Annotated in this window: 48 protein-coding genes and 1 pseudogene (2 of these 49 running past the window's edge); 33 read left to right on the forward strand and 16 right to left on the reverse strand. The window is 61.3% G+C overall.

Annotated features, from left to right (window positions below):
- Position 1: a 1-nt sliver of a folate-binding protein YgfZ gene (locus tag ACE3PH_RS10225; protein ID WP_374318544.1), read on the reverse strand. It extends 980 nt beyond the left edge of the window; a 1-nt sliver of its 981-nt coding sequence is all that appears in the window; the start codon is cut by the window's left edge — 1 of its three bases falls inside, at position 1; its stop codon lies off the left edge, out of view.
- 84 nt (positions 2-85) lie between these two features.
- Here ACE3PH_RS10225 and mltG point away from each other — a divergent pair, with 84 nt between their 5' ends.
- The 6 genes from mltG to ACE3PH_RS10255 all read left to right on the forward strand — a co-directional run bounded on the left by mltG (position 86) and on the right by ACE3PH_RS10255 (position 4539).
- Positions 86-1117: an endolytic transglycosylase MltG gene (mltG, locus tag ACE3PH_RS10230; protein WP_374318546.1), complete on the forward strand. Its 1032-nt coding sequence runs from the start codon at positions 86-88 to the stop codon at positions 1115-1117.
- Complete coding sequence (gene tmk, locus ACE3PH_RS10235) at positions 1114-1779, forward strand: dTMP kinase (RefSeq protein ID WP_374318548.1); 666 nt, start codon at positions 1114-1116, stop codon at positions 1777-1779. Before mltG ends, tmk begins: the two co-directional genes overlap by 4 nt.
- Positions 1776-2819: a DNA polymerase III subunit delta' gene (gene holB, locus ACE3PH_RS10240; protein ID WP_374318550.1), complete on the forward strand. Its 1044-nt coding sequence runs from the start codon at positions 1776-1778 to the stop codon at positions 2817-2819. Before tmk ends, holB begins: the two co-directional genes overlap by 4 nt.
- Before the next feature lie 116 nt (positions 2820-2935).
- Positions 2936-3343, forward strand: a complete 408-nt coding sequence (locus ACE3PH_RS10245; RefSeq protein WP_374318552.1) for a PilZ domain-containing protein — start codon at positions 2936-2938, stop codon at positions 3341-3343.
- Positions 3344-3390: 47 nt separating this feature from the next.
- Positions 3391-4170: a TatD family hydrolase gene (locus ACE3PH_RS10250; RefSeq protein ID WP_374318554.1), complete on the forward strand. Its 780-nt coding sequence runs from the start codon at positions 3391-3393 to the stop codon at positions 4168-4170.
- Positions 4171-4317: 147 nt separating this feature from the next.
- On the forward strand, positions 4318-4539 hold the full coding sequence (locus ACE3PH_RS10255) for a hypothetical protein (RefSeq protein WP_374318556.1): 222 nt from the start codon (positions 4318-4320) through the stop codon (positions 4537-4539).
- Positions 4540-4543: 4 nt separating this feature from the next.
- Here ACE3PH_RS10255 and ACE3PH_RS10260 read toward each other — a convergent pair whose 3' ends face one another.
- The 3 genes from ACE3PH_RS10260 to ACE3PH_RS10270 are packed head-to-tail and all read right to left on the reverse strand — an operon-like array spanning position 4544 to position 7496.
- A complete protein-coding gene (locus ACE3PH_RS10260) occupies positions 4544-5575 on the reverse strand; it encodes an amino acid ABC transporter permease (RefSeq protein WP_374318558.1) in 1032 nt (343 codons plus the stop codon).
- A complete protein-coding gene (locus ACE3PH_RS10265; RefSeq protein ID WP_374318560.1) occupies positions 5572-6426 on the reverse strand; it encodes an ABC transporter permease subunit in 855 nt (284 codons plus the stop codon). Before ACE3PH_RS10265 ends, ACE3PH_RS10260 begins: the two co-directional genes overlap by 4 nt.
- Positions 6427-6455: 29 nt before the next feature.
- Entirely contained in the window at positions 6456-7496 is a 1041-nt protein-coding gene (locus ACE3PH_RS10270; RefSeq protein WP_374318998.1) for an amino acid ABC transporter substrate-binding protein, read from the reverse strand.
- A gap of 176 nt (positions 7497-7672) precedes the next feature.
- Here ACE3PH_RS10270 and ACE3PH_RS10275 point away from each other — a divergent pair, with 176 nt between their 5' ends.
- The gene (locus ACE3PH_RS10275) at positions 7673-8821 is read left to right on the forward strand and encodes an alpha/beta fold hydrolase (protein ID WP_374318562.1); all 1149 of its coding nucleotides are present in this window, start codon (positions 7673-7675) and stop codon (positions 8819-8821) included.
- Positions 8822-8887: 66 nt separating this feature from the next.
- On the opposite strand, the gene ACE3PH_RS10280 is transcribed toward ACE3PH_RS10275, so the two are convergent.
- Together ACE3PH_RS10280 and ACE3PH_RS10285 are read right to left on the reverse strand one after the other, a co-directional pair.
- Complete coding sequence (locus tag ACE3PH_RS10280) at positions 8888-9250, reverse strand: PilZ domain-containing protein (RefSeq protein ID WP_374318564.1); 363 nt, start codon at positions 9248-9250, stop codon at positions 8888-8890.
- Between the two features lie 60 nt (positions 9251-9310).
- Positions 9311-10897, reverse strand: a complete 1587-nt coding sequence (locus ACE3PH_RS10285) for a methyl-accepting chemotaxis protein (protein ID WP_374318566.1) — start codon at positions 10895-10897, stop codon at positions 9311-9313.
- Between the two features lie 198 nt (positions 10898-11095).
- Here ACE3PH_RS10285 and ACE3PH_RS10290 point away from each other — a divergent pair, with 198 nt between their 5' ends.
- Positions 11096-12388, forward strand: coding sequence for a diguanylate cyclase domain-containing protein (locus ACE3PH_RS10290; RefSeq protein WP_374318567.1), 1293 nt, complete (start codon positions 11096-11098; stop codon positions 12386-12388).
- A complete protein-coding gene (locus tag ACE3PH_RS10295; RefSeq protein WP_374318569.1) occupies positions 12385-13668 on the forward strand; it encodes a diguanylate cyclase in 1284 nt (427 codons plus the stop codon). Before ACE3PH_RS10290 ends, ACE3PH_RS10295 begins: the two co-directional genes overlap by 4 nt.
- On the opposite strand, the gene ACE3PH_RS10300 is transcribed toward ACE3PH_RS10295, so the two are convergent.
- A complete protein-coding gene (locus ACE3PH_RS10300) occupies positions 13604-14515 on the reverse strand; it encodes a cation diffusion facilitator family transporter (RefSeq protein WP_374318571.1) in 912 nt (303 codons plus the stop codon). The genes ACE3PH_RS10295 and ACE3PH_RS10300 overlap by 65 nt on opposite strands.
- A gap of 101 nt (positions 14516-14616) precedes the next feature.
- Here ACE3PH_RS10300 and ACE3PH_RS10305 point away from each other — a divergent pair, with 101 nt between their 5' ends.
- Genes ACE3PH_RS10305 through ACE3PH_RS10320 form a run of 4 tightly spaced genes read left to right on the forward strand, consistent with a single transcriptional unit; the run spans position 14617 to position 21306 of the window.
- On the forward strand, positions 14617-15945 hold the full coding sequence (locus ACE3PH_RS10305) for a DUF3422 family protein (protein ID WP_374318573.1): 1329 nt from the start codon (positions 14617-14619) through the stop codon (positions 15943-15945).
- 57 nt (positions 15946-16002) lie between these two features.
- Positions 16003-16794: a translesion DNA synthesis-associated protein ImuA gene (gene imuA / locus ACE3PH_RS10310; RefSeq protein ID WP_374318575.1), complete on the forward strand. Its 792-nt coding sequence runs from the start codon at positions 16003-16005 to the stop codon at positions 16792-16794.
- On the forward strand, positions 16730-18112 hold the full coding sequence (locus ACE3PH_RS10315; RefSeq protein ID WP_374318577.1) for a DNA polymerase Y family protein: 1383 nt from the start codon (positions 16730-16732) through the stop codon (positions 18110-18112). Before imuA ends, ACE3PH_RS10315 begins: the two co-directional genes overlap by 65 nt.
- The gene (locus ACE3PH_RS10320; RefSeq protein WP_374318579.1) at positions 18109-21306 is read left to right on the forward strand and encodes an error-prone DNA polymerase; all 3198 of its coding nucleotides are present in this window, start codon (positions 18109-18111) and stop codon (positions 21304-21306) included. The genes ACE3PH_RS10315 and ACE3PH_RS10320 overlap by 4 nt, the downstream gene beginning before the upstream one ends.
- Here ACE3PH_RS10320 and ACE3PH_RS10325 read toward each other — a convergent pair whose 3' ends face one another.
- From ACE3PH_RS10325 to aceE, 4 genes are all read right to left on the reverse strand, one after another.
- On the reverse strand, positions 21307-22740 hold the full coding sequence (locus tag ACE3PH_RS10325; protein ID WP_374318581.1) for a methyl-accepting chemotaxis protein: 1434 nt from the start codon (positions 22738-22740) through the stop codon (positions 21307-21309).
- Between the two features lie 274 nt (positions 22741-23014).
- Entirely contained in the window at positions 23015-24841 is a 1827-nt protein-coding gene (lpdA, locus tag ACE3PH_RS10330) for a dihydrolipoyl dehydrogenase (RefSeq protein WP_374318583.1), read from the reverse strand.
- Positions 24842-24851: 10 nt separating this feature from the next.
- Entirely contained in the window at positions 24852-26189 is a 1338-nt protein-coding gene (gene aceF, locus ACE3PH_RS10335; RefSeq protein WP_374318585.1) for a dihydrolipoyllysine-residue acetyltransferase, read from the reverse strand.
- A 22-nt stretch (positions 26190-26211) separates the two neighbouring features.
- Entirely contained in the window at positions 26212-28911 is a 2700-nt protein-coding gene (gene aceE / locus ACE3PH_RS10340) for a pyruvate dehydrogenase (acetyl-transferring), homodimeric type (RefSeq protein WP_374318587.1), read from the reverse strand.
- Between the two features lie 298 nt (positions 28912-29209).
- On the opposite strand from aceE, the gene ACE3PH_RS10345 reads away from it, so the two are divergent.
- The 5 genes from ACE3PH_RS10345 (at position 29210) to ACE3PH_RS10365 (ending at position 35984) form a co-directional block, all read left to right on the forward strand.
- Positions 29210-31660 carry a PAS domain S-box protein gene (locus ACE3PH_RS10345; RefSeq protein ID WP_374318589.1) on the forward strand — a complete coding sequence of 817 codons (2451 nt, stop codon included), beginning with the start codon at positions 29210-29212 and terminating at the stop codon, positions 31658-31660.
- Positions 31657-32292 carry a response regulator transcription factor gene (locus tag ACE3PH_RS10350; RefSeq protein ID WP_374318591.1) on the forward strand — a complete coding sequence of 212 codons (636 nt, stop codon included), beginning with the start codon at positions 31657-31659 and terminating at the stop codon, positions 32290-32292. The genes ACE3PH_RS10345 and ACE3PH_RS10350 overlap by 4 nt, the downstream gene beginning before the upstream one ends.
- 87 nt (positions 32293-32379) lie before the next feature.
- Entirely contained in the window at positions 32380-33243 is an 864-nt protein-coding gene (gene folD / locus ACE3PH_RS10355; protein ID WP_374318593.1) for a bifunctional methylenetetrahydrofolate dehydrogenase/methenyltetrahydrofolate cyclohydrolase FolD, read from the forward strand.
- A gap of 47 nt (positions 33244-33290) precedes the next feature.
- Positions 33291-35336 carry a M3 family metallopeptidase gene (locus ACE3PH_RS10360; RefSeq protein WP_374318595.1) on the forward strand — a complete coding sequence of 682 codons (2046 nt, stop codon included), beginning with the start codon at positions 33291-33293 and terminating at the stop codon, positions 35334-35336.
- Positions 35337-35339: 3 nt separating this feature from the next.
- The gene (locus tag ACE3PH_RS10365; RefSeq protein ID WP_374318597.1) at positions 35340-35984 is read left to right on the forward strand and encodes a glutaredoxin family protein; all 645 of its coding nucleotides are present in this window, start codon (positions 35340-35342) and stop codon (positions 35982-35984) included.
- A gap of 98 nt (positions 35985-36082) precedes the next feature.
- Here ACE3PH_RS10365 and rpiA read toward each other — a convergent pair whose 3' ends face one another.
- Entirely contained in the window at positions 36083-36754 is a 672-nt protein-coding gene (gene rpiA / locus ACE3PH_RS10370) for a ribose-5-phosphate isomerase RpiA (protein ID WP_374318600.1), read from the reverse strand.
- A gap of 26 nt (positions 36755-36780) precedes the next feature.
- Entirely contained in the window at positions 36781-37527 is a 747-nt protein-coding gene (locus ACE3PH_RS10375) for a DUF1624 domain-containing protein (RefSeq protein WP_374318602.1), read from the reverse strand.
- Between the two features lie 77 nt (positions 37528-37604).
- Between ACE3PH_RS10375 and ACE3PH_RS10380 the strand changes: the two genes are divergently transcribed.
- From ACE3PH_RS10380 to ACE3PH_RS10430, 11 genes and pseudogenes are all read left to right on the forward strand, one after another.
- The gene (locus tag ACE3PH_RS10380; RefSeq protein ID WP_374318604.1) at positions 37605-39560 is read left to right on the forward strand and encodes a U32 family peptidase; all 1956 of its coding nucleotides are present in this window, start codon (positions 37605-37607) and stop codon (positions 39558-39560) included.
- A 6-nt stretch (positions 39561-39566) separates the two neighbouring features.
- Complete coding sequence (locus ACE3PH_RS10385) at positions 39567-40358, forward strand: alpha/beta fold hydrolase (RefSeq protein ID WP_374318606.1); 792 nt, start codon at positions 39567-39569, stop codon at positions 40356-40358.
- An 8-nt stretch (positions 40359-40366) separates the two neighbouring features.
- Positions 40367-40744, forward strand: a pseudogene (locus ACE3PH_RS10390) (NADAR family protein); the annotation flags it as partial.
- Positions 40745-40807: 63 nt separating this feature from the next.
- Positions 40808-41284, forward strand: a complete 477-nt coding sequence (locus tag ACE3PH_RS10395; RefSeq protein WP_374319000.1) for a DUF523 domain-containing protein — start codon at positions 40808-40810, stop codon at positions 41282-41284.
- Positions 41285-41349: 65 nt separating this feature from the next.
- Positions 41350-41934, forward strand: coding sequence for a hypothetical protein (locus ACE3PH_RS10400; protein ID WP_374318607.1), 585 nt, complete (start codon positions 41350-41352; stop codon positions 41932-41934).
- Complete coding sequence (locus tag ACE3PH_RS10405) at positions 41931-42494, forward strand: flavin reductase family protein (protein ID WP_374318609.1); 564 nt, start codon at positions 41931-41933, stop codon at positions 42492-42494. The genes ACE3PH_RS10400 and ACE3PH_RS10405 overlap by 4 nt, the downstream gene beginning before the upstream one ends.
- Positions 42495-42570: 76 nt before the next feature.
- Positions 42571-43200 carry a carbonic anhydrase gene (locus ACE3PH_RS10410; RefSeq protein WP_374318611.1) on the forward strand — a complete coding sequence of 210 codons (630 nt, stop codon included), beginning with the start codon at positions 42571-42573 and terminating at the stop codon, positions 43198-43200.
- A 21-nt stretch (positions 43201-43221) separates the two neighbouring features.
- Entirely contained in the window at positions 43222-43911 is a 690-nt protein-coding gene (locus tag ACE3PH_RS10415) for a VIT family protein (RefSeq protein ID WP_374318613.1), read from the forward strand.
- A gap of 108 nt (positions 43912-44019) precedes the next feature.
- Positions 44020-45513 carry a diguanylate cyclase gene (locus ACE3PH_RS10420; RefSeq protein ID WP_374318615.1) on the forward strand — a complete coding sequence of 498 codons (1494 nt, stop codon included), beginning with the start codon at positions 44020-44022 and terminating at the stop codon, positions 45511-45513.
- A gap of 36 nt (positions 45514-45549) precedes the next feature.
- Entirely contained in the window at positions 45550-46029 is a 480-nt protein-coding gene (locus ACE3PH_RS10425) for a hypothetical protein (RefSeq protein ID WP_374318617.1), read from the forward strand.
- Positions 46030-46065: 36 nt separating this feature from the next.
- A complete protein-coding gene (locus ACE3PH_RS10430; RefSeq protein ID WP_374318619.1) occupies positions 46066-46380 on the forward strand; it encodes a DUF2322 family protein in 315 nt (104 codons plus the stop codon).
- A 30-nt stretch (positions 46381-46410) separates the two neighbouring features.
- On the opposite strand, the gene ACE3PH_RS10435 is transcribed toward ACE3PH_RS10430, so the two are convergent.
- Positions 46411-47424, reverse strand: coding sequence for an AraC family transcriptional regulator (locus ACE3PH_RS10435; protein WP_374318622.1), 1014 nt, complete (start codon positions 47422-47424; stop codon positions 46411-46413).
- A gap of 118 nt (positions 47425-47542) precedes the next feature.
- Here ACE3PH_RS10435 and ACE3PH_RS10440 point away from each other — a divergent pair, with 118 nt between their 5' ends.
- Both ACE3PH_RS10440 and ACE3PH_RS10445 read left to right on the forward strand, forming a co-directional pair.
- Positions 47543-48577, forward strand: a complete 1035-nt coding sequence (locus ACE3PH_RS10440) for a 2Fe-2S iron-sulfur cluster-binding protein (protein ID WP_374318624.1) — start codon at positions 47543-47545, stop codon at positions 48575-48577.
- A 31-nt stretch (positions 48578-48608) separates the two neighbouring features.
- Positions 48609-49769: an alkane 1-monooxygenase gene (locus tag ACE3PH_RS10445; RefSeq protein WP_374318626.1), complete on the forward strand. Its 1161-nt coding sequence runs from the start codon at positions 48609-48611 to the stop codon at positions 49767-49769.
- Between the two features lie 87 nt (positions 49770-49856).
- Here the strand turns inward: ACE3PH_RS10445 and purL are convergent, their stop codons facing one another.
- A complete protein-coding gene (purL, locus tag ACE3PH_RS10450) occupies positions 49857-53867 on the reverse strand; it encodes a phosphoribosylformylglycinamidine synthase (protein WP_374319002.1) in 4011 nt (1336 codons plus the stop codon).
- 176 nt (positions 53868-54043) lie between these two features.
- On the opposite strand from purL, the gene map reads away from it, so the two are divergent.
- Together map and ACE3PH_RS10460 are read left to right on the forward strand one after the other, a co-directional pair.
- Complete coding sequence (gene map, locus ACE3PH_RS10455) at positions 54044-54862, forward strand: type I methionyl aminopeptidase (RefSeq protein WP_374318628.1); 819 nt, start codon at positions 54044-54046, stop codon at positions 54860-54862.
- A gap of 31 nt (positions 54863-54893) precedes the next feature.
- The gene (locus ACE3PH_RS10460; protein WP_374318630.1) at positions 54894-57485 is read left to right on the forward strand and encodes a [protein-PII] uridylyltransferase; all 2592 of its coding nucleotides are present in this window, start codon (positions 54894-54896) and stop codon (positions 57483-57485) included.
- Between the two features lie 21 nt (positions 57486-57506).
- Here ACE3PH_RS10460 and ACE3PH_RS10465 read toward each other — a convergent pair whose 3' ends face one another.
- Positions 57507-57671 carry the 3' portion of a DUF465 domain-containing protein gene (locus ACE3PH_RS10465; RefSeq protein ID WP_374318632.1) on the reverse strand. It continues 39 nt past the right edge of the window, so 165 of the gene's 204 nt are visible here — the last part of the coding sequence; its start codon lies off the right edge, out of view — the gene reads right to left on this strand; its stop codon occupies positions 57507-57509.

Below are 57671 nucleotides of genomic sequence, written 5' to 3' on the forward strand. Positions count from 1 at the left end.
TGGGGCTCATTATCATCACGGTCAACGAGATCTCAATCAAAACAGCATGTTCCTGACTTTCTTGGTACGGCGCTGCCGTAGGGTTATGCGGCCAACACCTTGCGTGCAGCATGGTGGCGCGCTGCGCAGCCTGTTGTCCCTGGTGGCGCTGCTGGCTGCCATGCTGGGCGGTGCGGTGTTCTGGTGGGCCAACCAACCCCTGTCTTTGCGGACCAATGAGGTGGAATTGGCCATTGAGCCTGGCACCACGCCACGCGAAATCGCCCGCGGTTGGGTTCAGGCGGGGATTGACGCCCCCCCATGGACCCTGTACGAATGGTTCCGCTGGTCTGGCCAGTCACGCAACATCAAGGCGGGCAGTTACCTGCTGGAGCCTGGCGCAACACCGCGATCCCTGTTGCGGATGATGGTGCAGGGCGATGAGCACCTGGCCACCGTTCGGTTGATCGAAGGCTGGAGCTACCGCAAATTCCGCGACGCCTTGTCTCAGGCAGATGGGCTCAAGCAGATCACGACGCAGATGACCGATGCCCAACTCATGGCCGAACTGGGCAGCCCGGGCCTTGCACCGGAAGGTCAGTTCTTTCCGGATACCTATTCCTATGCCAAAGGGAGCACCGATCTGGCCGTTTTACAACGGGCTCACCGCGCCATGCTGAAGCATGTGAATGAGGCTTGGGCAGCGCGGTCGCCATCCAGTCCTTTGCGTTCGCCGCAAGACCTGCTGGTGTTGGCGTCGATCATCGAAAAGGAAACCGGCAAGGAGTCTGACCGGCCCATGGTCGCTGCGGTGTTCTGCAATCGACTGCGCATTGGCATGCCCCTGCAGACCGACCCGACCGTGATCTATGGTCTGGGCGACCGCTTTGATGGCAATCTCAAACGCATTCATCTGCAGACGGATACGCCCTTCAACACCTATACCCGTGCGGGCTTGCCGCCTACCCCGATCGCCATGCCGGGCAAGGCATCCCTGCTGGCAGCGATTCATCCGGCCGAAAGCAAGGCGCTGTATTTTGTGGCCAGAGGTGACGGCAGCAGTGCGTTCAGTGAGTCGCTTGCTGAGCATAATCGGGCGGTGAACCAATTCCAACGCAATCCACAGAAGCAGCCATGAGCCAGGATACGCCCGCGCAAGTCAGCGCATTTGTGAGCAGCATCCAGGGCCGCTTCATCACCTTTGAAGGCATTGATGGCGCAGGCAAGACCAGCCATCTGAATGCCATGGAGGCGCAATTGCGCGCTGCTGGCCTGGACGTGGTCCGTACCCGTGAGCCAGGCGGCACCCCACTGGCTGAGAAGCTGCGCGAGTCGGTGCTGCATGATTCGATGGACCCACTGACCGAATCACTGCTGGTGTTCGCTGCCAGGCGGGATCACCTGGTTCGGGTGATCGAGCCGGCACTCGCCCGTGGCGCCTGGGTATTGTGTGACCGGTTCACCGATGCCACCTTTGCCTACCAGGGTGGTGGCCGTGGTTTTGACCAAGGGGTCTTGCAGACCCTGGAGCAGTGGGTGCAGGCAGGGCGACAGCCCGAACTGACCTTCCTGTTTGACTTGCCTCCTGAAACGGCGGCTCAACGGCTGGCTGCCGCGCGCAGCCCGGATCGTTTCGAATCGGAAGACCGAGCCTTTTTCGAGCGTGTACGCGCTGGCTATCTGGCCCGCCAGCAAGCCATGCCGGAGCGCTTCGCGCTCATTGATGCCAGCAGGACACCTGATGAGGTGGGCGAGCAGGTTCATGGGGCATTGCTGAGCCGGGGTTGGGTGCGCGCATGAGTGACGCTACGCCATCTTCATTGCAGACCTTGCCTTGGCTGGAGCATTCCCTGACGGATGCGCTGGCTCAGGTCAGAGGTCACGCCACCCTGGTTCATGGCCCGGAAGGGGTGGGGCAGTTCGAGTTCGCCATGGCGCTGGCGCAGTCGTGGCTGTGCGAAGCCCAGCCTGAAGGAGTGGCGCCCCGGCTCGCCTGTGGCCGTTGCCCCAGCTGTCATCTGGTGGCTGCGCGATCACATCCTGACCTGGTGGTGGTGGTGCCGGAAGCCTTGCAAGCTGCCCTGGGCTGGGGTGATGGGTCTGATGAGGCTGCCGATGGCGCTGAAAAAGGGAGCAAAACGCGCAAGCCCAGCCAGGACATCAAGGTGGAGGCCATCCGCCAGGTTGTGCAGTTTGCCCAGAACACGGCATCGCGTGGTCGAGCCAAGGTGGTGGTGATCCACCCGGCCGAACGCATGAACACCGTTGCGTCCAACACCTTGCTCAAGACGCTCGAAGAGCCGCCTGGCATGGTGCGTTTCGTCATCAGTGCCGGCTCGCTCGATCAGATCCTGCCCACCGTGCGCAGCCGATGTCAGGCTTGGCGTTTGCCTTTGCCTGATGAGGCGAGGGCGGTGCAATGGCTGGCCTCTGAAATACCTGGTCTGAACCAGGATGCAGCGCTGACCTTGCTGCACGCGGCGGGTGGCCAACCTCTGACCGCCCGTGACCGCTATGCACTGGGCCTGGATGCGACCCGCTGGCCGCAAATCCCCAAGGAAGTGGCGCATGGCAATGTGGCCGTGTTTGCGGGTTGGCCCATTCCGCTGGTTGTCGAGACACTGCAAAAGGTCTGTCATGACCTGTCGTGCGTGGCCGCAGGCGGACAGCCACGCTATTTCCCGGTGGAAGCGGTTCAAGCCGGGGGGGATCTCACCCGCCTGACTAGCTGGGCTGCCGAGTTGCGCAAGGCGGCACGGCATGCTGAACATCCCTGGAACCCGGGATTGCGGATGGAGGCTCTGCTGCAGCAAGCTAGGGTTGCATTGAGGCGACGTTGAGCGCCTGCGGACGTGTCCAAACGTAAAGTCGACTCTGTTTGCGGGTAATTTCACGTTTCATTCAAACGTCGCACCGCTAAACTGTTCCAACAATGAGTGAATTCCAGACTACCGCCATGCCTTCTGCGCTCGCCGCCAACGGTGGAGCGCGCGCAGCTGCGGGCGGTGCTGCGGCTGCAGCGGGTGCACGTCCCAGTGTGATCCAGCTGGTTTTCCGCGAGAAGGGGGCCCTGTATGCGGCCTATATCCCTTCCTTCACGGATGGTGGTCTGTTTGTCCCGACCACACGAGACTACAAGCTGGGCGAAGACATCTATCTGCTGCTGTCATTGCCTGATGAGTCCCAGCGTTACCCGGTGGCAGGCAAGATTGCCTGGATCACGCCGGCCAATGCCTCTGGTGGTCGCACCCAGGGCGTAGGCGTGCGCTTTCCCGCTGATGAAAAGACCCGCCTGCTGCGCATCAAGATCGAGCAGTTGCTGGGCACCTCGCTGTCTGGCAGCAAGCCCACGCAAACACTTTGAGTTTCAGGCAAGATCTCGGGTTTCCCATTGCCCGAATCGCTTGAATCATGTTTGTCGACTCCCACTGTCACCTGAATTTCCCCGAATACGCTGACCACCTGGATCACGTTCGTTCGGAAATGGCTGCGGCCGGGGTTGATCGTGCCTTGTGCATCAGCACGACGCTGGAAGAGTTCCCCGCCGTGCAGGCATTGGCTGCACGGTTCGACAATTTCTGGGCGACCGTGGGCGTTCATCCGGATAACGAAGGGGTGCAAGAGCCCAGCACAGCGCAACTCATCGAGTTGGCCGGGCTTCCCAAAGTGGTGGGCATTGGTGAGACGGGTCTGGATTACTACCGCCTTGGAGACCGCTCCGTGGTCGATATGGCCTGGCAACGTGATCGCTTCCGTGTGCACATCGAAGCTGCTCTGGAAACGAATCTGCCCATGGTGATCCACACGCGCAGTGCCAGCGACGACACACTGGCCATCTTGCGCGAAAGTGGGCAAGGGCGTGCGCGTGGGGTGTTCCACTGCTTCACCGAGAACGAAGCGGTGGCCCGTGCCGCGCTGGACCTGGGCTTCTACATCTCGTTTTCAGGCATTCTGACTTTCAAGAATGCTGCTGATCTGCGTGAGGTGGCACGCATGGTGCCGCTGGACCGCTGCCTGATCGAAACCGACAGCCCTTATCTGGCACCGGTACCTTATCGTGGGAAAACCAATTCACCCGCCTACGTACCCTACGTCGCCAAGCAACTGGCAGAGTTGAAAGGGGTTTCCCCTGAGGAGATCGGGCAGGTGACCTCGACGAACTTCGAGCAATTGTTTGCGATCAAGGCCTGAATAGCGGCCAAGACCCCATCTTTTTTCGGACAGCGTGTCAGAAAATTTCTGACACGCGGTTTGGATGTGCGGTGACTTACGTACTCCGGCCGTCGAGCCTACAGTGATCCCATCACAAACGGCATCGGAACACCCACCGGAGGCATCATGCAAAAGCAAAGTCTGCACACCAATCCCTTCGCCCTGATGATGGACCCTGAGGCAGTTTTGCAGGCCATTGAGCGCTCCGACCGTCTGAACCGACTGCAAAGCCGGGTCTGCCGCCCATTGGACAAGCCGCTGATTCCGCACGTGAGCGCAGACATCGACGCCTTTGATCACGAAGTCGATGATGCGCCCGACATCGAGCCTGAAATCGGCAACGATTGAGCCGCTATTGCTGGGCTGTGGCGCCGATCCAATGCCGTTCCAGTCGGCGCCCGGTCCAGGCCAGTGAGAGACACATGGCCGCATAAATGGCACCCACGAAGAGGTAGCCTTCGAAGTAGTAGGGCCGCCATACAGGGTCTCCGCCCAGGCTGAGAGACAGTGAGCCCGTCAGTTCGTGGAGGCTCACGACCACGACCAGGGAGGTATCTTTCAGCAAGCCGATGGCGTGGTTGACCAGCCCGGGCAGCACCGCCCTGAGCGCCTGAGGCAAGACCACGCGAGTCTGGGCCTGCCAGTAGCTTCCTCCCAGCATCTGGGCTGCGTCTTGCTGGTCCTTGCCAATGGTTTGCAGCCCTCCGCGGACGACTTCGGCGAGGTAGGCCGCTGAAAACAGCGTGAGCACCAGGCCTACCCGCCACAACAGCGCCAGCTCTACCCCACCGAGCATGATCGGCAGCACAAAGGCTGCCATAAACAGTTGCATGACCAGGGGCAGCCCTCGTACCAGTTCGATCACGCTGCGTGCAGGCCAACTGAGCCATCTGAAACGTGATCGGCGACACAAGGCCAGGACAATACCGAGCGGGGCAGACAGGACCAGGCTGCACCAGAAGAGCAGCAAGGTCAGTGGCAGGCCGCCCCATTGAGCGGGGTCGACCACATGCAAGCCCCACAACCCTCCGCGCATCAGCAACAGGGCGGATACCAGGCTTGCCCCAGCGAACGAGGCTGGCCAAAGCCACGGCGTCTGGTGTCGCTTCAGCAGCAGACCGGCAGAACCCGCCAGCAGCAGCCCTGTCGCCGTGGCAGCACGCCACTGATCTTCATAGGGGTAGTGACCCAGCAGGAGAGGGCGGAATTTTTCAGCGACCACGCCCCAGCAAGCGCCATGGTGAGCCAGCTTTTGACAGGCCTCGGCGTCAGGGGCAAAGACCGCTTTCAAGATGCCCCAGTCGACCAACTGCCATGCGAGCAGAGCGCACAAGGCCCACCAGACCAGGGTGCCAACCAGTGCGGGCCATCGACGCGACGTCATGCCTGCCCCCTGATGGCGTACCGGAGGTTGAACCAGTTCATCACGGCCGATGTGGCCAGGGACAAGGCCAGATACAGCAGCATCATGACGGCGATGCAATCGACAGCTTTGCCGGTCTGGTTGATGGTGGTGTTGCCCACCGAAACGAGATCGGGGTACCCGATGGCCACAGCCAGCGATGAATTCTTGATGAGGTTGAGGTACTGGTTGGTGAGCCCCGGCACGATGGTGCGCAAAGCCTGAGGGAGCACCACCTTGCGCAAAATCTGTGATGGGGTCGCGCCCAGGGTTTCCGCGGCCTCTTCCAGAGAGTGCGGCACGGCTTCCAGACCGGCACGCATGATCTCCGACATGAAGGCTGCCGTGTAGACGACCAGTGCCACAAACAGAGCCAGGTATTCAGGTGTCACGGCGGCACCGCCGGCGATGGCAAAACCATCCAGGGCCGGAACGTGCCAGTGCAAGCCTTGGACTGTCAGCTCGGGCCAGGGAAAGGCGAGCCCGCCCTTGCTCAGCCAGACCCCCGGCAGCAACTGCAGGGCATCCTGGGTGTCGGGCAGCCACTCCACGAGCAGGAAATACCAGATGAACAACTGCAGCAGCAAGGGCACGTTTCGGATGAGCTCCACCACCATGGTGGCGAGGCTGCGGGCCCCCATATGGCGCGAGCGCCGCATGAGTGCCAGCAACAGCCCGACAACGGTTGCGGCGACGATGGCGGGCAGGGCGACGCGGAGCGTGTTGGACAGCCCGACCAGCAGGGCGCGCCACAGGGGCTGACTTGCGTCATAGACCATCAGGCCCGTCTCGCCAATGTCAAAGCCGGCGGGTTGGCTCAGGAAATCCAGCATGTGGAGAGTAGGGGGATCGCTCGGTTGGTTCAGCGAATGGGTGGTGCATAAACGATGCCACCCTGATTCCACAGCCGGTTGAGGCCGCGCTGCAGCTTGAGAGGCGATTTCGCCCCGACATTCCGGTCAAACACTTCACCGTAGTTGCCCACCGATTTGACGATGCGGTAGGCCCAGTCCTTGTCCAACCCAAGCAGTTTGCCCATGTCTTCGCCGGTACCGACAAAGCGCTGGATGGCCGGATCGGTACTCTTGCGTTGAGCATCGATGTTGGATTGCGTGATACCCAGCTCTTCCGCTTCAATCAGCGCGAACACGCTCCATTTGACGATGGCCAGCCAGTCGTCATCGCCACGCTTGACCATCGGGCCCAATGGTTCCTTGGAGATCAGTTCCGGCAGGATCACATAGTCATCCGGGTTGCTCGCTTCCTTGTTGCGCACGCTGGCCAGGCCTGATGCATCCGTGGTGTAGGCCTGGCAGCGTCCTGAAAAGAACGCCTTGAAGGCCCCCTCGAAGGTGTCGAACACGACGGGCTTCATCGGGATACCGTGCGCCCGGGCGTAGTCAGCCAGGTTCTTTTCCGTGGTGGTGCCTGCCTGCACGCATACCTGGGCGTTGCGCAATTGCTTGGCGCTGGTGATCTTGAGTTTCTTGGGGACCAGGAAGCCTTGCCCGTCGTAATACGTGACAGCAGCCACGTGCATCCCGATGGAGGCGTCACGCGTCAGGGTCCAGGTCGTGTTGCGCGACAGGATGTCGATCTGGCCAGACTGCAGGGATGTGAAGCGCTGCTGAGCATTGAGCGGCGTGAACGTGACTTTGGATGGATCACGCAACACGGCAGCAGCCACGGCCCGACACACATCGACGTCCAGCCCTTGCCATTGCCCCTTGGCATCGGGGGCAGAAAACCCCGCGACGCCGGTGCTGACGCCACAGCGGAGCATGCCGCGCTGCTTGACCGCGTCCAGGGTTTGACCGGCCGAGGCGGGTGCACTGAAGCTCAGAGCGAACAGCGGTATCAGCAGAGCCGCGATGTGGTGCCGTGGATGGAATCGCATGGACAGAGGATCCTGGTTGAGCGAGGTAGATACAGGTGTCAGTTGCATAAGTGCTGCAGAATCGCATGGCGGTGGCCGCTGCTGGTTTGTTCAGGCGGCAGCTGGGTCTACGCGCATATGTGATTGCCCAAATGTTATTCTGGGTCGCAAATCACGTTCACAGATTTGAAGAAGGATGCACCATGTCTACTGCAAGCAAGCACAAGGCCCGAACGCAAAACAGCGTTCCGTGGTTCTGGCCCGTTGAGTTCCTGTCTGCCGTGACGCAGGAAGAATGGAAGAGTTTTTTGCGCGGGGTGGAGACGGTGACGGAGGCTGTCAAGCTCGATACCGGGCTGACGCCGACCTTTGCCACCCCCAACAAGGTGCTGCTGGATCTGCACACCATGCGGTTCCGGGATTTCTCTCCAGCAACGGTTTCTGATGTCGAGATCCCCACCATTGTGGATGCGCCATATGCCGGGCACCCGTCATCCATCGCTGATTTCTCCGAGGGACAAAGTCTGGTTCAGACACTGCAGGCCCATGGTTTGAAGCGGGTGTATGTGACGGACTGGAAAAGTGCGACACCCGACATGAAGGATTACGACATCGACAACTATCTGGCCGAACTCAATGTGGTGGTCGATCAGGTTGGCGGTCGAGTGAACCTCATCGGGCTGTGTCAAGGTGGCTGGATGTCTGCCATGTATGCGGCACGGTTTCCTGACAAGGTTGCCAGCCTGGTGCTCGCCGGATCACCGATCGACACCGATGCGGGTCACGGGTCGATCAGGGACATGGCTCATAGCCTGCCCATGGACGAGTTCCACAAACTGGTAGAACTGGGAGGCGGATTCATGCGGGGGCGCTTCATGCTCGCCGCATGGAAGAACATGCACCCCGATGTGCAGTACTTTGGCAAGTACGTTGATCTGTACGAGCACATTGATGACCCGGCCTACGTCCGCAAAAGCGAAACATTTGAAGCTTGGTACGAAAATCCGATCGACTTGCCGGGGCGCTGGTATCTGCAGGCCGTTGAGCAACTGTTCAAAGAGAATCGGTTGGCCAAGGGCCAGTTCGTAGGGCTTGGCAAGAAGCTGTCACTCAAGGACATCCGGTGCCCGGTGACCTTGCTGGCTGGTGAGTCAGACGACATCACGACGAAGGAGCAGGTGTTCAACGCGGACAAATTCCTGGGTACACCGTCAGCCGACATCCTCAAGTTGTTGGCACCCGGTGGGCACATCGGCTTGTTCATGGGGAGCCGTACCTTGCGTGAGTTCTGGCCGGACATCACGAAATGGATCGTTCAAAAAAACACGCTGCTGGCACCGGTGCGTCGATAATTAATCATCCACAATGTATATTATGTAAACCATCCGGTGCACGAGAAAGGCAAAGCCTTTCGACGCTCAACTCCATACCCACTTCTTGATCAGATTGACGGTGGTCTCGTCGACCGCCGTGAACTGCAGGCCAATCTTGAACATGTGGTTGTTCATGACCTGATAGGCAACCTTGCCTCGCACCTGAACGTAGTGCAGTTTGGTACGGTCTTCTGGTGCGGGGATCGCCAGCGCCACATGCAACTCTGTGCCTTGGCGATATGGATGGTCACCAACGAAACACACCCCGCCAATGGATGCATTGATGACCTTCGCGTCCAGATACTGGCTGGGGCCCGCGACGATACGGGCTCTCCAGTTGACATTGATGCGTTCATGTTCCCGGGCATTGCCGGCAACGTTGCCTGCTGCAAGAGGCTTTCCTTCCACCGCGAGTTCCTGTTCTGACTACAAACATGATCAAAGCCCGCGTATTCTGAAGGAAAGCCGTCACGTGCGTGTGGATGAGGTCATTGAGAAAAATGCGACGGAGCGGACCAGATCTTCAGCCTGTTGCTTGAGTGCACTGGCGGCGGCGGCGGCTTGCTCGACCAGCGCTGCATTTTGCTGTGTGGTGCTGTCGATCACGCCAATCGATTCGCTGATCTGAGCAATCCCTTCAGCCTGATCGCGAACGGCTACTGAAATTTCGGAAATGACATCGCGCACCTGCTTGACGGCGGTCACTGCGGCCGAAATGGTGGAACCCGCCTCGCCGACCAGGGACGATCCACGCTCAACCCGATCAACGCTGTTGGTGATCAACTCCTTGATTTCTCGTGCTGCGTTGGCACTTCTTTGCGCCAGTGCCCGTACCTCCGATGCCACCACTGCAAAACCGCGACCTTGCTCGCCGGCCCGGGCGGCTTCCACCGCGGCATTGAGGGCGAGGATATTGGTCTGGAAGGCAATGCTGTCAATGACCGAAATGATGTCCACGATCTTCTTGGAACTCTCATGGATTTCGTTCATGGTGTGCACCACGTCTTGAACAGACTGCCCGCCCTGCTCCGCCACTTCGCAAGCCTTGATGGCCAGCGTGTTGGCCTGGTTGGCATTTTCGGCATTGTTGCGAACCCCGGATGTCAGCTCATCGATGGTCGACGCGGTCTGCTGCAGGTTGGAGGACTGGATTTCCGTTCGGTTGGACAGGTCCTGGTTGCCGGAGGCAATTTCCGATGAGGCGTGGACCACCATGTCTGCGGCCTGACGGACCTGGGTGACCACCTGGCTGAGGTTCGTGTTCATGCGCTGCAATGCCGTCATGACCTGCCCGGTTTCATCGTCACTGACATGCTTGAAGTCGGCATCAAGTCGCCCATCAGCGACACGTGTGGCCACTTGCACGGCTTCATGCAAGGGGGTGGTGATGCCTCTCATGACAACCACCGATGCGACCGCAGCAACGCACAAGGCAACCACAACAAGCGCAACCATCATGCCCAGTGCGCGGTTGATTCGGCTGCTTGCATCTTCGTGCGCTTCGGCCATGTGGCTCGTCATGCTCTTTTGCAGCGTGGCCACGATGGCATCCATCTTCGCGGTCGGGGCACGGTCAATGCCCTTGACGGCAGCATCGACCACATGGGCACTCTGATCCGGTGTGGCTGGATCATATTTGGCGAGTGCCGCCAGGTACTTTTCCATCAACTGTTGGTGCACCTGCAAGGCCTCGGTGACATCGCCACGAGAGCCGCCTGCTGCATCGACCAGTTCCAGCAACTCGGTCAGATGTTGTTGTGTGACCTTGCCTTCTTTGAGGAATCCGTCACGGTACTTCGCAAAAGCTGTGGGGTCGCCACCTCGAAGCAGGGTGTTCTTCCATTCCTGAACCTGGATTTTGAAGGCAACCTGTGCTGAACGGGCCTTGTCAACGGCCTGCTGGGAGGTTTCAGCCTGATGGATCAAGTTGTCGAGTTGTGCTCGATCAGTGCTCATGGCGCGCCAACTGAGCGCCCCCATGAGGATCAACAACAGGCTCAGCAAAGCAGAGAGTGCACCAATGCGTGTGCCGATCGGCAGGTCTTTCCATTTCATGTCCGCAATCCTTTGATTGGAATGCCGGTTGGACGCTCAGGAAAAGCAAGGTCGGCCGGCCATAGGGGTCAATGGGACTATGGATTGAAATGAGCCTGTAAAACTGGGAAAAAACAAGCGGTATTTCGCTGCATTTTCGAGTTTGAGGGGGGTGATTACAGTGTGGTTTCAGGAGAGGAAGGGGCAGGAAGTTCAGGCATGAGCGAAGCAGTGAATTACCCCGCTGTGTCGGAATGGGGCGCGCCCACGGACTTTGTTCCCCCGCAGCCGGAACTGGGCCCGGTATCGATCGATTCGACCGCCCAGATCGAGCGGTTGATCCAATCCGGCTGTCCCTCTCTGGTGTTTCCCGGAGCGCTGGAGCAGCGCTTTCTGCACGATACCGCGGCAGACCGATTGCGCGTCATGGTCGGCAGCATGTTGCTGGTCATCGTGCTGTTCAATGGCTACCTCCTGTCCGACTGGTACATGATCCCGGACGTCTTTCATGAGGCGCTGGTGATCCGCCTGGGCGTTTTCACGCCGGGTTGCCTGATCATGATTTACCTGCTGAACAAGATCCGCCGCCCACGTCTGCGCGAGTTCATGCTGATGCTGGGGGGCTTGTCCGGTGCGGCCGTCGCGGTGTACATGCCGTCTATCAGTCGAGACGCCATGGCCGGCCCTTACCTGGTGTGTCTGGCCAACACGGTCATGTTCCTGCATGCGGTGGTGCAAATGCGCTTCTGGTTTGCGCTGGTGATGGACGTCATCGTCCTGATGCTGTTTGCCACCGCCCTCCTCTTCGTGCCGCCCTTCCCTTTGGCCATCATGGTGCCGGTGTTGCTGGTGATCCTTTCCACCATGACCTTCAACCTTTATGGCTGCTATACCGTCGAGCGCGACGAGCGCCTGAGTTGGTTGCACCGAGCGCGCGAAGCGGCGTTGACGAGCGCACTGAAGGATGCCAATGAGCGGCTCGACAAGCTGTCGCGATCAGACTTGCTCACGCAAGTGGCCAACCGCCGTCACTTCGATGAATTCCTCACACAGGTCTGGGGCCGAGCAGCCCGAGACGGCAGCCCGGTGGCTTTGTTGCTGATCGATGTGGACCATTTCAAGTCATTCAATGACCGATATGGCCACCCCGTGGGTGACGAGTGTCTGAGACAGGTCGCCAGCACGCTCAAGCGCCGGTTGCGTCGCCCAGGGGATCTGGTTGCCCGGTTTGGTGGGGAAGAGTTTGTAGCCGTGCTGCCCGGGCTGACGCTGGAAACGGCGCAGCAGGCAGCCGAGCGGGTCAGAGAGGCAGTTGAGCGCATGGCTCAACCACATGCAGGCTCCACCACGGCGCAGGTGGTGACGGTCAGCATTGGCGTGGCCAGCATGACTGCGCACGATCCTTTGTCATCGCAGATGACTTTGGTGACCCGCGCGGACGATGCGCTCTACCAGGCCAAGGCTGAAGGCCGCAACCGCGTGTGCCTCTGGCGAGACGAGGTGTCTGCATGAGTTCCTCGACCCGTCTGGAACAGATCCAGCACCTGCTGGAGTTCGGTTTTCCCGGCTTGCGGTTTCCCGCCGAGCTGGAACGCGGTTTTTTGCTGGAGTCGACCCCCGCACGATTGCGGCAGTTCTTTTTCAGTGGCTTCTTGTCGCTGCTGGTCTACAACGGCTTCTTGATCGTTGACTACCTGATGATGCCGGATGTGTTCTGGCTGTCCGTGCAGTTGCGGGTACTGCTGTTTTCTCCGCTGAGCCTGTTCGGTTTGCTGATGATCTGGCATTTCCGCCATGCTGCCTTTTGGCGAGACCCGAAATGGCTGGATCTGGCGGTGCTGGGCAGCGGCTTGCTGGCAGCCGTTTCACTGCTGGTCATTCTGGTGAATGCATCAGGCCCCTGGCGGGATTTCTATCAGGTTGGTTTTGCAGTGGTCGTCATGTATGGCAACCAGGTTCAGCGACTGCGCTTCAACGCCGCACTGGCTTTTTCCGTGATCCTTCAATTCATCCAGCTGGGCTGCCTGCTGTGGCTGCCGCATGCGATGAATCGGGTCCTGTGGCCCATGACCCTGCTGATGCTGACCATGGTCGGCTTTTCTCTGTATGCCAACTATGTGATGGAGCGCGATGAGCGTCGGCGCTTTCTGTTGGCCCAGCATGAAAAAGAGCTCAGCAAGGAGCTGGCGGTCATCAACCAGCAGTTGCAGCAACTGTCGCGCGTCGATGTGCTGACGGCGCTCTACAACCGGCGCCACCTGCATGAGTACCTGGACCAATGCTGGTCACGCGCCCGGTTGGAGGGGGCTGCCATCAGCATCATCATGATGGATGTCGATCATTTCAAGGCCTATAACGACTGTTATGGGCACCCGCGTGGTGACGCCTGCCTCCGGCAGGTGGCTGACGCCATGCAGCGCAGCCTGAGGCGCCCCGGTGACCTGGTCGCACGCTATGGCGGAGAAGAATTCATTGCCGTGTTGCCGCATGCGGATCTGGATACCGCTTTGGCTGCGGCCGAGCGCCTGCGTGCTGCCGTTGAGTCGCTGGGTTTGCCGCATGAGCGGTCATCGACCGCCCAGGTGGTCACAGCCAGCATTGGTGCCGCAACGGTTCTGGCCAGTCTGCCAGGTGCCTCACCGCACAGCCTGATCGCAGCAGCTGATCAGGCGCTCTATGAAGCCAAGCGCTCAGGGCGCAACCGGGTGGCGGTGGTCGACGCCGGGTTCAGTGAGGGTCGCCAACCGGGTCCAGATGGGTCATCACATCCAGGACTGGCAGCAGCTTCATGACACGGTCGCGGGCCGTGGCTGCGATGTCATGCCCTGCCTTCACGCTGAGGTTGCCATCGACCTCGATGTGGGCATCCACCAGGATCATGTCGCCCATCTTGCGGGTGCGTACGTCGTGCACACCGCGAACGCCTGGCGTCTGCTTGATCGTGTCGATGATCTGATCGATCTGTTCCTGCGAGGCCGAGCGGTCCATCAGGTCGTGCAGGGCATCCCAGCCGAACTCCCAGCCCATCTTGGTCACCATCAAACCGACGACCAGCGCGGCGACGGGGTCCAGCAGCGGAAACCCGAGCAGGTTGCCGATGATGCCCAGTGCGACCACCAGGGAGGATGCGGCATCCGAGCGGGCATGCCACGCATTGGCAACCAGCATGCTGGAGCGCACGCGTTCTGCAATGCGCAGCATGTAGCGAAACAGGAATTCCTTGGAAACCAGGGCCAGGCCTGCAACCCACAGTGCGACCGCTTGCACGCGGGGAATGTCTTCGGGCGTCGTGAGTTTGTGGACGGCACTCCACAGCATGCCGATGCCCACAACCAGCAGCAACACACCCAGTGCCAGCGAGGCCGCTGTTTCATAGCGGTGATGGCCATATTGGTGGTCGTCGTCGGCTTCTTTGTGGCTGTGGCGGTTGGCCAGCAGCACGACAAAATCGGCGATCAAATCGGACAGCGAGTGGATGCCGTCGGCAATCAGTGCCTGGGAGTGTGCCAGCACCCCGGTGAGGACTTGTGCGGTGGTCAGCACCAGGTTCACCCCCACACTGACCAGGGTGCTCTTCGTGGCGGCAGCCTGTCGTTCGGGGCTGTCTTGTTCGGGGTCGTCGCGTGGTGTCAGATCCATGGAAAAGGTCGGATTCGTGTCCTGAAATGCCAATTGCTGTATGAGAATGATAGCGAAGCTACCTTAACAAACCCTGAAACCATTCCCCTGCCGTATCGCCTATGACCGACCAGACTGCTGTCATCCAAGCCCTGCCGCCAGACGATGAACTCCGTGAGGTGCTGCATAACGAGGTGCATGCGCGCCCGTCTGCCCGGATCCGTCTGCCTGCGCTGGTGATGCTGGTGGCCGTGCTCAACGAGGGGGTCAGTCGTGCGGACGAGTGGGCCCATTTGCAGCAGTTGCCAGGTCAATCCGGCCTGACGCTGGATGACCTGCGTGACAACTTCCTGCGCTTGCGCTTTGCCGACCACACGCTGAAATGGGAGCGTCACAGCGAGTTCACCCGCTATGTGCTGGTTCAGCCGCTGCCGGACAAGGTATGGCCCGATGCGGTGAAGCCTGACCTGCTGCAGGGGCTGGTGCTTGACCCTGCCTGGTTGCGTACCATTCCGGGCAAGACCGTCGCAGCTATCCAACTGGTCATGGTCAATGAAAACATTGACGACCCCCATGCGGCGTTGGCCAAGGGGCAGCAGTGGTTTGGTGGACGTACGGTGGTCGCCTCGATGATGGGCAATGGCCACTCGATTGCGGTGACCAACTTCAAACTGCAGCCAGATGGGTTCGAGCGGATTCTGGTGCTCGCCCCACATGACACCTCACCTACCCGGGCCGGCCGGATTTCGCAGCGTTTGCTGGAGATGGAAATCTACCGGCTGATGGCTTTGCGTGGCCTGCCAGTGGCAAAGCAGTTGTCGCCCAGTCTGGCCGAAGCCGAGGCCGAACTGGCAGATGTCACCGCACGGCTGGAGGCCCGGGAGGTCTCGGAAACCGAGTTGCTGGACCGGCTGATTCACGTGGCGGCCGGCGTGGAACGCGCCACGGCGCAACACGCTTACCGTTTTTCTGCAACGCATGCGTACGACGCCCTGGTTCGTCAGCGCATCAACGAATTGCGGGAAAAGCCCATTCCAGGCACCCAGACGATGGGCGAGTTCATGCAGCGCCGCTTGTCTCCGGCCATCGCGACGGTGGCCGCCACCTCGCAACGCCTGGCATCGCTGTCGCAGCGGATCGAGCGCTCGAGCGCCCTGCTGCGCACCCGGGTCGACATTGCCACCGAGAACCAGAACCACCAACTGCTGGCCAAGCTGACACACGGGCAAGAGTTGCAACTGAGCTTGCAAACCACGGTGGAAGGACTGTCGATTGCCGCGATCTCTTACTACATGGTCAGCCTCATTTTGTATGTCGGCAAGGCCTTGAAGCTGGCCGGGCTGCCCATTCAACCCGAGTTGCTGGCGGGCGGCATGATCCCCGTGATCATGTTCGGTGTCTGGAAAGCCACCCAGCGCATTCACGCCAAACTGCACGGGCAACTCCACTAGACAGCTGCCACACCTCACGCTACGATACTGGATAAATAAACAGTATCGTAGCGTTCCATGTCTGCCAGTCCCTTTACCGAAGCCGAGCTTCCACCACATGTGGCCATGGCCCTGTGGCGGGGGCATGCCTTGGGGCGGCACGATGCGCCTGTCTGGTCCTCCGGGTATGTCGATCTGGATGCGCTTTTGCCAGGTGGCGGTTGGCCCGGACAAAGTCTCACCGAGATCCTGCAAGCACCGGCCATGCATGCCGAGTGGCGCTTGCTGTCACCGGCCTTGCGCATCTGTGTAGCCCAGGGGCAGGTGATCATGCTGATCAACCCGCCGTACGAACCCCATGCAGTGGGGCTGCGGCAAGCCGGGCTGGCTGAACAGCAATGGGTGTGTATCAGCCCGCCGGCCGAATCCGATGTGGTCTGGTCTACCGAGCAGGTGCTCAAGGCTGGGGCGGCCACGGCGGTGCTGGCCTGGTTGCCTCCGCACGTCCAGCCTGCGGCCTTGCGGCGCTTGCAGAGTTGTGCCGCGCGCCACGCAGGGCCCATTTTCTTGTTTCGACCCGAAGCGACGCAGGCCCAGCCCTCAGCGGCCCCCTTGCGTCTGACGCTCTCGCTCGACGCACAGAGTCAGGATGTGCAGGTGTGTGTGTTCAAGCGGCGAGGCCCTGCGCAACTGCATGCGATGACGCTGCTCAAGGCCTGGCCCTCGCATGTCCACCCCCTGGTGAGCAAGGCTTTGCAGCGCCAGGTCTCGGCACCTGTGCCAACCCCTTCCACCAGACATGACCATGTTGCACTGGATCGCCCTGCTGCCATCCGTCAGCTTGCTCGGCCCGGCGTCGTCCAGCTCTGATACCGCGCCGCTGGTCTGGTGGGCACTGCAGTATTCCCCACGGGTGGCATGGCAAGAAGAGGCGCTGGTCATGGAGACGTCAGCCAGCCATCGCTTGTTTGGCGGTCGCATGGCACTGATGCAGCGGCTGGTTCAAGAGGCAGCGCCCTGGTGCGCTGCGCCGCTGGCTTGTGCCCCCAGTGCCATGGCCGCGCTGGCTCTGCTGCGTGCCGCCTTGCTCGAACAGCCAGATGGCGACAGCTTGACCTGGGTGGACGGGGTGCCAGACCACATCGCTTCACGGCTGGACCCCCTGCCCTTGTCGGCGCTGAGTACTGTGTCCGCGCATGAAGCCACTTTATCCAGACTGGGCTGCCGCACCCTGGGGGATGTTCGGCGCCTGCCGCGTGGTGGTGTCAGCCGACGGTTCGGTTCAGCCATGTTGCAGGCGCTGGATCAAGCCTATGGCCAGGCACCAGAAGCCCACGTCTGGTTGACCAGCCCGGAGCAATTCGAACTCCACGTGATCTTGCCGCATCGGCTTGATGACGCAGCAGCCATCGGTGAGGCCAGTGCGGAGATGTTGCGCACGCTGTGCCTGTGGCTGGGGGCCCGACAGGCGGGCGTGCGCCAGTTCACGTTGAGCTGGCACTTTGATCGCCATCGTCAGGACCTGGACGGTGCCAGGCAGTGCGTGCTGAAACTGGCCGAACCGGCTCGTGATGCCGGTTTGTTGCACCGCTTGCTGAAAGAGCATCTGTGCCATCTGAGCCTGCCTGCACCGGTTGACGAGCTCTGGCTTCGCGCCGATGACGTGGCACCGCTGGCCCCACTGAGTGACAGCCTGTTTGCGCACACAGGGGTAGACCCCTTGTCAGACCGGCAGCAGCGCGAAGCCATGCAAACCTTGCTGGCCCGCCTGCGTGTGCGGCTGGGACCGGAATCTGTGCAGCAAGTGCAAGTTTGCGCAGACCACCGCCCGGAGCACACCCAGATCTGGCAAAACATTGAAAACCCCGCCAGACCGCCAGGTGCCCGGGCCATCGAGACCGATGTGCTGCCTCAACCCTGCTGGCTGCTGCCTGCGCCCCTGCCGCTGGGCTTGAGCCGAGATGCTGCCGGCGCCCGTGAGCTGCCGCAGTACCACGGCAGCCTGCAATTGCTGGCCGGACCGCATCGCATCGAGGCGGGCTGGTGGGCCGAGGGGGAGGTCCCCATGGTGGCACGCGACTATTACATCGCACGCTCGCCCCGAGCTGGTTTGTTGTGGGTCTTTCGGCTGCGTGGCGCTCAGGCATTGCAGGGTAGCCCCTGGTTTCTGCAGGGGCTATTTGCATGAGTGGGGTCTTGCCAGCGACACAGACTGACCGATTGCCTGCGTATGCCGAGTTGCACTGTGTGTCCAACTTCTCTTTTTTGCGAGGCGCTTCTCACGCCGAGGAGTTGCTGCTGAGGGCTTTGGCACTTGGCTACAACGGCCTGGCCATCACGGATGACTGCTCCCTGGCTGGTGTCGTGCGAGCCCACCTGGCCTTGCGGCAGGCCAGACAGTCAGGGCAGCCAGGAGCCGATGATTTCAAATTGATCATGGGCAGCGAGCTGGCCGTGGCAGATCCGCTCCATGGCAACTTCCGTCTGGTCGTCCTGGCGTGCAACCGCCTTGGCTACGGTCAGCTCAGTGAACGCATCACCCGCTTGCGCCGGGCGACGGAGGGCAAGGCCGCGTCTCCCTGGCTGCGCTCCGATGTTGACGGGCCAACCTTGTCTGACTGCCTGGTCCTGATGTTGCCCGACCGGTCGGCCGCGCGACGAAGCATGGATGACATGGCGCTGCGTCAGGCGAGCCTGCTTGACCAGGTGCAATGGCTGCGGCAGCAGTTCGCCGGACGATGCTGGCTGGCTGTCGAACTGCTCAATGAGGTAGACGATGCCTGGTGGCTGCACGAGCTGCGGGCAGTCAGCCTGGCCAGTGGTGTGCCTTTGGTGGCCAGCAGCGATGTACACATGCATGTGCGCTCACGCAAGCCCTTGCACGATGTACTAACCGCCACACGGCTGGGCCGTCCCTTGTCGGCCTGTGGCCTGCAGCTGCACCGCCATGCCGAGCAGCATCTGCGCAGCCGCTTGCAGTTGACTCGCCGTTATCCGGCCGACCTGCTGGCTGCCACACAGACCATTCTGGCGCGTTGTCATTTCAGCCTGGATGAGTTGCGTTACGAATACCCGGACGAGGTGGTGCCCGACGGAGCCACACCAGCCGGCCATCTGCGGCAGCTGGCCATGGCAGGTGCGGCCCTGCGGTTTCCCCAGGGGGTGCCCGATCAGGTTCTGGCACAGATTGAGCACGAGCTCAGCCTGATCGCCGATCTGGGGTATGAGAAGTACTTCCTGACCGTGCATGACATCGTGCGCTTCGCCCGCTCGAAAGGCATCTTGTGTCAGGGACGTGGCAGTGCGGCCAACTCGGCCGTTTGTTATTGCCTGGGCGTCACGGAGGTGGACCCGGCCCGCACCTCGGTGCTGTTCGAGCGTTTCATTTCCAAGGAGCGCAACGAACCGCCTGACATCGATGTCGATTTCGAACACGAGCGCCGCGAAGAGGTCATTCAGTACATCTATGCCCGTTATGGCCGCGATCGCACGGCGCTCACGGCCACGGTCATCACCTACCGCACCCGCAGTGCCTTGCGAGATGTCGGCAAGGCACTGGGCTTTGACATGGACACCATCGAGCGTGTGGCGCACGACCAGCACTGGTGGGATGGCAAGGGGCTATCCGAGCAGCGTCTGCAGGCACAAGGGCTGGATGCGCAATCGCGACGCATGCGCTTATGGCAGGAGCTCACCCGCACCCTCATGGGCTTCCCTCGACACCTCAGCCAGCACACCGGCGGCTTTGTCATCGCACGTGGCCGGCTGTGCCAGATGGTCCCCATCGAGAACGCATCGATGCCCGGGCGCAGTGTCATCCAGTGGGACAAGGACGACCTGGACGCCCTTGGGTTGCTGAAGGTGGACGTGCTGGCCTTGGGCATGCTCAGCGCCCTGCGGCGGGCTCTCGATTTCATCAGCCAGCGGCTCGGGCGGCCCTTTCGCATGCAGGACATCCCGGCTGAAGACCCAGCCACCTACGATATGTTGTGCAAGGCCGATGCCGTTGGCGTGTTTCAGGTGGAAAGCCGGGCGCAGATGAGCATGCTGCCCCGCTTGCGCCCACGGTGTTTCTATGACTTGGTGGTTGAGGTGGCCCTGGTGCGACCCGGGCCGATACAGGGCGGCATGGTGCACCCCTATCTGCGGCGCCGACAGGATGTGGAAGCCAATGATTGCCCGCGTGGACTGGAGGAGGCGCTGGGCCGAACCCTGGGGGTGCCCATCTTCCAGGAGCAGGTGATGCAGGTGGCCATCATTGCAGCCGGCTTCACCCCTGGCGAAGCAGATGCCTTGCGCCGAGCCATGGCGGCGTGGCGTCGTAAAGGCGGTGTCGACAAATTCTACGCCCGGGTGGTGGGGGGCATGACCGCGCGCGGCTATCCGGTCGAGTTCGCAGAGCGCATCTTCAAACAGATCGAAGGCTTCGGCTCGTACGGTTTTCCAGAGTCGCATGCGGCCAGCTTCGCCTTGCTGGTTTATGCCAGCGCCTGGATCAAGTGTCATGAGCCAGCCGCCTTCCTGGCGGGCTTGCTCAACGCCCAACCGCTGGGTTTTTATTCACCCAGCCAACTGGTTCAGGATGCCCGACGCCACGGGGTGGCGGTGCTGCCGCCGGATGTCTCTCACAGCGCCTGGGACAGCAGCCTCGTGGCCATGGGCAACGATGAGCCTCCGGCCGTCAGGCTGGGCTTGCGTCTGGTCAACGGGCTGGGGCGAGACGCTGCACATCGTCTGGTGCAGGCCCGCCTGACTGGTGGCCCCTGGCTGCATGCGGAGGACCTGTCACGCCGAGCTGCCCTGGAGCAAGCCGACATGCGGCACCTGGCCGCAGCCGATGCCCTGGCCAGCCTGGCTGGTCACCGGCGCCAGCAGGTCTGGGCGGCCAGCGCCCTGCACCGCCCCCCTGCCCTGCTGCGCCACACCGTGGTCGAGGAGGATGAGTTGCGCCTGCCCGAAGCACCGGAGGGCGAAGAAATCGTCTTCGATTACGCGGCCACGGGCCTGACCTTGCGAAGACACCCTTTGGCCTTGCTGCGCACCCGACTCGACAAGGCGCGGCTCTGCAGCGCAGCTCAACTGGGTTTACTGGAAAACGGCAGATTGGCGCGTGCCTGCGGCATTGTCACCGTACGCCAGCAACCCGATACCGCAGCCGGGGTGGTCTTTGTGACACTGGAAGATGAGACGGGCACGGTCAACGTGATCGTCTGGAAACAACTGCGTGAGCGCCAGCGGCATGAGTTGCTGCACGCCCGCCTGCTGGCGGTTTATGGGGTCTGGCAACGCGAGGGTGAGGTGTGCCACCTCATTGCCCAGCACCTCAAGGACATGACACCCCTGCTGGGGCGCCTGGGCACCCGCAGCAGGGATTTTCATTGATCACAAGCCGCGCTTGGCCCTGGTCAATGCCATCGACACCTCAGTGGAAGCCAGCGCGAACTCTGAACCGCCACCGATCAGGCGCTCGGCTTCCGCATAAGAGCCCGCATTGATCTTGCGTGCCACTTCGCCTGCCGACTTGTGGAAACCAGCGTGCTTGGTTACCAGGGCCACAAACGCGGGCTTGCTGCCCCATTGGGCGCCGCCGGGGCCATGCAGCCACTTGCCCAGCGCACAGCAGTCATCGCGGCAAATGGTTTCGGCATCCAGCTTCTCATGCTTGTCGATGGCCGCACGCAGCTTGACCTTCCACTGACGGTGAGCTTCGATCGCCTGATCGAAGTTGAAGCCGGTCATGGCTTCGGCTGCTTGTGCCGATCCACCGGCCTGCACACCCGCCGGCAAGCGGAAGCGCGCCACCTGTTCGGCCAGGGTCTTGGCCTGATCCTGCATGGCATGAGCCGCCGCAGCGGTTTGCTCCACCAGCGCAGCGTTGGCCTGCGTGCTGTGGTCCAAATCATTGACCGACTGGCCAATCAGGCTGACGCCCTGGCTTTGTTCCTGGGCGGCCGAGGCAATTTCGTTGAGCAGGTCATTGATCCGGTGGGCCCCCGTGACGATCTCGCCGATGGTCTTGCCGGCATCGGCCACCACGGCACTGCCGGTTTCCACCTTCTCCACGCTCTCGGTGATCAAGGTCTTGATCTCGCGGGCGGCACCGGCGGAGCGCTGTGCCAGGCTGCGAACCTCGGAGGCCACCACGGCAAAACCTCGCCCGGCCTCACCGGCGCGTGCCGCTTCCACTGCGGCATTGAGCGCCAGGATGTTGGTCTGAAAGGCAATACCGTCGATCACGCTGATGATTTCGCTGATCTTGCTCGACGAGCGGTGGATTCCATCCATGGTGGCTACCATGGACTCCATGATCTGCCCGCCCCGGGCTGCCACCACCGCGTTCTGGTCTGCAATGCTGGCGGCCTCCTTGGCGTGGCCGGCTGTCTGCTGCACGGTCGAAGACACCTCTTCCATCGACGAAGCAGACTGCTCCAGATTGGCGGCCGTCTGCTCGGTGCGGGCAGAGAGATCGAGCGCACCAGCCGCGATTTCACTGCTGCTGTACATGATGTTGTCCGAGCCCGAGCGCAGGTTGGCCACCATGACCCGCATGCTGTCTTGCATGGTGGTCAGCGACAACATGAGCGTGGCCATTTCATCGTGGCCCCACGGTGACGGCGACTGGGTCAAGTCTCCATCGGTCATGGCCTTGAGGTGCCGGCGCACCTCACGCAAGCCTCCGCCCATCACCAGGTAGAAGCTGAAAAACAGATAGCCGGCAATGGCCAGGAACAGCCCCGTCAACACCATCAGGCTCATGAAGTGCGCATCGTGCTGTGACTTGCGCCAGACCTCGGCCCACAACAGGCCGATCGGCATCAAGAAGCACAGGCAGATGATGCTGGCCTTGGCTCGGAACCGGAGATTGCGAAAAAGCCGCACCCCCGGGGCCCAAATGCCGTGGTACGTGAAAAAACCACCGTGTTCGTCACTGACATGCGCATCGTGCATGGTCTGACCGAGAGGTGGATTTGCTTGAGATACAGCAGAAGTGGGACGCATGAACACCCTTGAAGACCAAGCTGACATAGGAAATTGTCAGAGGCTTATCGGTAGTTCAGTCGCCCCACTTGAGTGTATGAAAGCGGTCAAATCAAGGTTGACGCTTACGAACTGGCGGCAGGTCGGTGCAACTGCCGTGTGCGGCCTCGGCAGCCAGACCAACGCTCTCACCCAGCGTGGGGTGCGGGTGGATGGTCTTGCCGATATCGAGCTCGTCTGCGCCCATCTCGACGGCCAGCGCCACCTCACCGATCAGGTCGCCCGCATGGGTGCCGACGATGCCGCCACCAACAATGCGTCCGGTTTCAGCGTCGAACAGCAGCTTGGTGAAGCCCTCCGAGCGGCCATTGGCCAATGCACGGCCAGAAGCTGCCCAGGGGAACAGCCCCTTGCGAACCGCCTTGCCTTGCGCCTTGGCCTGCTCTTCGGTAAGCCCCACCCAGGCGATTTCCGGGTCGGTGTAAGCCACGCTCGGGATCACGCGGGCATCGAAGGCCGTACGGGCCAATGCCTGGTCACCCAACAACTCGCCCGCGACGACCTCGGCGGCCACATGCCCTTCGTGAACGGCCTTGTGCGCCAGCATGGGCTGGCCCACGATGTCGCCAATCGCGAAGATGTGCGGCACGTTGGTGCGCTGCTGCAGGTTGACCGGGATGAAACCACGCTCGTTGACCGTCAGACCGATGGCTTCTGCCCCGATCTTGCGGCCATTCGGGCTGCGCCCCACGGCTTGCAGGACCAGGTCATACGTCTCGGTGGCCGGGGCTTCTACCCCAGGCTTGGCCGATTCGAAGCTGACCTGGATGCCTTCCGGTGTGGCTTGTGCCGATACCGTCTTGGTGCCCAGCATGATGCGATCGAAGCGGGCGGCATTGAACTTCTGCCACACGCCGACCAGATCCCGGTCAGCCCCAGGCATCAGCGTATCGCTCATCTCGACCACATCGATGCGGGCACCCAGTGTCGAGTACACCGTACCCATTTCGAGCCCGATGATGCCGCCACCGACCACCAGCATCTTGCGAGGCACCTTGGGCAGTGCCAGCGCGCCGGTGGAATCGACCACACGAGGGTCATCAGGCAGGAAAGGCAGATGCACAGCCTGCGAGCCTGCTGCGATGATGCAGCGCTTGAAGCTCAAGGTCTGAACCTCGCCCGTCTTGTCCTGACCAGTGCCGGTGGTCAACTCCACCTTGATGTGGTGGGCATCGACGAAGTAGCCAAAACCGCGAACCAGGGTCACCTTGCGTGCCTTGGCCATGCCGGCCAAGCCGGTTGTCAGCTTGCGGGTCACGCCGGCTTTGTGGGTGCGCAGCTTGTCCAGGTCCACCTTGGGTTCGCCGAAACTCACCCCGAGTGCGTCAAAGTGTTTGACCTCGTCCATCACGGCGGCCACATGCAGCAGCGCCTTCGACGGAATGCAGCCCACGTTCAGGCAGACACCGCCAAGCTCTGCATAACGCTCGACCAGGACCACCTTCAGCCCCAGGTCTGCAGCGCGGAAGGCCGCGCTGTAGCCGCCGGGACCACCACCCAGCACCAGCACGTCGCAGTCGGTCTCGGCCGGAGCCGGGCTCGTCGCAATGGGTGCTGCGGCCGGTGCGGCCACCTGTGGAGCCGCAGCCGGAGCCGCCGCAGGAGCCGTTGCCACCGGTGCGGGCGCCGCCTCGGCAGCGCCTGCTGTTTCCAGCGTCAGGATGATGGCGCCCTCGCCAACGCGATCACCCAGCTTGACCTTGATCTCCTTGACCACGCCCGCGTCAGTCGAAGGCACCTCCATGGAGGCCTTGTCCGACTCGAGTGTGATCAGGCTTTGCTCCTGGCGGATGCTGTCACCCGGTTTGACCAGGATCTCGATGATGGCCGCGTCGGCGATGTCCCCGATGTCGGGGACCTTGATGTCAATCAGTGCCATGTTCGCCTCCTCAGACCAGGGCGCGACGGAAATCCGCCAGCAGCGCAGCCAGATAGGCGTTGAACTTGGCAGCTGCAGCACCATCGATGACACGGTGGTCGTAGCTCAAGCTCAGCGGCAGCATCAGGCGCGGCACGAACTCCGACCCGTTCCACACCGGCTTCATGGCCGAGCGGCAAACGCCCAGAATGGCCACTTCCGGGGCGTTGATGATCGGGGTGAAGGTGGTGCCACCGAAACCGCCCAAGGACGAGATCGAGAAGTTGCCTCCTTGCATCTCCGCAGGCGTCAGCTTGCCATCACGGGCTTTGGCTGCCAGTGCGGCCGTTTCCTGCGCCAGTTGCGAAATGCTCTTGGTGTCCACATCACGCACCACCGGCACGACCAGCCCATTGGGCGTGTCAGCGGCAAAACCAATGTGCACATACTGCTTGAGCACCAGGTCGTCACCATCCAGCGATGCATTGAAGTTCGGAAACTTCTTGAGCGCTGCCGCACAGGCTTTCAGCAGGAAAGCCAGCAGTGTGAACTTCACGCCTGCCTTGGCATATTCCTCATTGAGTTTCACGCGGAAAGCTTCCAGCTCGGTGATGTCGGCTTCCTCGTTGTTGGTCACATGAGGAATGCGAACCCAGTTGCGATGCAGGTTGGCGCCCGAGATCTTCTTGATGCGAGACAGCGGCTGCCGCTCGATCGGTCCGAACTTGGCGAAGTCCACCTTCGGCCAGGGCAGAAGGCTCAGCCCCTCGCCACCAGCCACGGGGGCTGCGGCTGCTGGGGTGCTGCCCTGCTGCAAGGCCTGGCGCACAAAGGCTTCGACGTCTGCCTGCGTGACACGCCCTTTCGGGCCCGAGCCCTTGACCTTGAGCAGGTCCACCCCCAGCACGCGCGCAAAGTGGCGCACGGATGGCGAGGCATGGGCCAGCGTCACAGGCTGAGGGTCCCCCACAGGGGGTAGATCGGCCGTGGGCGGCACATGCGGCGGCGGCGCCTCGGTCGGCTCCGCCTCCTTCAAAGCTGCGGGGACAGGCGCCGGCTCGATGGCCGGCTCGGCAGCAATGGCGGCCGCGGGTGCCGGCGCAGCAGCCGAGGGGGCGGCCGCAGCGTCTTGCGCCACGTCGAGCATCCCGATGACCGCGCCGGTGCCGACACGGTCACCAAGCTTCACGCTCAGAGATTGGAGAACCCCCCCTTGCGAAGCCGGCACTTCCATCGAGGCCTTGTCGGACTCAAGGGTGATCAGGCTTTGTTCGGGGCGGATGGCGTCTCCCGGTTTGACCAGGATTTCGATGATGGCGGCATCGGCGATGTCGCCGATGTCGGGAACAGTCAATGGAACGAGTGCCATAGCGTCATTGCCTCAGGCTTGCTCACGCATGGAGCGGATTGATCTTGTCGGCGTCGAGCTGGTAGCGGGCGATGGCCTCGGCCACTTGCGTGGCAGGCACCGTCCCCTCCTCGGCCAGCGCTTTGAGTGCCGCCACCACGATGTAGTGACGGTTGATCTCGAAGTGCTCGCGCAGGCGATAACGGAAATCGCTGCGCCCGAAGCCGTCCGTACCCAGCACCTTGTAGGTGCGTCCCTTCGGGAGGTAGGCACGGATCTGTTCCGCGTACGTCTTCACATAGTCAGTCGAGGCAATCACCGGGCCGGCATGCGGAGCCAGTTGCTGCGCCACGAACGGCACGCGGGGTGCGTCGGTCGGGTGCAACATGTTCCAGCGCTCGGTCTCCTGGCCATCACGCGCCAGTTCGTTGAAGCTCGGGCAACTCCACACATTGGCAGCGACACCCCAGTCGGCTTCGAGCAGTTCGCGAGCCGCGATCGACTCACGCAGGATGGAACCAGAACCCATCAAGTTGACGCGAGGTGTCTTCTTGGCACCTTCCTGCAGCAAGTACATGCCCTTGATGATTTCGTCTTCCGTGCCCTGACGCAGCCCCGGCTGAGCGTAGTTTTCATTCAGCAGGGTCAGGTAATAGAACACGTTCTCCTGCTGCTCGACCATGCGCTTGAGACCGTTCTGGATAATCACGGCCACTTCGTGTGCGAAGGTCGGGTCGTAGCTCAGGCAGTTCGGAATCGTCGATGCCACCAACTGGCTGTGTCCGTCTTCGTGCTGCAGGCCTTCACCATTCAGCGTGGTCCGGCCGGACGTGCCGCCCAGCAGGAAGCCGCGTGCCTGCATGTCACCGGCGGCCCAGGCCAGATCGCCAATGCGCTGCAAGCCGAACATCGAGTAGTACACATAGAACGGGATCATGACGCGGTTGTTCGTCGAGTACGACGTGGCCGCAGCAATCCACGAGCTCATGCCACCGGCTTCGTTGATGCCCTCCTGCAGAATCTGCCCGGCCTTGTCCTCGCGGTAGTACATGACCTGGTCCTTGTCGACCGGGGTGTACTTCTGCCCTTCCGGCGCATAGATGCCGATCTGACGGAACAGGCCTTCCATACCGAAGGTACGAGCTTCGTCCACCAGGATGGGCACCACGCGTGGGCCCAGGTTGGCATCCCGCAGTAACGGGGTCAGGCAGCGCACGAACGCCTGCGTTGTCGAGATCTCACGGCCCTCGGCTGTGGGCTCCAGCACGCTCTGGAACGCAGACAACTCGGGCACCGGCAGATGCTCTTCAGCCTTCGGGCGACGTTGCGGCAGGTAGCCGCCCAGTGCCTCGCGACGGGCATGCAGGTATTGCATTTCCGGCGTGTGGTCAGCCGGCTTGATGAAAGGCAGCTTGGCGATGTCTTCGTCGGGCACCGGGATGTTGAAACGATCACGGAAGACCTTGATGTCCTCGTCCGTCAACTTCTTGGTCTGGTGAGCGGTGTTCTTGCCTTCACCACTCTTGCCCATGCCGAAGCCCTTGACGGTCTTGATCAGCAGCACCGTGGGCTGGCCCTTGTGGTTGACCGCCTCGTGGTAGGCCGCATAGACCTTGTGCGGGTCGTGACCGCCACGGTTGAGACGCCAGATGTCGTCGTCACTCATGTGCGAGACCATTTCAAGCGTCTTGGGGTCGCGCCCGAAGAAGTGCTTGCGAACGAAGGCACCATCATTGGCTTTGCAGGCCTGATAGTCGCCATCGACCATTTCCATCATGATGCGGCGCAGGGTGCCGTCCTTGTCACGGGCCAGCAGCGGGTCCCAATAACTGCCCCACAACACCTTGATCACATTCCAGCCGGAGCCTCGGAATTCACCCTCCAGTTCCTGGACGATCTTGCCGTTGCCACGCACCGGGCCATCGAGGCGCTGCAGGTTGCAGTTCACCACGAAGATCAGGTTGTCGAGTTTCTCGCGCGCAGCCAGGCTGATGGCGCCCAGCGATTCGGGCTCGTCCATTTCGCCGTCGCCACAGAACACCCAGACCTTGCGGTTGGAGGTATCGGCAATACCGCGGGCGTGCAGGTATTTCAGGAAGCGCGCCTGGTAAATGGCCATGATCGGGCCCAGGCCCATCGACACCGTGGGGAACTGCCAGAATTCCGGCATCAGCTTGGGGTGCGGGTAGCTCGACAGGCCCTTGCCGCCGACTTCCTGCCGGAAGTGGTCGAGTTGCTCCTCCGTGATGCGGCCTTCCAGGAACGCACGTGCGTAGATGCCAGGTGCGGAATGCCCCTGGATGTACAGCAGGTCGCCCCCGTGGTTCTCGGTTGGCGCGTGCCAGAAGTGGTTGAAACCACAGCCCAGCATGGTGGCCAGCGAAGCGAACGAGGAAATGTGCCCGCCCAGGTCCCCACCGTCCGGTGGTTCGTGGCGGTTGGCCTTGACGACCATGGCCATGGCATTCCAGCGCATGTAGGCGCGCAAGCGCTCCTCGATGTCCAGATTGCCTGGGAACGACGCCTCATCCTGCGGCGCGATGGTGTTCACATACGCGGTGTTTGCAGAAAACGGCAAGTCGATCCCGGTTTGACGGGCATGATCCAGCAAAGTCTCGAGCAATTGGTGGGCTCTGACTCGGCCTTCCTTATCAATGACGCCGGATAGGGCGTCAAGCCATTCGCGTGTTTCTTCTGGGTCGAGATCGATCGAGCCAGACGACAGCGGATCGGCAGCTGACATAAGAGAGTCTCCAGTTGGTTGTGAGGAATTTTTCCCTGAGTATGTGTGAAGCACCCTGTCAACGGGGTGGTTTCATTGAACGCCTAAAGGCGGATATGCGCTGAAAATGTAGGTGCTGATTCCATGATTACAGATTGTGGAATGCCACACTGATAATCCCGGTATGCCTCCTTCTGTCTCCAATAAGGTCTTTCAAACAACTGCCTCCCAAGGGGAAACCCCACACCGCCTGTTCAGGAAGTGGTGGGGTAAGCAGTCACCCAGTCAACAGGATCGCTACGCGACCCTGGGGCCCCTCGTGTCCGTTATTCTGTTCCTTGCGGCCATCATCGCGGCATTCTGGTATCTCCGCAATGAGGAGTTGGAGCGCGAGCAGGAGTCGGTTAAACGCGACACGGAAGTGGTTCAGCAGCAAATCCGGCTCCGCATGGTTGAAAGCCAGGAGCAACTGGTTCGCCTGGGCAGGGAAGTCAGCATCAAGGCGATCACGCCGGAGCAATTCCTGCATCAGGCTGCAGATTTCGTCCGCACGCGCCCCGAGGTCATCAGCGTGTCGTGGATCCAGGCCAATCAGAACGTGCGCGCTACGCACACGTCTTTGAGCCTGCCTTACCAGTCCACGGCCCCGCTCGATCTCGACCCTTCAGGCAACCAGGTATCGCCTTACGACCCCTTGCATGAGGCACGTGAGTCGCAAGACGCCTTCAGGCTGGCGAAGGAAAAGGGCCAGCCTGTTTACTCGCTGCCCTATACCAATGCGATGTCGGTTCGCGTGATCCAGGTGCATATCCCCCTGGTAGACCGCAACGGCTTCATGGGCACGGTCGTGGCCGAGTATTCGCTTGAGGCCCTGATGCGTTACGTCGTGCCGCTCGAGGTCAGCGGACGCCATGCCATGAGCCTGGTGCGGATCGGTGGGGCCGTGCTGACCAATACCGTCAATGCCGGGCTGGAAGATGCGGCCAAGCCCACTTTCGTGCATGAAGTGATCGTCACGCCGGTCGGCAATGGGTTGATCCTGCGGGGCATGGGTTTCCGTACCTCGACCAAGCTGGTCGGCAACACCCTGTTCTGGATGGTGGTGGCCCTGTCCGCGCTGACGGTCTGGACCCTGGTGGGCACCCTGCGGCACATGCGTCGCCGTGCCGACATTCAGAAAACCCTGGTACAGGAAACCAACTTCCGGCGGGCCATGGAAAACTCCATGCTCACCGGCATGAGAACCATTGACCTGGAGGGGCGCATCACCTATGTGAACCCGGCCTTCTGCGCCATGACCGGGTTTGCCGAGGACGAGCTCATCGGCTGTGTGCCGCCCTACCCTTATTGGCCCAAGGACCGCCTCGACGAGTTCAACCGCATGTTCCAGCAGGAGTTGCTGGGGCGCAGCCCCATGGGCGGGATCGAAGTGGTCATGCAGCGGCGCGACGAAACGCAGTTTGATGCCCGCATGTACGTGTCTCCGCTGATCGACTCCGACGGCAACCAGACCGGGTGGATGACCTCCATCACCAACATCACCGAAGCCAAGCGCGTGCGCGACCAGTTGACGGCTGCGCATGAGCGTTTCACCACCGTGCTGGAGGGGCTGGATGCCGCTGTGTCGGTGATGTCCGTTCACCGCGGCGAGTTGCTGTTCGCCAACCGCTCCTATCGGCTGTGGTTCGGTGCCAACCCGACCGCCCACTCGGACCTGACGGGCGGCGAGATTGCCCCGGTGGGCGGCGTGGACAGCGACGAGTCCGTCGACAACTTCGGCGGACTGCCCACGCAAGCCCTGACCGGTGCGGGCGTCGATGCCCGTGAAATCTACATGGATTCGGTCCAGAAGTGGTTTGACGTGCGGGCGCGCTATATCCAGTGGACGGATGGTCATCTGGCGCAAATGCTGATCGCCACCGACATCACCGCACGCCGCGCAGCAGACGAGGCCTCGGCACGACAGGCTGAAAAGGCCCAGTTCACCAGCCGCCTGATCACCATGGGGGAAATGGCGTCGACCGTGGCACACGAACTCAATCAACCCCTGGCCGCCATCTCCAATTACTGCAGCGGCATGGTGAGCCGCATCAAGGCTGGCAGCATTTCCAGTGAAGCCCTGGTCGAGGCCCTGGACAAAACCTCCCGGCAGGCACAACGGGCTGGCCAGATCATCCACCGCATTCGCCAATTCGTTAAACGCAGTGAGCCGCAGCGCCAGCCTGCCCGAGCACGGGACATCGTCGAAGCCGTGCTCGATCTGGCAGGCTTCGAGATGCGCCGTCGCCGCGTGACCCTCAACAGCACCGTCAGCCAGCGCCTGCCCACGTTGATGGTCGATCCCATCCTGATCGAGCAGGTGCTGCTGAATCTGCTCAAAAATGCGGCAGAGGCCATTGATTCTGCCCACATGCCCCAATCGCGGCGTCATGTCGACTTGCGTGTGCAACAGCGAAAGACAGATGACCAAGGCCTGGTCATCGAGTTTTCAGTGACCGATTCCGGGCCGGGTATGCGGGAAGACATGCTGGGTCGACTTTTTGAAGCATTTCATTCTTCAAAGGCCGAGGGATTAGGGATAGGCCTAAGTCTTTGCAGGTCAATTATTGAGTCTCACCACGGTCGTATTACCGCAGAGAACCTCTACAATGAAGGTACGGTTGTCGGGTGCAGATTTGTCTTCACCCTCCCGGTAGAAAGTGGCGACCATACCGATTTTTCGGACACGGTTACCCCTCCCTCCAACGACTTGCTTGCAGATAATCCATGAGTCTGATTCCGAAAAAAGGCACTGTGTACGTTGTTGACGACGACGAAGCTGTACGTGATTCACTGCAATGGCTTCTCGAAGGCAAGGACTACCGGGTGCGCTGCTTTGATTCGGCCGAGTCCTTCCTGGCTCGTTTCGACCCGCGTGAGGTTGCCTGTCTGATCGCCGACATCCGCATGGATGGCATGAGCGGTCTGGAATTGCAGGACAAGTTGCTCGAGCGCAAGTCGCCGCTGCCTATCGTGTTCATCACCGGTCACGGCGACGTGCCCATGGCGGTGAACACCATGAAGAAAGGCGCGATGGACTTCATCGAGAAGCCGTTCAAGGAAGACGCCCTGGTGAGTCTGGTCGAGCGCATGCTGGAACAAGCCCGCGTGGCCTTCTCCAGCTCGCAGGAAGCCGCCAGCCGCGAGGCCTTGCTGGCCCGCCTGACCACCCGTGAAGCACAGGTGCTCGAGCGCATCGTTGCCGGCCGCCTGAACAAGCAGATCGCCGACGACCTTGGCATCAGCATCAAGACCGTTGAAGCACACCGTGCCAACGTCATGGAAAAGCTCAATGCCAACACGGTGGCCGACCTGCTCAAGATCGCACTGGGTGCCAGTGGTCAGCCGGCCGCCACGAAATAAGCAGCAGGCTGATTTTCTTTAGCTATTTGCTGCAAGGCCGCCAATGTGCGGCCTTTTGTCCTTTTTGAATATCCCCATATCAAGATCATGACTGCCCAACTGATTGACGGAAATGCCCTGTCCAAACAACTCCGCGCTGAAGTCGCCCAACGCGCTGCGCAATTGACTGCCAAGGGTATCAAGCCGGGTTTGGCCGTGATTCTGGTTGGCGACAACCCTGCCAGTCAGGTTTATGTGCGCAACAAGGTCAAGGCGTGTGAAGAGGCTGGTATGCACTCGGTACTCGAGAAGTACGAAGCCAACATGACCGAAGCGCAGTTGCTGGCACGTGTCGAGGCACTGAACAATGATCCAGCCATCCACGGCATCCTGGTTCAATTGCCCCTGCCCAAGCATCTGGACGACCACAAGGTCATCGAATCCATTTCGCCGCTGAAGGATGTCGACGGGTTCCACGTCAGCAGCGCGGGCGCCCTGATGGTGGGCGAGCCAGGCTTCAAGGCCTGCACGCCCTACGGTTGCATGAAGATGCTCGAATCCATCGGCATGAAAGACCTGCGTGGCAAGCACGCTGTGGTCATCGGTCGCTCCAACATCGTAGGCAAGCCCATGGCCATGATGCTCCTGCAGGCCAATGCCACCGTCACCATCACCCACAGCGGCACGGCTGATCTGGCCTATCACACCCGTCAGGCCGACGTGGTGGTGGCTGCCGTTGGCAAGCGCAATGTGCTCACTGCGGACATGGTCAAGCCAGGGGCCGTCGTGATCGATGTGGGCATGAACCGCGATGATGAAGGCAAGTTGTGTGGTGACGTCGATTTTGCAGGCGTCAAGGAAGTGGCCGGCTGGATCACGCCGGTGCCCGGTGGCGTAGGCCCGATGACCATCACCATGCTGCTGGTCAACACCATCGAGTCGGCTGAGCGCGTTGCGGCGCAGCAGGCCTGAGGTCTGGTCGAGACCGGTTTGTCACGATCCTTGCTTCACTTCGCATCATGAGCCAACACAATCCCTTGCTTGACATGAGCGGCTTGCCCGCTTTTGACGCCATTCGCCCGGAACAAGTCACGCCCGCCATGGACGTGCTGCTGGCCGACGCCGACGCTGCGCTCGAGAAGGTGGTCGGCCCCGACGTTCCGGCTGATTACGATGCCTTGTCCCTGCTGCTGGACGTCAGCACCGAGCGACTGGGGCGAGCCTGGGGAGCGGTCGGTCACCTGAACTCGGTAGCCGATACGGCCGAGTTGCGTGCGGCCTATAACGAAAACCTGCCTCGCATCACCGAGTTTTATACCCGTCTGGGTGCGGACGAGCGACTGTATGCCAAGTACAAGGCGCTGGCTGCCACGCCCCAGGGGCAGAGCCTGCCTGCGGCCCGTCATCGCGCGCTGGACAATGCCCTGCGCGGATTTGTCCTTGGTGGCGCAGAGTTGCAGGGCGAGGCCCGCAAGCGCTATGCCGAGATCCAGGAGCGCATGGCCGCGCTGTCGCAGGCCTTCTCCGAGCATGTGATGGACTCGACGGACGCCTATGCCAACTACGTTGAGGCTGCGGAGTTGCCAGGCGTGCCCGAAGATGTGCTGCACGCTACACGCGCCGCAGCTGAAGCAGAGGGCAAGCCTGGTCACAAGCTGACGCTGCACATGCCATGCTACCTGCCCGTCATGCAGTACACCACCAACCGCTCATTGCGTGAGACCCTGTACCGGGCCTACAGCACGCGGGCGAGCGAGTTCGGGGCCGCCGAGCGAGACAACACCCCCTTGATGCAGGAAATCGTGGCCCTGCGCCAGGAAGAAGCCCGCTTGTTGGGGTACGCCAACTATGCCGAGGTGTCGTTGGTGCCCAAGATGGCCCACACCCCGGCACAGGTCACCGATTTCCTGCGTGACCTGGCCCGCCGAGCGAAGCCCTTTGCAGAAAAGGACATGACCGAGCTGCGGCAGTTTGCCCAAGACGAACTGGGGCTGAGCGACCTGCAAGCCTGGGATGTGGCCTTCGTGAGTGAAAAGCTCAAGGAAGCCCGTTACGCGTTCAGCGACCAGGAGGTCAAGCAGTACTTCACCGAGCCTACGGTCCTCAAAGGTCTGTTTGGTTTGATCGAAAAGCTGTTTGACGTGGTCATCCGCCCCGACAGTGCGCCTGTCTGGCACGAGTCGGTGCGCTTTTTCCGCATCGAGCGCCGTGGTGAGCTGGTCGGCCAGTTCTATCTGGACCCTTACGCGCGGCCTGGCAAGCGTCCTGGCGCCTGGATGGACGATGTGCGTGGACGCTGGACGCGCCCGGACAACCATCAGACCCAGACACCCGTCGCGCATCTGGTCTGCAATTTCGCCAAGGGTGTGGGTGACAAGCCAGCACTGCTCACCCATGACGATGTCACCACCCTCTTCCACGAGTTCGGCCATGGTCTGCACCACATGCTGACCAAGGTGAATGACATCGGCGTGGCCGGTATCAGCGGGGTCGAGTGGGATGCCGTCGAGTTGCCCAGCCAGTTCATGGAGAACTTCTGCTGGGAGTGGGAGGTGGTGCAGCAACTCACCAGCCACGTCGAGACAGGCGCGCACCTGCCACGCGATCTCTTCGACAAGATGATCGCTGCCAAGAACTTCCAGAGCGGCATGATGACCGTTCGCCAGATCGAGTTTTCCTTGTTCGACATGCGGCTGCATGCTGAACCGGGCCAGGAGCAACGTATTCAGCCCCTTCTCGACGAGGTCCGTCAGGAGGTGGCGGTCAATATCCCGCCCGCTTTCAACCGCTTCCAGCACAGCTTTTCACATATCTTTGCAGGTGGCTACGCAGCCGGGTATTACAGTTATAAATGGGCTGAAGTACTATCTGCCGATGCTTATGCGGCCTTTGAGGAAGCTGCTGCCGCAAAACATGGCAGCGTGGTCGACACGGATGTGGGACAGCGCTATCGCGAATCCATTCTGGAGGCAGGCGGCAGCCGGACAGCCATGGACAACTTCAAGGCGTTCCGTGGTCGAGAGCCCAGTATTGATGCCTTGTTGCGTCATCAAGGCATGAGTTGAAGGATGTTCAAGTTGAAGATGAGCCGTCACATTTCGCTGATCTCGATACTGCGTTGTGCAGTGCCTCTGGCGATGCTGGTGGGGACCCCTGCGTGGGCCCTCTATAAAGTCGTCGGGCCGGATGGCAAGGTCACCTATACCGATCGTCCGCCTGTTGACCAAAATGCGGTGACACTCAAGTCAAACGGCGCCACGTCGGGCACGGATAACCTGCCCTATGACCTGAAAAAGGTAGTGGACAAGTATCCCGTCACGTTGTTCACGTCGTCCAATTGCGCACCATGTGACGCCGGTCGTCGTTACCTTCAGGCTCGTGGCGTGCCGTTTACCGAAAAGACGGTGAGCACCGACGCCGATATCAAGGCACTTTCCAAGCAGGAAAGCGTCAATGAGACACCGGTTCTGAAAGTCGGCACCAAGCAGTTGCTGGGCTTTGCGCAAAGCGAATGGGCCAGTTACCTGGACGCTGCAGGTTACCCCGCGCAGTCGCGCCTGCCGGCCAATTACAAACAGCGTGGCGCGACGCCGTTGACGCCTGCTGCAACGCCTGCCTCTGCGGCAGCCTCGCGTGCCGAGTCAACTGCGCCGAGCAGTGCACCATCGCCGGCCCCCGCCTCGGGTAACGCGCCGGCGGGTTTCCGCTTCTGAGATCGGCTTGTGGGGGCATCACCCCAAAACAAAAGGCAGCCTTGGCTGCCTTTTTTCATGCCCGACCTGGGCTGTTGCCAGTCGGTCGAACGTGGTGCTCAGAACTGAAGCGTCTTCACACCGTCAGCGGTGCCCAGCAGACAGACGGATGCCTTGTTGCGGGCGAACACCCCCACGGTCACAACACCAGGCCACTGGTTGACATCTGCCTCGAAGCGCGCCGGTTCAGTGATTTGCAGGCCGGTGACATCCACGATCAGGTTGCCGTTGTCGGTCGTCACACCCTCACGCACCTTGCCCACGCCACCCAGCGGGCCGAAGGCACGGATGACCTGTGCCGCAGCCATAGGAATCACCTCCACTGGCAGAGGAAACTTGCCCAGCACCTTGACCAGCTTCGACTCATCGGCAATGCAGATGAAACGCTCGGCCAGTTCCGCAACGATCTTTTCACGGGTCAGCGCGGCACCGCCCCCCTTGATCATGTCGCCAGCGTGGTTGATTTCATCGGCGCCATCGATGTAGACGCCCAGGCCGGTCACGGTTTCCGCTGGCAGCACCTTCACGCCGAGGGATTCAAGACGTTGCGTGCTGCGGACCGAGCTGGAAACCGCGCCAGCAACACGCTGCGGGTCGCTCTTCAATGCCTCGCCCAGCGCATCGATGAACTTGTCAACGGTGGAGCCGGTACCAACCCCCACAATCGAGCCAGCCGGCACGTAGTCCAGGGCGGCACGGCCCACCAGGGTTTTCAGTTCGTCTTGTGTCATCTTGTCTGTCTCGTCAAAAAAGCGCCTCAAGGCATCGGGCGACCGGTCAACCACATCCATGCCAGCAGGCATCCGATCAGCAAGGGCTGGTGGACCATGTAAAACGTGAGGCTCCAGCGACCCAGGGTCGCGAACCAGTCGCCATTGTCACCTGACTCTGACCCACGACTCAGCCAGCCAGGTCGATTGGCCAGCATCCACTGGGTGGCAGCCAGCCCCCACCACATCACGCCAAGCCAGGGCAGAACCGGCACATAGTCTTCGGTGATGGGCTTATGGGTCACCAAGCCCACCCAGTCGGTGAACCGGGTGTCGAAAAAGGGGTGCTGAACCCACTGCGGGAGCGCCATGGCGATCAGCCCCAAGGGCCAGAGCCAGCCGCCCCACGGGGCAGTCAGGCGCGCGACGATCAACATGAGCGCCATGCCGTGCAACACCCCAAAATAGATATAGCTGGAGGGGAACATGAACCAGCTACCCAGCGACACCAGGGCGGCACAAGCTGCAATCTGGGCCCAGCGTTTCCAGAATCGTTGCCACGTCTGCCCTTGTCTGGTGGCAATGGCCTGACCAGCCCCGGCACACAGCAGAAACATCGACAGGATGCAGGTGCGTTGCGTGGTCCAGAACGGGTCGGCGTAGAAATTCCAGTTTGTCAGGCGGAAATTGGCAAGATCGAAGCTGAAATGGAAGCTCGCCATCCAGAGCAGCGCCAGCCCACGCAGGGCATCCAGGCGGTCAAAACGGGCGGTTTTCTGCAAAAACGTGCGCATGACGATAGTATCGGCGCTGTTGCACTCGCCTCTGTGACAAGGCGATGCTGTTCTTGATGTCCCTGTGCCCGCCCTCCATGCCCCTGTCCCGCCACGAAATCGAATTGCTCGCTCCTGCCAAGACCGCCGATATCGGCATCGAGGCCATCAACCATGGGGCTGACGCCGTCTACATCGGTGGGCCGGCCTTTGGTGCACGCGCCAACGCCGACAACGACATCCGGGATATCGAACGGCTCATCACGCATGCACACCGCTTCAATGCCAAGATCTTCATCACGCTCAACACCATCTTGCGCGATGACGAGCTGGAGCCCGCTCGCAAGATCATCCACCAGGTCTATGAGGCCGGTGCTGACGCGCTGATTGTTCAGGATATGGGCTTGCTCGAGCTGGACTTGCCCCCCATTCAACTGCACGCCAGCACCCAGACCGACATCCGCACGCCAGAAAAGGCGCGTTTCCTGCAAGATGTGGGCTTCTCCCAGATCGTGCTGGCGCGGGAACTGACGCTGCCACAGATTCAGGCCGTGGCGGACCAGACCACCTGTGCCATCGAGTTCTTCATCCATGGGGCGCTGTGCGTGGCCTACAGCGGGCAGTGCTTCATCAGCCATGCCCACACCGGACGCAGTGCCAACCGCGGAGACTGCTCGCAGGCTTGCCGCCTACCCTACAACGTGGTCGATGATCAGGGCCGAGTCGTGGCGTTTGACCAGCATGTGCTGTCCATGAAGGACAACAACCAGAGTGACAACCTGCGCGCGCTCATTGAAGCGGGTGTCAGCTCCTTCAAGATCGAAGGCCGGTACAAGGACATGGGCTATGTGAAGAACATCACCGCCCATTACCGGCAACTGCTGGATGGCATCCTGGAGGAGCGTCCCGAGTTGCGTCGGGCGTCCTCGGGACGCAGTGTGTTTTTCTTCACGCCCAACCCGGACAAGAATTTCAACCGGGGCAGCACCGACTACTTTGTCAATGGCCGGCAGGCCGACATCGGCGCCTTTGCCAGCCCGAAGTTCGTTGGGCTGCCGCTTGGCCATGTCACCCAGATCGGGCCCAGCTGGTTCGAAATGAAGGCTGACGAACCCATGGTCAACGGGGACGGGCTGAACTATGTCAACCGCAAGCGCGATCCGGTTGGCTTCCGTGCCAACCGCGTGGAACCGGTGGGCAAACCAGGTCGTCAGTTGTGGCGTGTCTTCCCGAATGAACCCATGGCCACGCTGGAAGACCTGAAGGTCGACACCCTCATCAACCGCAATGGCGACCATGCATGGGAACAGGCGCTGACGCAGAAATCGGCCGAACGTCGCATTCCCGTCTGGCTGGAGCTGGGTGAAACCGCGGACGGTTTTACCTTGACCGTGACGGATGAGGATGGCTGCGTCGGGCGAGCTGCGGTCACGCAGGCCCATCAACTGGCACAGAACGTCGAGCGCCATGAACAGTCGCTCAGAGATAACCTGAGCAAGCTGGGCACCACGATTTTCGAGGCTCACGATATCCAGATTCGTTTGACGCAACCCTGGTTCGTGCCGGCCTCGGTGCTCAACGCGATGCGTCGGGATGCCATTGTCCAACTGGAGGCGCATCGTCAGGCAGCCTACCAGCGCCCCGAACGTGCCCCGGCAGTCGAGCCACCCGTTGCCTATCCAGACGATGCCTTGAGCTACCTGGCCAATGTGTTCAACCACAAGGCCCGTGACTTTTACGCCCGCCATGGTGTCAAGGTGATCGACGCGGCCTATGAGAGCCACGAGGAGCTGGGTGAGGTCAGCTTGATGATCACCAAGCATTGCGTGCGTTATTCCCTCAGCCTGTGCCCCAAGCAGGCCAAGGGCGTGACCGGTGTACAGGGAACGGTTCGAGCCGAGCCGCTGACGCTGGTTAACGGCAAGGAAAAGCTGACCCTGCGTTTTGATTGCAAGCCATGCGAGATGCATGTGGTTGGCAAGATCAAGCGCAGCGTGCTCACCCAGTTGCCGGCCTCCCCCATCCAGTTTTACCGGACTCGCCCAGGCGCTTGATCGCTAATGAACACCCAGCCCCATTTCGTCGTTGATGGCGACGGTTCGCCCATCGTGTTCGTGCATGGCTCTTACGCCACCACCTCGACTTGGAAGAAGATGGTCGAGCAACTCAAGGCGACGCACCGTTGCCTGTCGATCAAGCTGCCAGGCCATGGTGGAGCCCCAGGTCCCGACGATCTTGCTGAGCCCACCATCGATACGGAATTGCAGCTCATCGAAGAAGCTGTCCGGTCGCAATTCGGTGCCAGACCTGTTCATCTGGTTGGACACTCCTATGGTGGCGTGGTGGCTTTGGCGCTGGCGCTCAAGGGCAGCCTGCCAGTAGACCAACTCACCTTGTTCGAGCCAGTCGCCACATGGGTGCTGCCAGCGATGGGCGACGAGGTCATGCAGGCCGAGGTGGACCGCTTTCTATCGACCTACCGAAGCGATGCCGAAGCGGGTGTGCCTTACGCCTGCGGCCAGGTCATTGATTTCTGGGGAGGCGGCGATGAGTTCAGCAAATTGCCAGACTTCATCAAAGACGCCATGGCGCCTCTGACCGCGCAGAACCTGCGTCATTGGGCCATTTGTACGAGATCTCGGTATGCCCGCGAGGACTTGCAGGCCTTGCCCATGCCGACCCGCGTGGTGTGTGGCAGCCGCTCCAACAGCGTCGCCCATGCCATCGCAGACCACCTGGTGGCCACCATACCCCAAGCGGAGAAGTTCACCATCGAGGACGCGAGCCACGCCATGGTGACCAGCCATCCGCAAGACTGTCTCGCTGTCCTTCACAGCCCCGTGCTGGCGTGATCTCCTGAATGCGTGCCTTAGCCCCAACGCTGGCATTCGAGTTTTTCAGGCAGACAAGTCTGCCCGAGGCACCGTTTCTGTTCCAGGGACAGCGCCATGAGGGTGTGCTGCCATGCTTGTCGGCGCACCAGTCGGCTGCTGACGCCGGTGACGAGGGCAAGTGGGCGCGCGCAAGGTATGACCTTTGTGTGCAGGCCAGTCTGGCCAAGTTCGAGCAACACCCTCATCTGGCCGCACAGCTGATCAACACCGGAGCAGCCGTGCTGGCTTTGGCCGAACCGATGGACCTGGTCTGGGGAACCGGCCTCGAATGGGGCCACCCCGATGCGACCAACCCGACTCTGTGGCCCGGCCGCAATCTCATGGGGTTTGCCTTGATGGAGGTCCGTCGACAGTTGGCTGCACGCAGCCGTGGCGCTCATGTGCCTGTCACGCCTGCCCCCGTGCTCATGAGCGCATGCCTGTGCGGCGCGCCTGTCCGATATGACGGCAAGGATGTCCCCTGCTCCAGCGACATCCTCACGCGCTGGCGACAAGCGGGACGCATTCTGGCCCTGTGCCCCGAGATGGCTGGTGGATTGCCAGCGCCTCGCCCACCGGCAGAAATCACCCCGGGTGCATCAGGCGTGGATGTGTGGACGGGCTGTGCACAGGTGCTGGATCGCGATCGGCGGGATTGGACCGTGCCTTTCCTCATTGGTGCACATCGGACTGTGGACCTGGCCCTGGAGCATGGCATCAAGGTGGCTGTATTGAAGTCGCGAAGCCCTTCCTGCGGGCATGAACGCATCTATGACGGCCGGTTTGCCGGGGTGTTGACGCCAGGCAATGGCGTCACTGCGGCCGCGCTGCGTCGCGCTGGCGTGGCTGTCTTCGATGAGTTGACCTTGGCCGAGGCGGATCGTTTCCTTCAGGCACAGAGTTGATGTCTCAGCATGGCGGTGTGACACCAATGGGGGCAGGCGCTAACATGCTGTGATCCATTCAGCTCATGATGACCACTTCTCTCATGATCGCGCCCACACGGTTCGTGTTGTACCTGTTGTTGACAGCCTCCGCGCTGGTCATGTCAGGCTGTGCGTCCAAGACACAGAAAAAGGTCACCAATGCGGCGACAGCACCCCTGAGTGACCTCAACCTGTGGGGCGATGACATTCCCATCGTGCTTCAGCAGGCGCGCAAGCATCCCTACCGTCCCCCGACCGATACCAGTTGCGCTGCGCTGGATGCAGAGATCACCCTGCTCAATGAGGCGCTTGGGCCAGATGTGGATAAGAACAAGGACAAGGTTGACCCGAGTTTGCTCGAGCAAGGCAGCGATCTCGCAGAAGATTCAGCGATCGGTGCGCTGCAACGCACGACGGAGGGCATCATTCCGTTTCGTAGCTGGGTGCGCAAGCTGACTGGTGCCGAACGACGCTCCAAGGAAGTCGCCGCATCCATTCGGGCCGGAGCGGTTCGCCGTGCTTTCCTCAAGGGCATTGGCGCACCCCAGGCCTGTGTCTGGACCCTGTTCGAGCCGACTGAACCCAAAGTGGCCTCCTCGGCTGCATCCTCACCCGCCTCAGCACCATGACCACACCACGTCAAGCCGTTCCCCTGACCAAAGCCTATCTGTTGCTCAACCATGGCCCGGTCACGCTGGTCAGCTCTGCACATGGCGCACAACGCAATGTCATGGCCGCGTCGTGGGCCATGCCCCTGGATTTTTCTCCGCCCAAGGTGGCGGTTGTCGTCGACCGCCATACGCTCACCCGCACCCTGATGGAGCAAAGCGGCGAGTTCGCTCTCAACATCCCGGCGCGGTCCCAGGCATCTCAGGTTCTGGCGGTGGGCTCTCACAGTGGACGAGATCAGGACAAGTTTGAGCAATTCAGCTTGAGTACAGCCCCAGGGGCACACGTTGCCGCACCGCTGCTGGATGGCTGTGTGGCATGGCTCGAGTGCAAAATCCTGCCAGAGCCGACCAATCAGGACAGATACGATCTTTTCCTGGCAGAAGTGGTCGCAGCCTGGGCTGATCCGGCTGTATTCAGCGAAGGACGATGGCACTTTCCCTCGGACGATCGGCACACCATCCACTACGCAGCCGGAGGGCATTTCTTCGCCACCGGTGAGGGTTTTGACGTCGTCTGATCGACGTTTTCCGGACATTGGCTACACTGCAGTCCTCGCTACACAAGCCCGACATCCTGGTCGGGCTGGACCTCTGATGATCACTGCTCGGGAAGCGCTGCAACGCCTGCAAGAAGGTAACCGTCGATTTGTATCCGGCACCAGCCGGCTTGATGGCTTGAACCACCAAAGTCGCCGCAGCGCACTGACTGAAGGCCAGGAGCCTTTTGCCATCATTCTGGGTTGTGCCGACTCGCGCGTACCTGCCGAGATCGTGTTCGACCAGGGTTTGGGTGATCTGTTCGTCATCCGCATTGCCGGCAACATCGTGGCGCCCTCTCAGATTGGCAGCGTTGAGTTTGCTGCCTCGCGGTTTGGCACGCCCCTGGTCGTGGTGTTGGGGCACACCCAGTGTGGTGCGGTGCACGCCACGCTGGAAGAGTTGATGCGGCCTTCTCCTACACCGCAGTCTCGCAACCTGATGTCCATCGTCAACCGTGTACGGCCTTCCATCGAAACCCTGATGGAAACGGATCTCCGCCATGACCACGATGCGCTGGTGGAGCATGCGATTCGCGCCAACGTCCGAGCTTCTGCCAACCAGTTGCGCCATGGTTCGGCATTGATCGAGGAACTCGTTGATGACGGCAAGCTGTTGATTGTCGGAGCGGAGTACTCGCTTGAAACCGGCATGGTCGACTTCTTTGACGGGATGCCGCAAGATTGAACATCCTGACAGGGATGTCCAATGAAACACCGTGAAGGTCACTTTTTGCACCGGGTGGGGTGGCTGCGTGCCGCCGTACTCGGCGCCAACGATGGCATTGTCTCGACCGCCAGCTTGTTGATGGGGGTTGCAGCAGCCCAGCCTGATACCAAGGCCGTGTTGATCGCAGGGGTGGCCGGACTGGTGGCCGGAGCCATGTCCATGGCGGCCGGGGAATATGTATCCGTCAGCTCCCAGTCCGATACCGAGCGCGCCGATATCGAGCGTGAAAAAGTAGAGCTTGCCTCTGATCCGGTGCATGAACTGGCTGAGATGAAGGGCATTTACATTGGCCGTGGCTTGCACCCCGAGCTGGCTGAAGAGGTGGCGCGACAGTTGATGGCGCACGATGCCTTGGGTGCCCATGCCCGCGATGAACTGGGTATTTCCGAGATGAGCACTGCCCAGCCACTGCAAGCGGCATTGGCGTCGGCTGCATCCTTTTCTGCCGGGGCACTGCTGCCCCTGCTCGTGGCGGCCTTCAGCCCTGTTGACTGGATGCTGTATGCCATCGCTGGCACATCCTTGCTGACCCTGGCGGTGATGGGTGCCATGTCTGCCCGCGCTGGTGGAGCTCCCATTTCAACGGCAACCCTGCGTGTCACCTTCTGGGGTGCCGCGGCGATGCTGGTCACCACGCTCATTGGCAAGGTGTTCGGAATCGCCGTCTGACCCCCCACGTTTGAAGTGCACCCGAAGGTGTTACAAGATGTTGGCATGCGCTAAGCTGTCGGATTGACCCAAGGCCGGGGTTTTCCGGTCATCCGAGAAGCTTTTGCGATGACTGGCCCCGAAACCCGCACCGATTTGCGCCGTAGCCTCCTTGCGCCCAGGCGCAATGGGCGTCCGCGCCTGGGTTGGGTGTCGCCAACCCGCTTGTGGCGTCAGCTCGACCGTCCCCGGCGCCTGACCATCCTGATGTGGTGGCTTGGCTCCTTGGTCCTATCGGTTTACCTGGGGGTCTTGGCCACACAGCAGTACTGGGTTGCCTTGCCGCTGCAGTTTGGAGGAGCCGAGGTCCGCATCACGCTGTACCCTCCCCTGCTCTTGAATCTGTTGTGGACCCTGACCTTTGGATGGGTGTGGGGTGCCGTACCCGCCTATGCGGCCACGCTGGCGATCGGGCTGTCCTCCGGCATGCCCTGGGCCTGGGCTGCGTTATTCGCCTGTGCCGACCCATTGGGCCTGGGCGTGGCGGCGCTAGGCTACCAGGTGAATGAACGGGGGCGGCGGTTTCGCAGTTGGTCCGCGCCCTTGTATTTTGTGATGCTGGTGTTTGTCTCTTCAATCTACAGTGCATCCGGCGCACTGATATGGGCCTATGTTGGCCAAGTCGACTCTTCAACCCTGTTGTCCGTCTGGCAAGGGTGGTGGCTTGGCGACGTGATCCAGTCCAGCTTGTTCGTCGGGCCGGTGCTATGGCTGGTATGGCCACGCGTGGCCCGCTGGCAGCTACGGCATGCGGCTGTGCTGTCCAGCAGTCGTCCCGACATGGTTCAGTCGGTTCTGAAGTTGCTGGCCATGGTGACGGTGGGTGTGCTGATATATGGCGCCACCACCCTGTGGCTGGCCAACGCCCAACTGCAGGGCGAAACACCCAACGACCTGATGCCACGGCCCGACCGGGTCAATGTACTGTCGCAGACGGCATGGGTGTTTTACTGGACGTTTGCATTGATCATCCTGTTCAATGCGCTCTTTTGCTACCGCCTGTTCGCCAACTCGCGCAAGGTGTCCATGTCCTTGCTGTGGGACCTGCACCGGGCCAACCAGCGCTTGGAAAAGCTGGCCAGGTACGATGGGCTGTCGGGTTTGCTGAACCGGCACAGTGCCGATGAGATCATCCTCACGGAATGGCTGCGTGCGAACCGACTCCGTACGCACAGCGCCTTGCTGATGATCGACATTGATCACTTCAAGTCGATCAACGACCGCTTCGGTCACGAAGCCGGCGATGTCGCCATCCAGCATGTGGCCAATGTGCTCAAGAACGGACTGCGGCGCATTGACGCACTGAGCCGGTTTGGCGGGGAAGAGTTTGTGGCCATCCTGCCCCAGATAGAGCCGCATGCTGCGCAGGCGCTGGCAGAGCGCCTGCGGCAGGACATCGCATCCAGCGCCTTCGCTTACCGTGAACACGAGATTCCACTGTCGGTAAGCATTGGCGTAGCCTTCTCTGATTGCGAGAGCGTGGCGGCCTGGCTCAAACAAGCCGATAACGGGCTCTATCTTGCCAAGAGCAATGGCCGCAACGCTGTGACCATGATGCACTGAGCCTGTCACGGGCCACAACGTGGGTACACTTCAGGCATGAGATTGCACAGTGTTCCCAGATGGACGGCCTTGCTGGCGCTCTCGCTCATGATCGGGCAGGGTTACGCCCAATCGACGGCCGAAGTGCCTCAGCGCCGGAACTTTGACGACATGTTCGCCCAGGAGCATCCGAGCGGACGCTTCATGGACCAGGGCATTGAAGTCATGAGCCCCTCGCCCCTGGTCGCAGTTGAGGCCGTGGTTCATGGTGATGTGTATCGCTGCAAGACGGGGGCGCTCAAGCGCTTCATGCGCGATCAGCCCGCTTTGGTCGACCCTATCGCCAACACGAACTTCTGCGTTCGACTGCGTAGTCGCAAAGGGCAAACTGTCACGGCCTATGTGCATGACCGCGCTGCGCCCGACTTGAAACAGGCAGAAGGCTCAGGCGTCTGGTTGGACCTGGTCGGTTATTACCTCTATTACAGTCACGAGCGTCATCAACCCATCCTGTTGATTACCAGGATCGGTCGTTGAGGCGTTTCCCCCTTCCATCTTTGAATTCCGTACGACATGGCGTTTGCAGACAATCTCAAGGCACTTCCTCCTGTTTCTCACCTGGCCGCACTCAAGCTGATTGACGCCCAGGGTCAGGTTGCCGCCACCATTGAAAACAAGCCCGGGCAGGCAGGCTCGCTGGCGGTTTACGCAGCCTTGGCCGCCAAGCATGGCGGCATCAATGTGGCTGCAGCCCAGGAAGGGCTGGACATCTATGCCGAGCACACGGCTGACTCTCGGGCCAACCCGGGCAAGCACCCCAATATCGACCGGCTGCTGACCGTCATCGAAACGGGTGCGGGCTTCTCCGTCGAACTGATCAAGGCCTGATCGCCGCAAACCGGAGCCGGGCCTGGGTCCTTATCCTCGGTCGCTCCGATCAAACTGGGAGGGTGCAACGCCTTCCCAGCGCTTGAAAGCACGGCGGAAATTCGCCATATCGGTATAGCCCAGGGTGTAGGCAATCTCCTGTACTGATAAATGCCCTGCCCTCAGATGCGCGACAGCCAGTTTATGTCGCACGCTTTCCAGGATGTCCTTGTAGGATGTGCCCTCTTCCTGCAAGCGTCGGTGCAAGGTTCGTGGCGTCATGTGAAACAGCCGCGCAGTCACTTGCAGTGAGGGAAACCCGTTCTGCTTTTCCAGCATGATGCGCCGCACCCGGTTGGCCACCGATGCGCTGTGCTGGACTTTCTCCAATTCCCGCTCACAGATGGCGGCCGCTTGCGCAAACATCGCCGCATCGGCCATGCCCAAAGCCTGGTCCAGCACAGTTGTCGGAATCGTGAACCCGGCCCATGCCTGCCCGTAATGCACCTCGCAGCCAAACAGGTCTTGCGCCAATGCTGCATATTCAGGGCGCGCAAAGGGAAACGACACCTGCCGTACATGGCGTGAACCCATGGTGATGTAGTCCAGCACATTCTTCACAGTCAGCACGATGGCTTCGAGCACCGTGCGCTGGATGTCTCCTAGTGGGATGGGCTCCTTGAACAGCACCCGTACCGATGTGCCATGGATCTCGTGTGTGACAGCCAGCAGGCTCGTGCGCACACCGATATAGCGCTCGAACAGGTCAAGTGCCTGGCGGGGCGTGCCGCTGTTCATGGCCGCATAGCCCAGGATGCCATGCGTGTTCACGACCAATCGCTCGCCTACGAGCAGGCCCAGAGCGGGCTCTCTTGAGCTGGCCAGTGCATCGATGATCAGTCGGTAGGCCTGATCAAACGACACAGCTCGCTGGCTGTCCTGCAGGTCCCCTTCGCTCAAGTTGCTGCGTGCCAGCCAGGCGGGCACATCGACCGTCAGCCCCCGTAGCACGTCGCCAATCTGACGCACGTACTGCATGGGAATGGTGAAGTCAGGCTCGTGCATGGCCGCGGATTGTCAATAAATGACCCATGGGTGTCAATCTGCGACCTACCCTGAGAGGCCTGCGATTTCTACGATGCCTGCACTGACCTGACCTGTCTGTGTCCATGCCGGAGAACACATGTTTTCGTTCCTATCCAAGAAAAAATCGGCTGAGGCCGAGATCAACGGGCAACGCATCACCGTACAGCCCAGGGAGACTGTGCTGCAGGCTGCATTGAGACAAGGGATCGACTTTCCGCACAGTTGCCGCGTCGGAGGCTGTGCCAGTTGCAAATGCCGCCTGATTGAGGGGCGCGTCAAGGAGCTGACCGAAGCCAGCTACATCCTTTCGGACGAAGACCTGGACCGAGGCTACATCCTCGCCTGTCAAAGCGTCCCGACCACGGATGTTCGCATCGCTGTGGACCTGTCAGCCCAGCAAGCACGCCGTCAGGTTCAGGGACGGGTGTTGGCGCAGGATCGCCTGACACACGACACCATCCGACTGCGTATCCAGTTGGACGAAGCACTGAGCTACAAGGCTGGCCAATACGCCAACATTGCATTCGCATCACGGCCTGAACTGGTACGCAGCTACTCGTTTGCCACCCCGATGCGTGCCGATACGCAGGTTCATTTTTTCATCAGGAAGGTTCCTGGCGGGGCGTTTTCCACGCTCGTGAATGAACATGACTTGGCGGGGCAGACCGTGGTGGTAGATGGCCCGCTGGGGCAATTCACGTTGCGAGCGGACACGACGCCACTGCTCATGGTGGCCGGTGGCAGTGGTTTGGCCCCCATTCTGGCCATCTTGCAAGGGGCCGTGAATGACCAGGTGCCCCGCCCTGTGCGCCTGCTGTTTGGTGCCCGCAGCGAGCGTGATCTGTATGCCTTGGAAGACATCCATGCGCTGGCTGATCGCTGGGCCGCCGCATTCGAATTTATCCCGGTCCTGTCAGAGCCGGAACCCGACTCAGGATGGTCTGGTGCCCGCGGCCTGGTCACCGCCCACCTGGCAAACCAACTCACGCCAACACCACAGGCGTATCTGTGCGGCCCGCCGGCCATGGTCGATGCCGCTGCGCAGGCATTGCGGCAACTGGGTGTCCCCGCCGATCAGATGTTCACCGATCGATTCACCTCCGTGCGCGACGCCGTGAGCGCCGCAGCCTGAGGCCACCTACAAGAACAACGCCAGAGACAACATGATCATCTTTCACTACCTCAAGTACTTCCTCTTCCATGCCATTGGCCTGCTCTCGATGGCCGCCATTCTGGCCGGCGGCCACTACACCACGATGGGGCTGATCGGTGTGCTGGCGATTTACCTGCTGGGTGACGCCATTTGCGGCGATGACACGTCCACCCCTCACTTCAAACACCCCGGTATCCTCACGGTCCAGCTGTGGTTGGCACTGCCGCTGCTCATACTGATCGTGTTTGCTTCAGTCTGGACGCTTTGTGCCGGTGACCCTTTGGGTTTCGGTGCCCGGGTGACACAGTTCACTGGCTACGACGTGCTATCGGCCCGGCAGGCTACGTCCTGGCCACACCATGTTTCGGCCTTCATCATCACGGGGCTGATGATCGGCATGGTAGGCACCATCACGGCGCACGAGCTCACACACCGCACCTGGGACCCGGTATCGATGTTCATCGGGCGGTGGTTACTGGCCTTCAGCTTTGACACCATCTTCTCCATCGAGCACGTCTACGGCCACCACCGATATGTGTCGACCATCGATGACCCTGCCACCGCACCTCGTGGCCGCAACGTCTACGTTCACATCGTGGCGTCCACGATCAAGGGCAACATCAGTGCCTGGCACATTGAAGCCAAGCGATTGAATCGCAAGGGGCAAGCCCTGTTCTCTTGGCACAACGCGGTCATCCGCGGGCATCTCATGAGCGTGCTGCTGGTCGGGGTGGCCTATGCCATGGGGGGATGGGCGGCAGCAGGCTTCTTTGTGGCGTGTGCACTGTGGGGCAAGTCGCTGCTGGAAATCGTCAACTACATGGAGCACTACGGCATGGTGCGCAACCCTGCGACGCCAGTGCAACCCCGCCACTCCTGGAACACCAACAAACGCATCAGCTCGTGGACCATGTTCAACCTGACCCGCCACTCGCACCACCACGCCCAAGGCGAAGTGCCCTACCAGGACCTCAAGCCCTTCCCTGACGCCCCCATGATGATTGGCGGCTACCTGACCACCATCATGGTCGCGATGATCCCGCCGCTGTGGCACAAGCTCATGACGCCCAAAGTACAAGCCTGGGATCGCGATTACGCCTCCGGCGAAGAACGCCAACTGGCCGCACAAGCCAATGCACGCAGCGGCATTGCGGCCCTGCAAGGCAGCTGAAGCGCTCCCCCCGCAACTCGTCAGCCCCATGAAAAAAGGCACCTTCTGGTGCCTTTTTTTGTTCAACGCAGAACAGTTGTCGAGAGATTACCCCACCCACTTGCGGGCATTACGGAACATGCGCAGCCAAGGGCTGGCATCGCTCGGGTTGCCGCTGGTCCAGCTCATCTGGATGTTGCGGAACACGCGCTCAGGGTGCGGCATCATGGCGGTGAAGCGGCCATCGGCCGTGGTCACGCCGGTCAAGCCGCCAGGCGAGCCGTTCGGGTTGAACGGATACACCTCGGTGGCGGCCCCGGTGTTGTCCACGTAGCGCAGGGCTTGCTGCACCTTGGCGATGTCGCCACGCTGCGAGAAGTTGGCAAAACCTTCACCGTGCGACACAGCGATCGGCATGCGGCTACCTGCCATGTCCTTGAAGAACAAGGACGGGCTCTCCAGCACTTCGACCAAGCTCAGGCGGGCTTCAAAGCGGGTGCTCTGGTTGTGCGTGAACTTGGGCCAATCTTGCGCACCCGGAATGATGGGGCTGAGCGCCGCCAGCATCTGGCAGCCGTTGCACACGCCCAGTGCGAAGGTGTCCTGGCGACCGAAGAAGGCCAGGAACTGCTCTTCCAGCTTGGGGTTGAACATGATCGAACGCGCCCAGCCTTCGCCAGCACCCAAGGTGTCGCCGTAGCTGAAGCCACCACAGGCGATGAAGCCCTGGAACTGATCCAGGCTGACACGGCCAGCTTGTAGGTCGCTCATGTGCACATCAAAGGTGTCGAATCCACCTTGGGCCACGGCATACGACATTTCCACATGCGAGTTCACGCCCTGCTCACGCAGGATGGCGACCTTGGGGCGCGCCTTGTTGATGAACGGTGCGGCCACGTCTTCCATCGGGTCGAACGTCAAGGCCACGTGCATGCCGGGGTCAGCGGCCTGGCCAATGGCTTCGTGCTCGCTGTTGGCGCAAGCAGGGTTGTCGCGCAGCTGCGCAATGCGCCAGCTCACGTCGTCCCAGGTCTTGTGCAGTTGCTCCACGGGCGCGGCAAACACGGCCTTGGCATCGCGCCACACTTCCAGCGTGTGCTTGGTGTTGGGCTTGCCGATGACGTGGCTGTGCTTGCTCAGGCCATGCTCGCGCAGGGTGTGCAGCACGGCGTCGCGGTCAGCGGTGCGCACTTGCAGGACCAGCCCCAGCTCTTCGTTGAACAGGGCTTTGAGAGTCAGTTCGTTGCGGCGCTCGCCCACTTGGCTCGCCCAGTTTTTCGAGTCACCAAAGTCAGCACGGCTGTCGTCCACACCGGTGCTTTCGGTTACGAGCATGTCGACGTTCAGGCTCACACCGGTGTTGCCAGCAAAGGCCATTTCAGCCACGGTCGCCCACAGCCCACCGTCACCACGGTCGTGGTAGGCCAGCAGCTTGCCTTGTGCACGCAGGGCGTTCACAGCATTCACGGCCGCCTTCAGCATCTCGGGGTTGTCGCAGTCGGGCACCGCGTTGCCAAATTGGTTCAGCACCTGGGCCAGCATCGAGCCACCCATGCGCTTCTTGCCTTCGCCCAGGTCCACCAGGATCAGGCTGGTGTCCAGTGGCTGGCCGTTTTCAGTCGTCACCAGCTGCGGGGTCAGTGTGCCGCGCACATCCGCAATCGAGGCAAACGCCGTCACGATCAGGGACACGGGCGCAGTCACCTGCTTGGTCTGGCCGTTGTCGGACCACTTGGTGCGCATGGACAGCGAGTCCTTGCCCACAGGAATGGACACGCCCAGCGCCGGGCACAGGTCCATGCCCACTGCCTTCACGGTGTCGAACAAGGCAGCGTCTTCACCGGCTTCACCGCAGGCGGCCATCCAGTTGGCCGACAGCTTCACGCGCGACAGCTCGATGGGCGCGGCCAGCAGGTTGGTGATGGCCTCAGCCACCGCCATGCGGCCGGATGCGGGTGCGTTGACCGAGGCCAGCGGAGTGCGCTCGCCCATGGCCATGGCTTCGCCGGCAAAGCCCTTGAAGTCAGCCAGGGTCACCGCCACGTCGGCCACGGGCACCTGCCAGGGGCCGACCATCTGGTCGCGGTGGTTCAAGCCGCCCACGGTGCGGTCACCGATGGTGATCAGGAAACGCTTGCTGGCCACGGTGGGATGACGCAGCACGTCCAGCGCGACGGTGTCGAGCGACACGCCCGTCAGGTCCAGCTTGCCGCCATCCCACTGCACGCGCTTCACATCGCGGTGCATCTTGGGTGGCTTGCCCAGCAGCACTTCCATGGGCATGTCCACGGCCTTGTCTGCATCGGCCTTGCTGGTGTCTTCCAGCACCAACTCCAGTGCATCAGTGGCCACGCCAATCACGCCGAAAGGGCAACGCTCGCGGTTGGCCATGTCGGTGAACATGGGCAGCGACTCGGGCGCAATGGCCAGAACGTAACGTTCCTGGCTCTCGTTACACCAGATCTCCTTGGGCGCCATGCCGGACTCTTCCAGCGGCACCTTGCTCAGATCGAAACGCGCGCCCTTGCCTGCGCCGTCCACCAGCTCGGGGAAGGCGTTGGAAATGCCACCGGCACCCACATCGTGGATGGCCAGAATCGGGTTCTTCGCACCCAGGCCCCAGCAGTGGTTGATCACCTCTTGCGCGCGGCGCTCGATTTCGGGGTTGCCGCGCTGCACGGAGTCAAAGTCCAGTGCCGCCGAGTTGGTGCCCGCCGCCATGGACGAAGCCGCCGCGCCGGCCATGCCAATGCGCATGCCAGGGCCGCCCAACTGAATCAGCAAGGTGCCCGCGCCAAACACGATCTTCTTGGTCTGCGTGGCGTCGATGGTGCCCAAGCCGCCAGCAATCATGATGGGCTTGTGATAACCGCGGCGGATGGCCTGGTCGCCTTCGCCCACATTTTGGTCGAACACGCGGAAGTAACCGCCCAGGTTGCTGCGACCGAATTCGTTGTTGAACGCGGCACCGCCCAAGGGGCCTTCGATCATGATCTGCAAGGGGCTGGCAATGTGCTCAGGCTTGCCGATGGGGTTTTGCTCCCAAGGCTCGTTGGTGCCCGGCAGGTGCAGGTTCGACACCGAGAAGCCAGTCAGGCCCGACTTGGGACGCGAGCCTCGGCCGGTCGCGCCTTCGTCACGGATTTCACCGCCCGCACCGGTCGATGCGCCGGGGAAAGGCGAAATGGCCGTGGGGTGGTTGTGCGTTTCCACCTTCATCAGCACATGGGCCAACTCTTCACGGGCCTTGTACTGAGGCGCGTTGGTGTAGCCATCGGGCATCCAGCGCTCGATGGTGTGGCCTTCCATGATGGACGCGTTGTCGGCGTAAGCCACCACGGTGTGCTGCGGGTTCAGCTTTTCGGTGTTGCGGATCATGCCGAACAGCGACAAATCCTGCTCCACGCCGTCCACGGTGAACTTGGCGTTGAAGATCTTGTGGCGGCAGTGCTCCGAGTTCGCCTGGGCGAACATCATCAGCTCCACGTCGGTCGGGTTGCGCTTCAAACCGGTGAAGGCGTTGACCAGGTATTCGATTTCGTCGTCCGACAAGGCCAGACCAAAGGTCACATTGGCCTCTTCCAGCGCAGCCCGGCCACGGCCCAGCACATCCACGTGCTCCATCGGGGCGCCTTGCTTCTCGTCGAACAGGTGGCGCGCTTCGTCACGCGCCAGCATCACGCTCTCGGTCATGCGGTCGTGCAGCAAGGCAGCGCAGGCCTGCAGGTCTTCCGCGGCCAAACCCTTGGCGCCGCCCATCAGCGCGCCGATCACACCGGCCTTCACCGTCAGGCGGTACTCGGTCACGCGCTCGACACGGCGAATCGCCAAGCCGCAGTTGTGCGCAATGTCGGTGGCCTTGGACGCCCAGGGCGACACTGTACCCAGACGGGGCGCCACCACGATCAAATCGCCATCAGTGGGGCCTTCATAGGCATCACCATAGGTCAGGAGGGCCGCCAGTTTGTCCAACTCGGCCGGCTCCAGCGCTTGCTCCATGGCAACCCAGTGCACATGGCGTGCATGGACACCGGCAATGCGCGGATTGATGGCTTGAAGCTTGGGCAGCAGCGCCTGGACTTGGTGGGGGGCCAGGGCATTGCCGCCCTCGAAGTGCATCAGAATGTGGGTGCGATCGGTCACGGCGTCTTGACCCCTCAGCGGGGCTGTCATGGGCGTTCTGGAAGCTGCCAGGCAGCAAACTGTAGATTTTAAGCGGCGAATGCCCGTTTCCACGCGCCCGAAGAGCCCATTGCGCACTCAGTGCCTCCCGAAATCGGGATAATCGTGTCCCCATGAGCATCCATATCAAGACGGGCGCCGAGATCGACGCCATGCGCGTGGCTGGCCGGTTGGCCGGCGAACTCCTCGACTACCTTGCCCCATTCGTCAAACCCGGTGTCACCACCGAGGAAATCGACAAGCTGGCACATGACTACATGGTCAATGTGCAAGGAACCATCCCTGCTCCGCTGAATTACGCTCCGGGTGGTCACGACCCCTATCCGAAGTCCATCTGCACCTCGATCAACCATCAGGTGTGTCACGGCATTCCCAATGACCGCCCACTGAAGAATGGTGACATCGTCAATGTCGACGTCACCGTGATCAAGGACGGCTGGCATGGCGACTCCAGCCGCATGTTCATCGCAGGTGAAGGCTCGATCGCGGCCAAGCGCCTGTGCAAGATCACCTACGAAGCCATGTGGAAAGGCATCGAAAAGGTACGTCCGGGCGCTCATCTGGGCGACATCGGTCACGCCATCCAGACGTTTGCCGAAAACCAGGGTTTCTCCATCGTCCGGGAATACTGTGGCCACGGCATCGGCAAGGAGTTCCACGAAGAGCCCCAAGTGCTGCACTACGGCCGTCCAGGCACCCTGCTGGAACTCAAGCCAGGCATGATCTTCACCATCGAGCCCATGATCAACGCGGGCAAACGTGACATCAAATCCCTGGGCGATGGCTGGACGGTGGTCACGAAAGACCGCTCCTTGTCAGCCCAGTGGGAGCACATGGTGCTGGTGACGGAAACCGGTTACGAGGTACTGACCCTGTCTGCAGGCAGCCCCCCGATTCCCGACTTCGTCCAAGGCGCCACCCCATCAGCCTGAGGCATTGTTTTACCGCCCCTGATTGACCACCATGGCCTTCGATCTGTCCGCGTTACGCTCGCAATTTCGCTCGGCCAAGGCCGATTTGCTGACCCAGTTTGCACAAAGCCGCCCGACGGCTGCGGCATCCAGAAAGCTGCTGCACAGCCTGGCCAAACTGGTCGATCAGACGCTGGAGCAACTCTGGTCCGAACACGGTCTGCCCAAAGGGGCTGCGCTGGTCGCCGTAGGTGGTTTCGGACGGGGAGAGCTGTTCCCCTACTCTGACATCGACGTGCTGGTGCTGCTGCCGGGCACGACCACCGAATGCGCCGGTACCGAGTCAGGGCGGGCAGTCGAGGCCTTTATCGGCTCCTGCTGGGATCTTGGTCTGGAAATCGGCTCGAGCGTCCGCACTGTTTCAGAGTGTGCTGACGAGGCAGGCAAGGATGTGACGATCCAGACCGCGCTGCTGGAAGCGCGTCATATCTGCGGATCGCGGGCCCGTTTCGACGCACTGCAAAAGGCCACCGCCAAGCACATGGACCCGGTGGCGTTTCTCCAGGCCAAGACGCTGGAAATGCGGCAGCGGCACATCAAGTACGAAGACACGCCCTACTCGCTTGAGCCCAACTGCAAGGAGAGCCCCGGGGGCTTGCGTGACCTGCAGGTGGTGCTGTGGGTGGCCCGTGCTGCCGGACTGGGCAAGAACTGGCATGAGCTGGCCGTCAAAGGCCTGGTGACGCCGTTCGAAGCACGCCAGTTGCAGCGCAATGAAGGTGTCCTCAAGCTGATTCGGGCGCGCTTGCATCAGATTGCCGGCCGGCGTGAAGATCGCCTCATCTTCGACCTGCAGACCTCCGTGGCGGACAGCTTTGGCTATACCAACACCAAGGCTCTGCGCTCCAGCGAAGTGCTCATGCGCCGCTATTACTGGGCGGCCAAGGCGGTGACGCAGCTCAATCAAATCCTGATGCAGAACATCGAGGAGCGCATTCACGGCTCGCAAGACGACCCGATGCGCCCCATCAACGACAAGTTCTTCGATCGGGGCGGCTTCCTCGAGGTGGCCTGCGACGACCTTTATCGCCGTGACCAGCATGCCATTCTGGAAACCTTCCTGACCTTCGTCAGAGAAAACACCCTCAAGGGACTGTCAGCTCGCACCTTGCGCGCGCTCTACAACTCGCGCGATCTGATGAATGGCACCTTCCGACGCGATCCGGCCAACCACCAGACCTTCATGGAAATCCTCAAGGAGCCTCAAGGTCAGACCCGTGTCCTGCGTCTGCTGAACCAGACCTCGGTGCTGGGTCGCTACCTCTGGGTGTTCCGGCGCATCGTTGGGCAAATGCAGCATGACCTGTTCCACGTCTACACCGTGGACCAGCACATCCTGATGGTGATGCGCAACATGCGGCGCTTCTTCATCCCCGAGCATGCCCACGAATACCCCTTCTGCACCCAACTGGCATCCGAATGGGAAAAGCCGTGGCTGCTCTATATCGCGGCACTCTTCCATGACGTTGCCAAGGGCCGCGGGGGCGACCACTCCGTGCTGGGTGCCAAGGAAGTGCGCACCTTCTGCAAGGAGCACGGCATCAGCGCAGAAGACAGCAAGCTGGTCGAGTTCCTGGTGTCCGAGCACCTGACCATGTCGCGGGTGGCGCAAAAAGAAGACCTGAGCGACCCGGATGTCATCCAGGCCTTTGCGCGTCGTGTCGGCAACGAGCGCTATCTGACCGGCCTGTACCTGCTGACCGTGGCAGATATCCGCGGCACCAGCCCCAAAGTGTGGAATGCGTGGAAAGGCAAGTTGCTGGAAGACCTCTTCAAGCTCACCTTGCGTGCGCTGGGCGGCTCCCGCCCGCACATGGATGCCGAGATTGAAAACCGCAAGCAGCACGCGCGCCACTCGCTCGCGCTCTACTTCCTGCCTAGAGGCATCGAAGAGAACCTGTGGAAGACGCTCGACATGAGCTACTTCGCCCGGCACGATGCGGCAGACATTGCCTGGCACACCCGCTGCCTCTGGCAGTTGGTCGACACCCCACTGCCGATCGTGAAGGCTCGACTGTCATCCGTAGGTGAAGGCTTGCAGGTACTGGTCTATGCCCCTGACCGTCCTGACCTCTTTGCGCGGGTCTGCGGCTATTTCGACCGGGCCGGCTTCACCATTCAGGACGCGAAGATCCACACCACGGGCACTGGCTATGCACTGGACACCTTCCAGATCACCTCGGCACCCAGTTCGCTGCACGAAGGCGTGCATTACCGCGACCTGATCGCCCTGGTCGAGACCCAGTTGCGTGATGCGGCCGCTGCAGACACGCCCCTGCACGAACCCAGTCGAGGCCGCCAGTCACGACGAGTCAAGTCCTTCCCGATCCAGCCCCGCGTCAGCCTGCGGCCAGATGAACGTGCACAGCGATGGCTTTTGAGTGTGTCGGCCAGTGACCGGTCCGGTTTGCTCTACGTGATCGCACGCGTGCTCGCCAGCAACAACGTGAATGTGCAACTGGCGAAAATCAGCACCCTGGGTGAACGCGTGGAAGACACCTTTCTGGTAACAGGCCCCAGCCTGCGCCAGGACAAGGTGCAGCTCGAAATTGAAAAGCAGTTGCTGGAGGCCGTGGCGGCCTGATCTCCAACCGAAGAGCCCGGATCAGGCGGGTTCTTTGGGGTCCAGCAACAACTCGAGGCTCGCGATCTGATCGCGCAAAAGCAGGCGACGCTTCTTGAGCCGACGCAAGGCGAGCTCATCCACCGGTTGTTGCCCGGAGGCGAGATCGATCAGGTTATCGAGATCGGCATGCTCCATGCGCAACTC

Source organism: Aquabacterium sp. (genome assembly GCF_041909175.1).
Taxonomy (GTDB): domain Bacteria; phylum Pseudomonadota; class Gammaproteobacteria; order Burkholderiales; family Burkholderiaceae_C; genus Aquabacterium.

Bases quoted from the DNA above. Each gene is read 5' to 3' on its own strand.
- ACE3PH_RS10435 (WP_374318622.1), bottom strand. From the start codon at position 47,424: ATGCACGAGCCTGACTTCACCATTCCCATGCAGTACGTGCGTCAGATT.
- ACE3PH_RS10400 (WP_374318607.1), top strand. From the start codon at position 41,350: ATGATGACCACTTCTCTCATGATCGCGCCCACACGGTTCGTGTTGTAC.
- ACE3PH_RS10415 (WP_374318613.1), top strand. From the start codon at position 43,222: ATGAAACACCGTGAAGGTCACTTTTTGCACCGGGTGGGGTGGCTGCGT.
- ACE3PH_RS10300 (WP_374318571.1), bottom strand. From the start codon at position 14,515: ATGGATCTGACACCACGCGACGACCCCGAACAAGACAGCCCCGAACGA.
- ACE3PH_RS10245 (WP_374318552.1), top strand. From the start codon at position 2,936: ATGCCTTCTGCGCTCGCCGCCAACGGTGGAGCGCGCGCAGCTGCGGGC.
- ACE3PH_RS10255 (WP_374318556.1), top strand. From the start codon at position 4,318: ATGCAAAAGCAAAGTCTGCACACCAATCCCTTCGCCCTGATGATGGAC.
- ACE3PH_RS10365 (WP_374318597.1), top strand. From the start codon at position 35,340: ATGTTCAAGTTGAAGATGAGCCGTCACATTTCGCTGATCTCGATACTG.
- ACE3PH_RS10405 (WP_374318609.1), top strand. From the start codon at position 41,931: ATGACCACACCACGTCAAGCCGTTCCCCTGACCAAAGCCTATCTGTTG.
- ACE3PH_RS10430 (WP_374318619.1), top strand. From the start codon at position 46,066: ATGGCGTTTGCAGACAATCTCAAGGCACTTCCTCCTGTTTCTCACCTG.
- rpiA (WP_374318600.1), bottom strand. From the start codon at position 36,754: ATGACACAAGACGAACTGAAAACCCTGGTGGGCCGTGCCGCCCTGGAC.
- ACE3PH_RS10275 (WP_374318562.1), top strand. From the start codon at position 7,673: ATGTCTACTGCAAGCAAGCACAAGGCCCGAACGCAAAACAGCGTTCCG.
- imuA (WP_374318575.1), top strand. From the start codon at position 16,003: ATGTCTGCCAGTCCCTTTACCGAAGCCGAGCTTCCACCACATGTGGCC.
- ACE3PH_RS10315 (WP_374318577.1), top strand. From the start codon at position 16,730: ATGTTGCACTGGATCGCCCTGCTGCCATCCGTCAGCTTGCTCGGCCCG.
- ACE3PH_RS10440 (WP_374318624.1), top strand. From the start codon at position 47,543: ATGTTTTCGTTCCTATCCAAGAAAAAATCGGCTGAGGCCGAGATCAAC.
- ACE3PH_RS10445 (WP_374318626.1), top strand. From the start codon at position 48,609: ATGATCATCTTTCACTACCTCAAGTACTTCCTCTTCCATGCCATTGGC.
- ACE3PH_RS10305 (WP_374318573.1), top strand. From the start codon at position 14,617: ATGACCGACCAGACTGCTGTCATCCAAGCCCTGCCGCCAGACGATGAA.
- ACE3PH_RS10260 (WP_374318558.1), bottom strand. From the start codon at position 5,575: ATGACGTCGCGTCGATGGCCCGCACTGGTTGGCACCCTGGTCTGGTGG.
- ACE3PH_RS10295 (WP_374318569.1), top strand. From the start codon at position 12,385: ATGAGTTCCTCGACCCGTCTGGAACAGATCCAGCACCTGCTGGAGTTC.
- ACE3PH_RS10290 (WP_374318567.1), top strand. From the start codon at position 11,096: ATGAGCGAAGCAGTGAATTACCCCGCTGTGTCGGAATGGGGCGCGCCC.
- ACE3PH_RS10420 (WP_374318615.1), top strand. From the start codon at position 44,020: ATGACTGGCCCCGAAACCCGCACCGATTTGCGCCGTAGCCTCCTTGCG.
- ACE3PH_RS10425 (WP_374318617.1), top strand. From the start codon at position 45,550: ATGAGATTGCACAGTGTTCCCAGATGGACGGCCTTGCTGGCGCTCTCG.
- ACE3PH_RS10320 (WP_374318579.1), top strand. From the start codon at position 18,109: ATGAGTGGGGTCTTGCCAGCGACACAGACTGACCGATTGCCTGCGTAT.
- purL (WP_374319002.1), bottom strand. From the start codon at position 53,867: ATGCACTTCGAGGGCGGCAATGCCCTGGCCCCCCACCAAGTCCAGGCG.
- tmk (WP_374318548.1), top strand. From the start codon at position 1,114: ATGAGCCAGGATACGCCCGCGCAAGTCAGCGCATTTGTGAGCAGCATC.
- map (WP_374318628.1), top strand. From the start codon at position 54,044: ATGAGCATCCATATCAAGACGGGCGCCGAGATCGACGCCATGCGCGTG.
- mltG (WP_374318546.1), top strand. From the start codon at position 86: ATGCGGCCAACACCTTGCGTGCAGCATGGTGGCGCGCTGCGCAGCCTG.
- folD (WP_374318593.1), top strand. From the start codon at position 32,380: ATGACTGCCCAACTGATTGACGGAAATGCCCTGTCCAAACAACTCCGC.
- lpdA (WP_374318583.1), bottom strand. From the start codon at position 24,841: ATGGCACTGATTGACATCAAGGTCCCCGACATCGGGGACATCGCCGAC.
- holB (WP_374318550.1), top strand. From the start codon at position 1,776: ATGAGTGACGCTACGCCATCTTCATTGCAGACCTTGCCTTGGCTGGAG.
- ACE3PH_RS10395 (WP_374319000.1), top strand. From the start codon at position 40,808: ATGAGCGCATGCCTGTGCGGCGCGCCTGTCCGATATGACGGCAAGGAT.
- ACE3PH_RS10385 (WP_374318606.1), top strand. From the start codon at position 39,567: ATGAACACCCAGCCCCATTTCGTCGTTGATGGCGACGGTTCGCCCATC.
- ACE3PH_RS10375 (WP_374318602.1), bottom strand. From the start codon at position 37,527: ATGCGCACGTTTTTGCAGAAAACCGCCCGTTTTGACCGCCTGGATGCC.
- aceE (WP_374318587.1), bottom strand. From the start codon at position 28,911: ATGTCAGCTGCCGATCCGCTGTCGTCTGGCTCGATCGATCTCGACCCA.
- ACE3PH_RS10460 (WP_374318630.1), top strand. From the start codon at position 54,894: ATGGCCTTCGATCTGTCCGCGTTACGCTCGCAATTTCGCTCGGCCAAG.
- ACE3PH_RS10410 (WP_374318611.1), top strand. From the start codon at position 42,571: ATGATCACTGCTCGGGAAGCGCTGCAACGCCTGCAAGAAGGTAACCGT.
- ACE3PH_RS10380 (WP_374318604.1), top strand. From the start codon at position 37,605: ATGCCCCTGTCCCGCCACGAAATCGAATTGCTCGCTCCTGCCAAGACC.
- ACE3PH_RS10285 (WP_374318566.1), bottom strand. From the start codon at position 10,897: ATGAAATGGAAAGACCTGCCGATCGGCACACGCATTGGTGCACTCTCT.
- ACE3PH_RS10350 (WP_374318591.1), top strand. From the start codon at position 31,657: ATGAGTCTGATTCCGAAAAAAGGCACTGTGTACGTTGTTGACGACGAC.
- ACE3PH_RS10265 (WP_374318560.1), bottom strand. From the start codon at position 6,426: ATGCTGGATTTCCTGAGCCAACCCGCCGGCTTTGACATTGGCGAGACG.
- ACE3PH_RS10360 (WP_374318595.1), top strand. From the start codon at position 33,291: ATGAGCCAACACAATCCCTTGCTTGACATGAGCGGCTTGCCCGCTTTT.
- ACE3PH_RS10325 (WP_374318581.1), bottom strand. From the start codon at position 22,740: ATGCCGATCGGCCTGTTGTGGGCCGAGGTCTGGCGCAAGTCACAGCAC.
- ACE3PH_RS10250 (WP_374318554.1), top strand. From the start codon at position 3,391: ATGTTTGTCGACTCCCACTGTCACCTGAATTTCCCCGAATACGCTGAC.
- aceF (WP_374318585.1), bottom strand. From the start codon at position 26,189: ATGGCACTCGTTCCATTGACTGTTCCCGACATCGGCGACATCGCCGAT.